The sequence below is a fragment of the Aromatoleum buckelii genome, from assembly GCF_012910785.2.
GTDB lineage: Bacteria > Pseudomonadota > Gammaproteobacteria > Burkholderiales > Rhodocyclaceae > Aromatoleum > Aromatoleum buckelii.
Genome location: NZ_WTVH02000008.1, coordinates 514452 through 569854 on the forward strand (window position 1 = coordinate 514452; position 55403 = coordinate 569854).

Genomic DNA, 55403 nt, shown 5'->3' on the forward strand with positions numbered 1-55403 from the left:
TACTTCGCCGACCGATTCCGCGCGCAGCGGCAGCGGCACGGCCGCGAGCAGGGCAAGGAGGGCGGCGAGGCGGCGGGCGCGCAAGGCGGGGCGGGGGCGGAAAGATTTCATCGGCTGCGGTCCTGTTCGGGAAAGTGAGGTTGCCCGGTCATTCGTCGATCGAGGTGCGGCGCGTCCGTTGCCGCTTGCGTTCGCCCTGCGTCCGCTTCGCTTCGAGACGCCGGAGCTTCGCTGCCTTGGTCGGGCGCGTCGCGACCCGCGCGAGCGGTTTTTCATGGGCGCGGGCGATCAACTCCGCGAGCCGACCGCGCGCGTCGGCGCGGTTGCGGTCCTGCGTGCGGAAGCGCTGGGCGCAGATCACGATCACGCCTTCGGAGGTCGCGCGGCGCCCCGCCAGTTTGAGCAGGCGGGCGCGGACCTCGTCGGGCAGCGACGGCGAATGCGCGGCGTCGAAGCGCAGTTCCACCGCCGTCGATACCTTGTTGACGTTCTGCCCGCCGGGGCCGGACGCGCGGATGAAGCGTTCTTCGAGTTCCTCTTCGGGCAGCGCCGGCAGGAGCGTGACATCGACCATGAGCGACAGTATAGACCGCGGGGCCGAGTGCCCCGGAGACACGGCCTCCGGTCGTGCCGGTTTCCGCCCCGAGCCGCGTCCGGTTCGCCTTACGAGGCGTGCAGCGACTGCAGGATCGCGGCGCCGAGCGCGGCCTGCGACTGGGCGCCCGACACCGCGAGCTTGCGGTTGAAGATGAAGAACGGAACGGCGGTGATGCCCTGCTGCTGGATCTGGCCCGCCATCCGCCTGACCGCCGCCGCATCGTCGTCGCTTTCGAGATAGGCGAAGACGGTTTCTCGATCGTCGCCGGCCGCTGCGGCGATATCCGCGAGCGTGGCGTTGTCGCCGAGGTCGCGGCCCTCCTGGAAATGGGCGGCGAACAATGCGTGGCCGAGCGCGTTGACATGGTCCGGGGTGTGGCCGAGCGATTGCGCCCGGTACGTCAGGCGATGCGCGTTCAGCGTGTTCGGACGGGTCGCGATGCGCTCGAAGGCGAAAGTCACGCCATCGGGCGCGCCGGCTTCGGCGATCCGGGCGAGGACTTCGTCGGCCTTGCGCCGCCCGCCGAACTTCGCGTCGAGGAACGGCCGATAAGGCACTCCTGCCGTCGGGGTGTCCGGGTCGAGGAAGAACGGCAGCCGGTTCACGCGTATTTCTTCGAGGTCGGCCACGTCGTGGCGGACTTCGTCAATGGCTTGGCGCAGACGCTCGTTGCCGATGAAGCACCACGGGCAGACGAAGTCGGAAACGAAATCGATATCGAGAATCATGGAGGTTTTCTGTCGATTGGACCGTGCGCGACGGCCGGGGGAGGTCAGCGCGTTTCGGGGATGTCCGGAAGCCAGCGCTCTTCCCAGCTTGCCACATCCGGCAAGTGGCGGGACAGGGTGTTCTGCAGGCGGGTTTCGGCGCGTTCGAGCAGGGCGAGGATTTCCGCGTCGGGCGCTTCGGGCAGCACCGGCACCAGACGCACGATCAGCGCGCCCGCGCGCGCTCCGCCGCGCCCGGGAAAGCCTGCGCCCTTGACCCTCAACTCGCGCGTCGTCGCTGGTCCGGGTTCGAGCTTCAGGTTACGGACGCCGTCCGGCAGCGGGATCGGCAGTTCCCCTCCCAGCAGCATCCTGAATGCGCTGACCGGCCGGGTCAGCATCAGGTCGCGACCGTCGAGCCGGTATAGCGCGTGCGGCGCCAGGACGACTCGCAGGAGCAGGTCTCCCGGCTTGCCGCCCGCACGATCGCAGTCTTCGCCGGCTCCGGCGACGCGCAGTTCGTCCCCGTCGAGCACGCCGGCCGGAATCCGGACGCGCAGCTTGCGCGCTGCACGCGCCTGTCCGCTGCCGTGACAGGCCGCGCAGGCCTGCCTGTTCAGATAGCCGCGGCCCCCGCAATCGGCGCACGCGGTAAGACTTCGGCCGTCGCGGACCCGCCCGGAGCCGTGGCAGGTGGCGCACAGCCGCGTGTGGCGCAGCACTTCCTCGCCGCTGCCGCCGCAGGCGTCGCACGGGATTTCATCGGCGATCGTGAACGCTTTTTCGCCGCCGGCGAACGCTTCCTCCAGGCTCAGCACAAGATCCTCGCGACGGTCGGCTCCGCGCGGCGGGGCTTCGGGAGGCGGCTCGGGCCGCGTATCGGCAGCCTGCGCATCGTGGGGTGCCGCGGCCGGCGCCGGGCAGCGCGAATATCCGGCGAGAAGATCCTCGTAAGCCGCGCGCAGGCGCTTGAAATGCTCGATCGCGGCCGGATCGGCGTTGCGGTCGGGGTGCCAGCGCATCGCGAGACGGCGAAAAGCGTGCTTGATCTCGCGTTCCCCGGCGCCCGGGGACAGGCCGAGGAGGCTATGGGGGTCGGTGGGCGACATTACACGCGAAAAAAGAGTTCATCGTCAGGATTCCGGCCCAGCAAAGTGGGACAGGGTAACGCCTGACTCGCGCTCCGTCGAATCCCGCTGCGCGCGAGGGATCGACGTCTTTGCCCCCGGCGCCGGCCGGTTTCGACGTGGGGACCCTTGGTGATCGGCGGCACGGGCTGGCACAATCGGCCCGCGGATACTTTCATCCCGGTAAGCGAATCCTGCCAGAAACGACGGAGAGTGCGCCGCCTGCGGGTCGGCACGAACGAACACATGCCCGGAACCCTGATCATCATCACTGCGCCGTCGGGTGCAGGCAAAACCACGCTCGTCAGCGGTCTGCTCGAACGCGATCGGCAGGTGAACCTGTCGGTTTCCTACACGACGCGCGACCCGCGCCCCGGCGAGCGCGACGGGCGCGAATACCACTTCGTCGATGTCGCGACGTTTCGCGCGCTGCGCGACCGCGGCGAGTTTCTCGAATGGGCCGAAGTGCATGGAAACTACTACGCCACTTCGAAGGTCTGGTTGAAGCAGCAGATTGCGACCGGGCGCGACATCCTGCTCGAAATCGACTGGCAGGGCGCGCAGCAGGTGCGCAAGAGCTTTCCCGACGCCGTCGGCGTGTTCATCCTGCCCCCGTCGCTCGAGGAACTCGAAGTGCGCCTGCGCGGACGCGGCACCGACAGCGACGACGTGATCATGCGACGGCTGCTGGGCGCGCGCGGCGAGATGCGCCATGTCGGGGAATTCGACTACGTTATACTCAACAACGACTTGCAGTGCGCGCTCGACGACCTCGTCGCGGTAGTGCGCGCGTCGCGCCTGCGTTATGCAAACCAGCACGAGCGCCATCTGCAGTATTTCGATTTTCTTGAACAGGACTGAACCATGGCTCGCATCACGATCGAAGATTGTCTGAAAAAGATCCCCAACCGCTTCCAGCTCACGCTCGCCGCGACCTATCGCGCGCGCCAGATCACGATCGGCTCCACGCCTCAGGTCGAGCTCGAAAAGGGCGACAAGGACAAGCCGACCGTGATCGCGCTGCGCGAAATCGCGGCCGGGAAAGTCGGTCTGGAAGTCCTCAACCGCGGGCAGGCCTGACCCTCGCGGGGGAGGGAACAACCGATGGACGCTGCAGCGATTCCCGCTCCGGGCCCTTTCGGTTCGCCGTCCGGCTCCCCCGTGTCGTCCGATTTCGCCGCGCTCAGGAAGAAGCTCGAGACCTATCTGCGTCCCGAGGATGTCGAGAAAGTCGAAGCTGCCTACCATTTCTCGGCGAGCGCCCACGAAGGTCAGCTGCGCATCAGCGGCGACCCGTACATTTCGCATCCCGTCGCCGTCGCCGACATCGTCTCCGACTGGCACCTCGACGCCCAGGCGCTGATCGCCGCCCTCCTTCACGACGTGATGGAGGACACGCACATCTCGAAGCAGGAGATCGCCGACCGCTTCGGCCGCACCGCCGCCGAGCTCGTCGACGGCCTGTCGAAGCTCGACAAGATCGAGTTCCGTTCGCACGAGGAAGCGCAGGCGGAAAACTTCCGCAAAATGCTGCTGGCGATGGCGAGCGACCTGCGGGTGATCCTCATCAAGCTCGCCGACCGCCTGCACAACATGCGCACGCTGCAGTGCATACGCTCCGCGAAGCGGCGCCGCATCGCGAGCGAGACGCTCGAAATCTACGCCCCGATCGCGAACCGGCTCGGCCTCAACAATCTCTACCGCGAGCTGCAGGAGCTCGCGTTCGAGCACAAGTACCCGTTGCGCTACCGCGTGCTGTCGCGCGCGATCAAGGCGGCGCGCGGCAACCGCCGCGAAGTCGTCGGCAAGGTGCTGCAGGGCATCGAGGAGCGCCTGCCGCAATGGGGCATCTCGGCCGAAGTGCAGGGCCGCGAAAAGCACCTGTTCGGGATCTACCGCAAGATGGCCGAAAAGCGCCTGTCGTTTTCGCAGGTGCTCGACATTTACGGCTTTCGCGTCATCGTGCGCGACGTGCCGAGCTGCTACCTCGCGATCGGCGCGCTGCATTCGATGTACAAGCCGGTGCCGGGCAAGTTCAAGGACTATCTCGCGATCCCGAAGGCGAACGGCTACCAGTCGCTGCACACGACGCTGATCGGGCCGTTCGGCACGCCGGTCGAAGTGCAGGTGCGCACCGCCGAGATGCATCACATCGCCGAAACCGGCGTCGCGTCGCACTGGCTGTACAAGGAAGACGAGAAGACGCTCACCGAGCTGCAGCAGAAAACCCATTCGTGGCTGCAGTCGCTGCTCGAACTGCAGTCGGCGTCGGGCGGCGCGACCGAGTTCCTCGAGCACGTCAAGATCGATCTTTTCCCCGGCGAGGTGTATGTGTTCACGCCGCAGGGTAGGATCCTGTCGCTGCCGAAAGGCTCGACGCCGGTCGATTTCGCCTACGCGGTGCATACCGACATCGGCAACCGCTGCGTCGCGTGCCGCGTCAACGGCGACCTGATGCCGCTGCGTACCGAACTGCACAACGGCGATCAGATCGAGATCATCACCGCGGCGCACGCGAACCCGAACCCGGCCTGGCTCGCATACGTGCGCACCGGCAAGGCGCGCGCGCAGATCCGCCATTTCCTCAAGGGCGCGCAACAGGAAGAATCCGTCGCGCTCGGCGAGCGGCTGCTGAACCAGGCGCTGCGTCCGCACGGGCTGACGCTGGGACAGATCAGCACTTTCGCGTGGGAGCGCTTCCTGCGCGACCGCAGCATGCGCAGCAAAAAGGAAGTGTTTGCCGACATCGGACTCGGCCGGCGCCTGCCGGTCATCGTCGCGCGCCGCGTCGCGCAGGCGCAGGACCTCGAATCGGGCCGCCCGAACGTCATCAAGCCCAAGCCCGCCGGCGCGATCCTGATCCGCGGCAGCGAAGGCATCGCGGTGCAGCTCGCGCGCTGCTGCCAGCCGATCCCGGGAGACCCGATCATCGGCATGATCCGCAAGGGCCAGGGCCTCGAAGTCCATCTGCACGACTGCGCGGTGGTGGCGAAGCTGCGCGGCGACCGCGGTCGCTGGGTCGACGTCGAGTGGGAGGCGGGCGAAGACCGCCTGTTCGACGTCACGATCCGCGTGCTGACGCGCAACACCCGCGGCGTCCTCGCCAAGGTCGCGAGCGCGATCTCGGAGGAGGACTGCAACATCCAGAACGTCAGCATGGACAACGAGCAGGGCATCTACACCGCGATCAACCTCGTGCTGCAGGTCCGCGACCGGATGCATCTGGCGAAAGTCATGCGCGGCGTGCGCCGGGTGCCAGAAGTCGTGCGGATCGGGCGGCTCAAGGGCGACGTGCGCAGCTGACCGCGCTCCGAGGCGGTCCGATGGGGCCGCCGGCTACAGCGATCGCGATTGGCGCATTCGGGACGCTCGCCTACAATTGCCGATCTTTCCGGGAGCAATGCATGGCGATCTACGAATCCGAACACACCAAATTCATGCGCGAGTGGCTGGCGAAACATCCGCAGGAAATCGAGGAGCAGCGCAAGGGCCGGGCCCTGTGGTGGGACAAGCCGCAGGACGTCGTCGCCCAGGCGCGCCTCGATCAGTCGAAAGTGCCGGTCAAGGCTTATTACTACGATATCAACCACTGACGCGCGCCGCGGCACGCAACTCCTCATCGAGGAGCGGGTCGGATGCACGAACGTGTCCGACCGATGCCCCCATGTCGCTTCCTGATTCGCTGGTCCTGATCGACGTCGAGACGACGGGGGCCAATCCCGTGTCCGACCGCGTCACCGAGATTGCCGTGCTGCGCATCGAGCGCGGGGAAATCGTTGGACGCTGGGAGAGCCTCGTCAACCCGGAGCGCCCGATCCCGTCGCTGATCCAGCGTCTGGTCGGCATCACCGACGAGATGGTCGTGGCCGCTCCGACGTTCGCCGAGCTTGCCGACAGCGTGCGCGGGCATCTCGACGGGGCGGTGTTCGTCGCCCACAACGCGCGCTTCGATTACGGCTTCATCCGCAACGAGTTCTCCCGCCTCGGCCAGCAGTTCGAGGCGTCGGTGCTGTGCACCGTCAAGCTTTCCCGCGCGCTGTACCCCGAACACCACCGTCATGGACTGGACGCGCTGATCGAGCGCCACGGTTTCACCTGCGGCGCGCGCCATCGCGCAATGGGCGACACCGACGTGCTGTGGCAGTTTGCGCGTCTGGTCTCCGGATCCTTTTCCGCCGACGTGCTCGCGCGCGCATGCGAGCGGGCGATGAAGCTGCCACCCCGGCCGCCCGGACTGCCCGAAGGGGCGCTCGAGGGCGTGCCGGACGCGCCGGGCATGTATTCGTTCTTCGGCGAGAACGACCGCCTACTGTACGTCGGGCGCAGCGCGAGCCTGCGGGCGCGCGTCATGGAGCATTTTTCGGCCGGCGGCCGCGAGGGCCGGGAGGCGGGACTCGCGCGCCAGGTGCGCCGCGTGGAATGGGAGGAGACTGCCGGCGAGTTTGCCGCGTCGCTGCGCGAAGCCGACCTGCTCAGGGAGCGCCGGCCGCTTCATGCCCGGCCGGCAGTGGGCGGCGAAGAGGTGTTCGGCCTGCGTCTCGTGCCGCAGCGCAAGCGCGCGCCGATCTTCGAGCGCGTGCCGCTGCATGCGACCGATCCGGCAGCCTGGGAAGCGGTCCACGGCACTTTTCGCACTCGCAAGGAGGCCGACAGCCTGTTGCGGGAACTCGCCCAGCTCTACCAGCTGTGTCCGCGCCGGCTCGGTCTCGAAGGCGGCAGCGGCGCCTGCGGCGCGCACGAGGCGAGGCGTTGCGCCGGCGTATGTGCCGGCAAGGAAAGCATCGCCGCGCACGATGCGCGCCTCGCGGGCGCGCTCGGGTCGGTGACGCTGCGGGCGTGGCCGTGGGCCGGGGCGGTCGTCGTCGAGGAGCGCTGTGCGCATTCGGGGCGCGAAGCTTTCCATCTCGTCGATCGCTGGTGTCATCTGGGCAGCGCGGACAGCGCCGAGACGCTCGCGGCGCTGCTCGACAACGCGCCCGCGCGCCGCTTCGACCTCGATACTTACCGCATGCTGGTACGCTGGTTCGCTGCCGAGGCGAATCTGGCTGCCGTGCGACCGATCGAAAATCCCGGCTGAGTCAGGCCTGGCGCCCCAGGCCGGGCGGCCTCTGAAGTCAGGCGGCGATCGACTGCAGGCTGCGCAGGTCGGTGAGCGTGATCGAACGGCGGCCGCGCGGCACGATGATGCCGTCGCGGGTGAGACGGTTGAGGACGCGCGAGAAAGTTTCCGGCGTCAGGTTGAGTTGCGAGGCGATCGTCTGCTTGTCGCACGACAGGCGCACTTCGACGTTCTGCGCGCTGCAGTCGGCGTGCTGCACGAGGTAATGCGCGACGCGCTGGGTCGAGCTGCGCTGGATGCATTGCTCCATCCCTTCGACGAGCTCGCCCATCCGTTGCGACAGCCGCGCCATCAGCGCCTGCATCAGCGACGGGTGCGCGGCCATTGCCCTCTGCAGCGCGGGACGCTGCAGATGCAGCACCACGCTGTCGCGCGTCGCCTGGGCGGCGAGCGTCTGCGGCGTGTCGGACAGGATGTTCTCCTCGCAGAACGATTCGCCCTGGCCTGCGAGGCGCACGATCTTCTCGGCACCCGCGCTGGAGATCAGGAATAATTTGACTTCGCCTTCGACGACCGCGTACATGCCGGCCGGACGCGCGCCGCGATGCATCAGCATTTCGCCGCGCGATGCCCGGCAGATCCGCACTCCTCGCGAGAGGCGCTGCAGCGTCGCCGCATCGAGGCTGCTGAAAGGTTCAAGACAGGAAAGTGACTGGAACGCCGGGGGGTGGATAGCGGTCGCCATATTGTCGTGCTCCTTCGGGATGCTCGTGTTCGGGGATGCAGGCCGCAGTCTAGACGCTCCAGGTGACGATCGACCCGCGATGGGTCGGGCAGGCGAACGGAAGATACCTCTTTCGAGGTACATGGAATAAATGCAAGTCGTTGTTACGAATGGTTTAACCCGAAGAATGGTAGCGATGCCCCATGACTCGGGGGAAAAGGGGGTAGGGGTGTGAACAGCGCCGGCAATGCGGATGTCCTTGACGGCGGCAGGGTCATGCAACGTGTGCGCGCCTCGCTCGCGGGGCGTGCGACGCAGCTGCTGCTGGTGCTGGCCTTCGTCGCCGTGGCGTTCATCAGCCTCATCGGAATCGGCGCGTCGGTAGTCATCGTCGAAACCGTCCAGGACAGCGGTAGCGCGGTCAACGCGGCGGGCGGGTTGCGCCGTCTTGCTCATCGTGCAGCCAGCGTCGCGCTCGCCGCAGCCCTCGATGGGCGCACCGGACGTGCCGAAGTCACAGCGGCGATTGGCGCGTTCGAGGCGGGGTTGGGCGATGCGACGCTGGAGAAAGTGCTCGAGCGCGAGCCCGGCAGCGTCTTCGCGTCGATCTACCGTGGCATCCATGCCCGCTGGTATGTGAACCTCAAGCCGCGCCTGCTCGGGGCGCCGGAGCTCCCAAGTGAAAGTCCCGACGTGTTGTTCTACGAGAACCTGCTCGCCGACGTGGACGCCTTCACGGCGCAGATCGACGCGCTGGTGGCGGTGCTCGAGCGGGAGACCGAGACGGGCATCGCGCAGCTGCGTATGACATTGGTGATTGCGCTCGGAATGGTGATGGTCGTCATGGTCGCGGCGCTTTGCGTCATCCGCCGGCGCGTGTTCATGCCGCTGACCGAACTGCGTGATTGCGCCGCACGCATCGCCGGCGGGGATTTTCGCGCCCGCAGCCGCTACACCGGGCGCGACGAACTCGGGCGCGTGGGTTCGGCGTTCAACGCGATGGCCGACGAGCTGGCGACCGTCTATCGGGATCTCGAGCAGCGGGTCGAACAGAAGACTGCGGACCTGATGCGCAGCAACCGCGCGCTGGAGCTGCTGTATCACGTCATCGCGCGGCTTTATCACGCCCCGGCCTCGCCGCAGACCTACGCCGAGACGCTCCGGGATCTCGAGCAGGTGCTCGGGCTCAAAGGCAGTTTCGTCTGCGTGCAGCCCAAGCACGGGGGCGTCGCAACAGTCCTGTCGACAACGATGGGCGACTGTCCGGTGCGCTCGCGCAGCGAGGAGGAGTGCAGCCACTGTCCCGGGCGGATGATGCCGTGGAGCTATCGCCGCGAAGGCGACTTCGATGTGTTCCTGGTGCCGCTGCGCGATGCCGATCACCTCTACGGCATGATGCGGCTCGCGCTGCCGCCGGGCGAGCGGCTGCGCGCGTGGCAGCACACGCTGGTCGAGGCGGTATCCCGCCACATGGGGATTGCGCTGGGCATTTCGTACCAGAGCGAGCGCGAACGGCTCCTCGCGCTGCAGGAGGAGCGCTCGATCATCGCGCGCGAACTGCACGACTCGCTGGCGCAGTCGCTGTCCTACATGAAGATCCAGGCGAGCCTGCTGTCGTCGGCGCTGCAGCGGCCCGAGCGTCGCGACGACGCGTCCGACATCCTGGCCGACATGAAAGGCGGCATCAACGCCGCGTACCGGCAGCTGCGCGAGCTGCTGTCGACGTTCCGCCTGCAGATGGAGGGGGATTTTGCCCGTCTGCTCGGCAGCACCGTCGAGGAGTACGCCGGCCGCAGCGGCATGCCGATCGAGCTGGAGATCCGCCTTGGCGTGTGCCATCTGAACCCGAACCAGGAAATCCACGTGCTGCACATCATCCGCGAAGCGCTGTCGAACGCGACGCGTCATGCCCGCGCGAGCTCGATCCGCGTCGGGCTGTTCGGCCATCCGGACGGAGTCCGGGTGATCATCGAGGATGACGGCAAGGGTATCCTGCCAGCTGCTGCCAGCGAACCGCACCATTACGGCCTGGCAATCATGGGCGAGCGGGCGCGGGGGCTCGGCGGCATGCTCGAGATCGTGCCCCGTCCGGACGGCGGCACGCGCGTCAGCGTGTGCTTCGATCCGGTCGCCCGGCGCGAGGCTTCGTCACCCGCACCCACTCCCGAGGCGCAATGAACGACAGGAACGATATTCCCCAGTCGGTCGTGATCATCGACGACCATCCGCTGTTCCGCAAAGGACTGATCCAGCTGCTGCGCACCGTGTCCGGCTTTCGCCTGGCGGCCGAAGCGGCCGACGGCAAGGAGGGCATCGCGCACATCCTGCATCTGCGCCCCGACCTGCTGTTGCTCGATCTGAACATGAAAGACATGTCCGGGCTCGAGGTGCTGAAGTTCGTGCGCCAGGCCGATCTGGACACGCGCGTCGTGATGGTCACCGTCTCGGATGCCGCCGAAGATCTCGTCGCGGCGCTGCGCGCGGGCGCCGACGGCTACCTGCTCAAGGACATGGAGCCGGAGCAGATGGTTGAGGCGCTGCAGGCCGCGGCAGCGGGACGGATCGTCGTGTCCGACGCGCTGACCCACCTGATGGCAGCGGCGCTGCGCCGGGAAAAGCGTCCCGACAGCGTCACCGATGCGGGCCTCACCGAGCAGGAACAGCGCATCCTCGAGCGCATCGCGACCGGCCTGTCGAACAAGCTGATCGCCCGCGAGCTGGGCATCGCCGAAGGCACCGTCAAGGTGCACGTCAAGCACGTGCTGCGCAAGCTCAACTTCCGCTCGCGCGTCGAGGCGGCCGTATGGGCGGTTGCGAACCAGCGCGGCGAGCGCTGATCCTCGTTCGATACCCCTCTCGGGAGGGCATCACGCATCCGTATCAGCCCACTGGCTGATCGACCGGTTCGCACGGCCTGACCCCGCACAACTGGCCTCCGCCGCCTTTTTCAGCGGGTGCATGAAATTACAAGGTCATTTATCTGAAATTTGATTGACATCAAAGCCCGCCCCCTGCCCGCGGATGTCCAATCCAATACCACAGCACAGGTAGGGGATTTCCCGGGTCATGTTCAACGCACGTCGTCGTTTCCTCACTGGCAGCTTGCGTTCCGTTCGCAACGACCTGCGCCCGCCCTGGGCCCTGGTCGGGGACGCGTTCGAAGACCGCTGCAATCGCTGTAACGACTGCAGCGTCGCGTGCCCGAACGGCATCCTCGTCGTCGGCTCGGGCGGATTCCCGAAAATCGATTTCAGTCGCGGTGAATGCAGCTTCTGCGGCGACTGCGCAGAGGCCTGCGAAGCGGGCGCGCTGCGCATGGACAGCATTTCGGCGTGGCAACTCGGGGCGACGATCGGCGCGCCGTGCCTCGCCGCGCTGGGCGTCGAATGCCGCGTGTGCGGGGATGCGTGCAGCGTCGCTGCGATCCGCTTCCGGCCCCGGCCGGGCAGCGTTGCGCAGCCGCATCTGGATGCGGAGCGCTGCAACGGCTGCGGTGCGTGCTATGCGCCGTGCCCGGTCAACGCGATCGGGATGGCGCTGAAAGCGGAGGTCGCCCGATGAGGATCGCAAGCCTGGTGGTACGCGCGCGTCCTGGCGACCTCGAAACGCTGAGCGCGTCGCTGCACGAGATTCCCGGCGTCGAGTTGCATGGCGCGAGCGCCGAAGCCGGACGGCTCATCGTCACCGTCGAGGACGGCGAGGGCTACGCGATGGCCGACTCGCTGCTCGCCGTCAGCCTTGCGCGTCACGTGCTCGGCGTGACGCTGGCTTACGAATACACGGACGAAGGATTGCAACTCGATGGCGAACTTCCGGAACCGGTGCCCGGGCCGCAGCGTGCGGTCGGGCAGCCGGGGGCTGGCGGCGCTCAGGACAAGGAGGCTGTGAAATGACGATGGACAGACGCGAATTCATCAAGAGCAACGCGGTTGCGGCCGCGGCGGCGACCGCCGGCATCGGTATCCCGGTGGTTGCCGCCGCGCAGCCGGACAGCGCGAGCAGCACCAGGGTGCGCTGGGACAAGGCGGCGTGCCGTTTCTGCGGCGTCGGCTGTTCGGTGCTCGTCGGCGTGCAAAACGGCCGCGTCGTGGCGACGCAAGGAGACCCCGATGCGCCGGTCAATCGCGGCCTGAACTGCATCAAGGGCTACTTCCTGTCGAAGATCATGTACGGCAGCGACCGCCTGACGAAGCCATTGCTGCGCATGACCAACGGCAAGTACGACAAGAACGGCGAGTTCACGCCGGTGTCGTGGAATCAGGCGTTTGACCTGATGGCCGAAAAGTGGAAGGCCGCGATGAAGGCGGGCGGCCCCGACGCGATCGCGATGTTCGGCTCGGGCCAATGGACGATCTGGGAAGGCTATGCCGCCGCCAAACTGCACAAGGCCGGCTGGCGCAGCAACAACCTCGACCCGAACGCGCGTCACTGCATGGCTTCCGCGGTCGCCGGCTTCATGCGCACCTTCGGCATCGACGAGCCGATGGGCTGCTACGACGACATCGAGAACGCCGATGCCTTCGTGCTGTGGGGCTCGAACATGGCCGAGATGCACCCGATCCTGTGGTCGCGCATCACCGACCGGCGGCTGTCGAAGGAAGGCAGCGAAGTGCATGTGCTGTCGACGTTCGAGCATCGCTCGTTCGAGCTCGCCGACAACGGCATGATCTTCGTGCCGCAGACCGATCTGGCAATCCTCAACTACATCTGCCACTACATCATCCAGAACAAGAAAGTTAACACTGCGTTCGTCAATGCGCATGTGAACTTCAAGAAGGGCGAACCCGACATCGGCTTCGGCCTGCGCCCGAACCATGCGCTCGAAGCGAAGGCGACGAACAATGGCTACCCCGGCGCCGACGGCAAGCCGAAAGGCAACAGCGGCGCGGCTGCCGACATCACGTTCGAGGAGTTTGCGAACTACGTCGCCGACTACACCCTCGAGAAAGTGGCGAAGCTCTCCGGCGTGCCGGCCGAGCGGCTCGAGCGGATGGCGAAGCTGTATGCCGACCCGGAACGGAAGGTGGTGTCGTTCTGGACGATGGGGTTCAACCAGCACACGCGCGGCACGTGGGTGAACAACATGATCTACAACGTGCATCTGCTGACGGGCAAGATCAGCGAGCCCGGCAACGGTCCGTTCTCGCTGACCGGCCAGCCGTCGGCGTGCGGCACTGCGCGTGAAGTGGGCACGTTCGCACACCGCCTGCCGGCCGACATGGTCGTGACGAACCCGATGCACCGCGCGATCACGGAGAAGATATGGCAACTTCCGGACGGCACGCTGCCCGCCAAGATCGGCCTGCACGCGGTCGCCCAGAGCCGCGCGCTGAAAGATGGCAAAGTGAAGTGCTACTGGACCAGCACGACGAACAACATGCAGGCCGGCCCGAACATCAACGAAGAGATCTATCCCGGCTGGAGGAATCCCGAGACGTTCATCGTCGTCTCCGACGTCTATCCGACCGTCTCGGCGATGGCGGCAGACCTGATCCTGCCGTCGGCGATGTGGACCGAGAAGGAAGGCGCGTACGGCAATGCTGAGCGGCGAACGCAGTTCTGGCGCCAGCAGGTCGCGCCGCCGGGGGAGGCGAAATCCGACCTGTGGCAGTACATCGAGTTCTCGAAGCGCTTCAAGGTCGAGGAAGTGTGGCCTGCCGAGCTGATCACGAAGAAGCCGGAGTACAAGGGCAGGACGCTGTTCGACATCCTTTTCAGGAACGGCGTCGTCGACAAGTTCACGCTCGCCGACGTCGACAAGGACAACGCGCACGCGATCCCCGGCTACATGAACGACGAGTCGAAGGAGCTCGGCTTCTATCTGCAGAAAGGGCTGTTCGAGGAATACGCCGCGTTCGGCCGCGGCCACGGCCACGACCTGGCCGACTTCGCCACTTATCACAAGACGCGCGGCCTGCGCTGGCCGGTCGTCGAGGGGAAGGAAACCCTGTGGCGCTTCCGCGAAGGCTACGACCCGTACGTCAAGACCGGCGAGAGCGTGAAGTTCTACGGCCACAAGGACGGCCGCGCGGTGATCTTCGCGCTGCCGTACCAGGATCCGCCCGAGATGCCGGACAACGAATACGACCTGTGGCTGTGCACCGGGCGTGTGCTCGAGCACTGGCACACCGGCTCGATGACGCGCCGCGTCCCCGAACTCCACCGCTCGGTGCCCGAGGCGCAGGTGCTCATGCACCCGGAGGACGCGACGAAGCGCGGGCTGCAGCGCGGCATGACGGTGAAAGTCGCGTCGCGGCGCGGCGAAATCACCGCCCGGCTGGAGACGCGCGGCCGCAACAAGCCGCCGCAGGGACTTATTTTCGTGCCGTTCTTCGACGAAGGCCGGCTCGTTAACAAGCTGACGCTCGACGCCACCTGCCCGATCTCGAAAGAGACCGACTTCAAGAAGTGCGCAGTCAAGGTGGCCAAAGCCTGACGAACACCGTCCGCACGAGGCGAACGAACGATCATGGGCGACTCAAAGCACCGGCGCGCCGGGCAGGCGGAAGCTCCGCGCCGCCGCTTCCTCAAGGAGGCGGCGGGGGCCGCGGGCGGAGCATTCCTGCTGTCGCTCGGTGTCGGCTTGTACGCGAAGCAGGCGAGTGCTTTGCCGGCAGCCGCGCTACGCCCGCCCGGGGCGATGGCCGAGCGGGATTTTCTCGCCGCCTGCGTGCGCTGCGGCCTGTGCGTGCGGGGCTGCCCGTACGACACGCTGAAGCTCGCCGAACTCGGCGACGCTGTCGCAACCGGCACGCCGTATTTCACCGCGCGTGCGATTGCGTGCGAGATGTGCGAGGACATCCCGTGCGTCGCTGCGTGTCCGAGCGGCGCGCTGGACCGCAGCCTGACCGACATCGGCAACGCGCGCATGGGGCTCGCCGTGCTGATCGACCACGAGACCTGTCTCAATTTTCTCGGCCTGCGCTGCGACGTCTGCTACCGGGTATGCCCAGTGATCGACAAGGCGATCACGCTCGAGCGCGTGCACAACCCGCGATCCGACCGTCACGCGCTGCTGCTGCCGACCGTCCATTCCGACGCGTGCACCGGCTGCGGCAAATGCGAGCAGTCCTGCGTGCTGCCCGGCGAGGCGGCGATCAAGGTGCTGCCGGTGAAGCTCGCGCGCGGTTCGGCCGCCGAGCACTATCGCAAGGGCTGGGAGGAAAAGGACGCGGCCGGCGGCTCGCTGATCGGCGAGCAGCTGGAAATGCCCGTTCGCGGGCTCGAGGACAAGGCCTACGGCGATACGCGCGTCGCCCCTGCCCCGCAGCCGGAGTCGAGGCCATGACGGAGCCGCGACGATGAGCGGCAAGGGTGCTTTCGCCGCGGCATCCGCGCGCGGCGCGCCGGCGCGACCGGGGCGCGAGGCCCTCGCGGGCAAAGGCTGGCTGCGGGCGCATGCCTGGCTGCTGCTGCGCCGCCTGTCGCAGTTCGGCATCCTCGCGCTGTTCCTCGCCGGCCCCTGGTTCGGCGTGTGGATCGTCAAGGGCAACCTGTCGTCGAGCCTGACGCTCGGGGTGTTGCCGCTGACCGACCCGTTCCTGCTCGCGCAGTCGTTCGCCGCCGGCGCGGTGCCGTATCGCGACGCGGTGCTCGGCGGCGGCATCGTGCTGGCGTTCTACCTGCTGGTCGGCGGACGAACGTTCTGTGCGTGGGTGTGCCCCGTCAATCCGGTCACCGATGCGGCGGCGTGGCTGCGTCGCCGTCTGAACCTCAAGAGCGGCAGGGTGCCGGCCTCGAGCACCCGGCACTGGCTGCTCGGCTTCGTGCTGCTGGCCGCTTTCGCGACCGGCAGCCTCGCCTGGGAGTGGGTGAACCCGGTGTCGATGCTGCACCGCGGCCTGATCTTCGGCTTCGGCCTCGGGTGGGGCATCGTCGGCGGGATTTTCCTCTACGACCTGCTGATCGCTTCGCGCGGCTGGTGTGGCCACCTCTGTCCGATGGGGGCGTTCTACGGCTTGGCGGGCCGCTTCGCGGTGCTGCGCGTGAGTGCCGCGAAGCGCCGGGCGTGCGACGACTGCATGGACTGCTTCGCCGTGTGTCCCGAGCCCCACGTGATCCCCCCGGCGCTGAAGGCCGCTGGCCAGGACCACCCGGTCATCCTCGACCGCGATTGCACCAACTGCGGCCGCTGCATCGACGTGTGCGGCAGGAACGTATTCCGAGTTACGACCCGATTTGATAGGAGCGAGTCATGAAAAAACAGACCCGTAAGCTCGCGATGACTCTCGTCGTCGCGCTGAGCCTCGGCAGTTTCGGCAACATGGCGGCGTTCGGCCAGGGCGTCCAGTCGCTGCGGGGCGCCGGCATTGTCGGCAACGACCCCGCTCCCGCGAGTTTCCGCGTTGCCCCCGACGGCCCGCCGATCCCGCGCGACTACGTGCAGCAGCCGCCGCTGATCCCGCACAAGATCGAGGGCTACGAGGTCACGAAGAACTTCAACAAGTGCATGGACTGCCATTCCTGGAGCCGCTACCAGGAGTTCAAGGCGACGAAAGTGAGCCTGACGCACTTCAAGGATCGCGACGGCGGCGAACTCTCGAACATCTCGCCGCGGCGCTATTTCTGCATGCAGTGCCACATTCCCCAGACCGACGCGAAGCCGCTGATCGACAACACTTTCAGGCGAGCCGAAGGCCTGCGCTGATCCTCGGCGCCGAACGCACAGGGAACCGACATGACTCAGGACAACAACAAGGATCGCGGCCGCTTCTGGGTCCGCCTGCGGCGCATCGCGCTCGGCGGACTGGGGCTCGCCTTCGTCGCCGGTATCGTCTTCTGGGGCGGCTTCAACACCGTGATGGAGATGACCAACCAAGAATCCTTCTGCACCTCGTGCCACGAGATGAAGGAGAACGTATTCGAGGAGTATCGCAATACGATCCATTACCAGAACCGCACCGGAGTGCGCGCGACCTGCCCGGACTGTCACGTGCCCAAGGAATGGGGCCCGAAGATCGTCCGCAAGATTCAGGCATCGAACGAAGTGTGGCACCACCTGTTCGGCAGCATCGACACGCCCGAGAAGTTCGACGCCAAGCGCATGCAGCTGGCGCAGAACGAATGGCAACGCATGAAAGCCAACGACTCGCGTGAATGCCGCAACTGCCACAACTTCGAGTATTTCGACTATTCGGTGCAGGGGCGACGCTCGAATGCGGCGCACCAGGCGGGGCTCGCCGACGACAAGACGTGCATCGACTGCCACAAGGGCATTGCCCATTCGCTGCCGCCGATCGAGCAGGAAATCGGTGCCGGACGCGAAGCGGTCGCGCCCGACGTGTTCCATCCGCCGGCCGCGACGAAACCGCAGTGAGCGAGTTGCGGTGATCCTGAAGCGCGGTTTCGCTTCGCGTGGCGAAACCGCGCTGTTCGACCTTCAAGCAGCCTCCCGGAGCGCTCCGCTCTGTGGTTAAATCCACGCCCATGCTTTATGCCGCCGATCTCGCCTGTCTGAAGGGTGACCGCCTGTTGTTCCGTGGCCTCTCCCTGCAGGTGGCGCCCGGTGCAATGCTTCGGATCGCCGGCCCGAACGGCTTCGGCAAAACCAGCCTGCTGCGCATCCTGTGCGGGCTCGCGCATCCCGAAGCGGGCGAGATCCGCTGGAACGGCCGGTCAATCGCCAGCGATCGCGAATCCTTTCATCGCACGCTGCTCTATCTGGGCCACGCGCCGGCGCTGAACGATCTGCTCACGCCGCTCGAGAACCTGCGCTTCGCATGTGCCGCGGCGGGCGACGACGTCGACGAGGACGTTTGCGTCGACGCGCTCGTGCGTATCGGCCTGGCCGACCAGCTCGACCTGCCGGCGCGCGTGCTGTCGCAGGGCCAGCGCCGGCGCGTCGGGCTGGCGCGGCTTTTCCTCGGCATCCGCCGCAGCCTGTGGGTGCTCGACGAACCGTTCACCGCGCTCGACGCCGCAGCGGTCGCGGATCTCGCGACGACGCTGTCGGATCACTGCGCCGCGGGCGGCGTCGTGATCCTGACGACGCATCAGGATGCTCCGTTTGCCGTGCCGCCGACGGTGCTCGATCTCTCCGAGGTGGCCGCTTGAGCCGTACGCTGGGTCCGTTTGCCGCAGTGCTGCGCCGCGACCTGCTGCTCGCGTGGCGAGGCCGGGCCGACGTGCTGGTCACGCTCGCGTTCTTCGTCGTCGTGGTGTGCCTGTTTCCGTTCGGCGTCGGCGCCGAAACGAACCAGCTGCGTTCGATCGCGCCCGGCGTGCTGTGGGTCGCGGCGCTGCTCGCGACGCTGCTGTCGCTGCACCGCCTGTTCGCCCAGGATCACGCCGATGGCACGCTCGAGCAGCTGCTGTTGTCGCCGGAGCCGACCGTGCTGTGGGTCGTCGCCAAGATCGTCGCGCACTGGATCGCCACCGGCATGCCGCTCGTGCTCGTCGCGCCTGCGCTGGCCCTGCTGTTTGACGTGGAGCAAGGAGCGCTCGGAGTCCTCGTCCTATCGTTGGCGCTCGGCACCCCGATCCTGGCCCTGCTCGGTGCGGTCGGCGCGGCCTTGACGCTCGGGCTGCGCGGCGGCGGCATGCTGCTCGCGCTGCTGGTCCTGCCGCTGTTCGTTCCGGTGCTCATTTTCGGTGCCGGCGCGGTGGATTCCCACCTTTCCGGCACCGGCGCGGACGCCCATATCCTGCTCCTCGGTGGCGGGCTGCTCGGGGCGCTGGCGCTGGCGCCGGTCGCATGCGCGGCGGCGCTCAGAATCGCAGTCGAATGATGAAAGAGATGAAAAGACCTGAACGCGGCAAGAGCCTGTTTCGCTTCGCGGCCCCCCAGCTGTTCTACCCGCTCGCGGGCGCGCTGGCGCCGTGGTTCGCCGGCGCCGCCGCGGTGCTCACGATCATCGGGCTGTGGCTCGCGTTCTTCGTCGCCCCGACCGATGCGCAGCAGGGCGAGGTGTATCGCGTGATCTTCATTCACGTCCCAGCGGCGTGGATGTCGATGTTCGTGTATCTGATCATGGCGTTCTGGTCGGCGGTCGGACTGGTCATGAACACCCGCCTGTCGTTCATGATGGCCCGCGCACTGGCGCCGACCGGCGCGATGTTCTGTGTCGTCGCGCTGGTGACCGGCGCGCTGTGGGGCAAGCCGACGTGGGGCGCATACTGGGTGTGGGATGCACGGCTGACGTCGCAGCTGCTGCTGCTGTTCCTGTACTTCGGCTTCATGGCGCTGACCGAAGCGATCGAGGATCCGCGCCGCGCCGACAAGGCCGGCGCGATCATCGCGCTGGTCGGCGCCGTCAATGTGCCGATCATCTATTTCTCGGTGAAGTGGTGGAACACGCTGCACCAGGGGGCGTCGGTGAGCCTGACGAAAGCACCTTCGATGGCCGCGACGATGCTCGCGGGCATGCTCGTGATGGCGCTGGCGTCATGGGCCTACACGATCGCGGTGACCTTGTGGCGGGTGCGCCCGCTGATTCTCGAGCGTGAACGCCACGCCGAATGGGTCGCGGCCGAACTCGATGCGCTGGAGGGCAGGATCTGATGCAGTGGGAGTCATGGAGCGCGTTCTGGCAGATGGGCGGCGCGGCGCCGTTCGTATGGGGCAGCTATGGCATCACCGCGCTGCTGGTGGCTGGGGAACTGATCATGGTCATGCACCGTCGTAAGGACGCCCTGCGGCGTCTGCTGAGGCTGCGCCGCGCGAGGGCGGGCGGCGGCAGCGGGCGACGAGCTTTTGAGGAGATCGTTGAATGAAACCCCGTAGCAAACGTCTGCTGCTCGTGGCCGGCGCTGTCGCGTTGCTGGTCGGCGCGGTGGCGCTCGTGCTGAATGCGTTCCAGCAGAACCTGGTGTTCTTCCACACGCCGACCGAGGTCGCCGAAGGCAAAGCGCCCGTCGGTCGGGCGTTTCGCATCGGCGGCATGGTCGAAACCGGCTCGATCCGCCGTGCCGCCGATGGCGTGACCGTGCAATTTGCGATCACCGACACGGCGAAAGTGATCCCGGTCTCGTACAAAGGCTCCTTGCCCGACCTCTTCAGTGAAGGGAAGGGCGCCGTGGTGCAGGGCACGCTCGGTCCCGACGGCCAGTTCCAGGCGTCCGAAGTGCTCGCCAAGCACGACGAAAACTACATGCCGCCCGAGGCGCAGCACGCCGTCGACCAGGCCAAGAAAGCGGCACAGACGGTGGCCCAATGATTCCGGAACTCGGCCATTTCTCGCTGATCCTCGCGCTGGTGCTCGCGCTCGTCCAGGCAATCGTCCCGATGGTCGGCGCCAACCGCAACCGCATCGCGCTGATGGCGGTCGGGCGGCCGGCGGCACAGGGGCAGTTCCTCGCCATCGCGTTCGCCTTCGGCTGCCTGACCTGGGCGTTCCTCACGAGCGATTTCTCGCTGCAGCTTGCGGCAGTCAACTCGCATACCGACACGCCGCTGATCTACAAGATCACCGGCGTGTGGGGCAACCACGAGGGATCGCTGCTGCTGTGGGCGCTGTCGCTGTCGCTGTGGACGGTCGCGGTGACGGTGTTCAGCCGCAATTTGCCGGACGCGTTCATGGCGCGCGTCCTCGGCGTGCTCGGCTGGATCAGCGCGGGCTTCCTGTCGTTCACGCTGATCACGTCCAACCCTTTCGACCGCCTGCTGCCGGCGGTCGCGCAGGGACGCGACCTCAACCCGCTGCTCCAGGACGCGGGCATGATCATCCACCCGCCGCTGCTGTACATGGGCTACGTCGGCTTTTCGGTCGCGTTCGCGTTCGCGATCGCCGCGCTGCTCAGCGGCCGCATGGACGCCGCGTGGGCGCGCTGGTCGCGGCCGTGGACGACGGTCGCGTGGGTGTTTCTCACTGCCGGCATCGCGGTCGGGTCGGGCTGGGCCTACTATGAGCTCGGCTGGGGCGGTTGGTGGTTCTGGGATCCGGTCGAAAACGCGTCCTTCATGCCGTGGCTGCTCGGCACCGCACTGATCCATTCGCTCGCAGTGACGGAGAAACGGGGTGCGTTCCGCAGTTGGACGATTCTGCTCGCGATCAGTGCGTTCTCGCTGTCGCTGCTCGGCACTTTCCTGGTCCGCTCGGGCGTCATCACGTCGGTGCACGCGTTCGCGACCGACCCGCGCCGCGGCCTGTTCATCCTCGCGCTGCTGGTCGTCGTGATCGGCGTTTCGCTGACGCTGTTCGCGTGGCGCGCGCCCAAGCTCTCAGGCGGCGGCAGCTTCGGCCTCGTGTCGCGCGACGCGACGCTGCTCGGCAACAACGTCCTGCTCGCGGTGGCGACCGGTTCGGTGCTGCTCGGCACGCTGTACCCGCTGTTCCTCGACGCGTTGAACCTCGGCAAGATCTCGGTTGGGCCGCCGTACTTCGAAGCGGTGTTCGTGCCGCTGATGACGCCGGTCGTGGTGCTGATGGTGCTCGGGCCGTTCGTCCGCTGGAAAGGGGACGGCGTGGGGCGCGTGCTGCGGCCGCTGCTGCCGGTGATGGTTGCGAGCATCGCGATCGGGCTCGGCGTCGCGTTCGCGGTCGGGCACGTCACGGTGCGCACGGTGCTCGGTCTGGTGCTGGCGTCGTGGGTGCTGCTCGGCAGCGCCCGGCTGCTGGCGAGCCGCTTCGCCGAGCGTCGCGGCGCAAGCGCCGCGGCAGTGCTGCGCGGCATTCCAGCAGCGTGGTGGGGAATGTGGCTCGCCCACGTCGGCATCGGCATCTTCATCATCGGCGCGACGATGGCGGGCAGTCTCAACGAGCGTCTCGACGTCAAGATGCAGCCCGGCCAGACCGCACAACTCGCCGGCTACACGTTCACGTTCCGCGGTGTCGCCGACGCACCGGGGCCGAACTACGACGCCGCGCGGGCGACGATCGACGTGACGCGCAGCGGCATTCCGGTCGCGACGCTGCACCCGGAAAAGCGCTTCTACGTCGCGCAGCAGATGCCGATGACCGAGGCGTCGATCGACATCGGCCCGTTTCGCGATGTCTACGTCAACCTCGGCGACCGACTCGATGACGGCAGCTGGGTTGTCGGCCTGTTCTACAAACCCTTCATCAGCTGGGTATGGCTCGGCTGCTTGCTGATGGCGGTCGGGGGCGTTTTCGCGGCCTCGGATCGTCGCTACCGTCGCCTCGCCGAGCGTGAAGCCCCTGCCGGCGCGGCGCGCCGGACGACATGAGTAATCGACAATGAAAGCGAAGTTTCTCGTCCCCCTCGCGCTGTTCCTCGTGCTGGCGGGCTTTCTCGGCTACGGGCTGCAGCTCAATCCGCGCGAAGTGCCGTCGCCGCTCGTCGACAAGCCGGCGCCGGAGTTCCGCCTCGCGACGCTGGCGGCCCCCGACACCGCGCTCGGCGCCGCCGACATGCGCGGCGAAGTGTGGCTGCTGAACGTCTGGGCGTCGTGGTGCGTGTCGTGCCGCGAGGAGCATCCGGTGCTGATGGAACTCGCGCGCGACAAGGTCGTGCCGCTCGTCGGGCTCAATTACAAGGACACGCGCCCCGAAGCGATCGCCTGGCTCGAAGCGCACGGCGACCCCTACACGACATCGGTCGTCGACGCCGACGGGCGTGTCGGCATCGATTACGGCGTGTATGGCGTGCCCGAGACTTTCCTCATCGACCGGCAGGGCGTGATCCGCTACAAGCATATCGGGCCCGTTACCCGTGAGGCGGTGCGCGACGTGCTGCTGCCGAAGATCGCGGAGCTGGCGCGTGCGAGCTAGCTCCTTCCGGCATCTGCTGCCTTCGGCCGTGTCGGCCCTGATGTTCACGCTGATCCTCGCCGTCGCCGCGCCGCAGGCGTTCGCCGCCGACGAAGCCGCGCCGCTCGTGACCGACCCGCAGCTCGAAGAGCGTGTCATGGATCTGTCGCACAAGCTGCGCTGCCTGGTGTGCCAGAACCAGTCGATCGCCGAGTCGAACGCGCCGCTCGCGCTGGACCTGCGCAACCAGGTCCGCGAGCAACTGGCTGCCGGCAAGAGCGAAGAGGCAGTCGTCGATTATCTCGTCGCCCGCTACGGCGATTTCGTGTTGTACCTCCCGCCGTTCAAGGGCACGACGCTGCTGCTGTGGCTGGGGCCGGCGCTGCTGCTCGTCGCCGGCGCGGGCTGGCTGGGATGGCGCCTGCGCCGCCGCGCCGAGGAGGTCCGCAGCGCCCCGCACTTGACGCGTGACGAGCGTGCCCGCGCCCGCGCCCTGCTCGACGGCACGTCCCCCGGCACGTCCCCTTCCTCCGAGGAGCCCCGTTCGTGATTCCCTTCCTGATTCTGGCCACCGTGCTGGTGGCCGGCGCGTTGCTGCTTGTCGTTCCGCCGCTGCTCGGGGGCGGGAGCCGCGCGCGCGAACAGGCGCACCGGCAGCGCCAGGCCGAAACCGTGCTCGTCGTGCTGCGCGAGCAACTGGCAGAGCTCGAGGCCGAACATGCGGCCGGCCACATTGCCGAGGCGGACTATCAACGCTCGCGCGAAGAGCTCGAACAGCGCGCGCTCGAAGAGGGGCGCGCGGCTGAAGGCGGCGCCGATCTCCGCCCGGCTCGCAAATGGGCCGTCGCGGTGGTGGTCGCGCTGCCGGCGCTCGCGGTGCTGTTCTACCTCGCGCTCGGCGAACCGCGCGGGCTCGATCCGGCGCAGATCGCTGCGCAGGAGGAACACCAGATCACGCCCGAGCAGATGTCGGCGCTCGTCGCCCAGCTCGCGCAGCGCCTCGAACGCGAGCCGAACGATGTCGAAGGGTGGATGATGCTCGGCCGCTCCTACTCGATGACGAACGATCTGGAGGGGGCTGCGGCGACTTGGCGCAAGCTCGGCGCAAAAATCCCTGACCAGGCGGACATCCTCGCCGACTGGGCCGACTTGCTCGCCGGCGCGGCCGGTGGCAAGTTCGACGGCGAACCGGACCGCCTGATCCGTCGGGCGCTCGAACTCGACCCGGCTCACCTCAAGGCCCTCGCGCTCGCCGGCACGGCGGCGTTCCAGCGCGAGGACTTCGCCGCCGCATCCGCTCACTGGGAACGCATCCTCGCGAACATGGACCCCGGCGAAGGCGTTTACGGGGCAGTCGTCGCAAGCATCAACGAGGCACGTGCGAAGGGTGGCATGCCGTTGCTGGAAGCGGCAGGCCCGGGTGCGGCGCCGACGGGCGGCAGTGGCGGGAAGGGGCCGCGGAGGGGCGGTGCAGGGGCTGAAGAGGCGCTCAAGGTCAGCGGCCGGATCAGCATCTCCGCCGAGCTTGCCGCGCAGGTCGAAGCGGACGACACCGTGTTCGTCTTCGCCCGTCCGCTGGAAGGCGGGATGCCGGTGGCGGCGCTGCGCCTGCGCGCGGGCGACCTGCCCGCGTCATTCAGCTTCGAAAACGCACCGCGCATGTCGAAGGGACCGCTTCCGGCGCAATTGAGCATCGGGGCGAGATTGTCGAAGCACGGGGAGGCGACCGCCCAGGCAGGCGATCTCGAAGGGGAGCCGGTCAACGTCGCGCCGGATGCGGCGAACGTCGAGATCGTGATCGACCGGCTCCGCAACTAGCGCCGTCGCCCGCAAGAGGCGGGCGAACGGCGCCATTTCCGGGAGGACGTCACGGCGGGCGAGTGCCCGCGAGGCGGCCGCAACGGAGCGCATGGCACCCCGCGCGTCCGCCGCAATGGGACGAACTCAGGGACGAACTCAGGTCCCAGCGCAGCCGCAGCCGCCGCCACCGCCGCCACATCCGCCGGCGCTGCGCGGAGCCGGCTCGACCGGTGCGGGTTCCTGCGCGTTCAGCTGGACGGTGAAATCGATGACGATATTGCCCGGTTCGCGGGCGACGTAGTTGATCTTGATCTGCGAGCCATAACGCTGCTGGATCTGGCCGAGCAGCGGCAACGGGTCATGGTCGTTCACGAAACGCATCGTTTCCCCTTCTTCGAGGGACTCGAGGGCGCCGAAGATGGCGGCGTGGCGAAAACGCTTGGCGACGCCGCGGGCGTCGAACGGGAATACGGAACGGTCGATGATCGGCAGTTCATTCATGAAAGCATCCTCCGGGGTGGGGGTGGGTGCGGCAAGTGTCCGCTGGTTGGAAATGCTAGGGAGGCGCAAGCGCTGCCGCCTTGAGCAAGAACAAGAATCGTCTGTCGTCGGTGCGTGGCGAAACCCTTGGGCAGCATCGTTATCGGTTGGTTTCCGCCCGGTTCATGATGCCGGCCGCGGGTTCGGCGCCTGAAGTGGCAGGCGCATGTGGGCAGTGCGCTTTTCGCCGCGATCAGCGCGGCGAGCGTTCGTCTCGTGCCAGTCGCCATGCAGCTCCCGCTCGCGGCCGTGCGTTCAGCCGGAATATTCGAAACGTACCCGCTTGACGTTGCACAACAGCTCGTAGGAAATCGTCTTCGCGGCTTGGGCGATGCGGTTCACCGGGATGTTCGCGCCCCACAGCTCGACGCGGCTGCCGAGGCCGGCGTCGGGGAGATCGGTGAGGTCGATCGTCAGCAGGTCCATCGATACGCGCCCGATCAGGCGCGTGCGCACGCCGTCGACGGCGACCGGAGTGCCGTTCGGCACGCTGCGCGGATAGCCGTCGGCGTAGCCGAGCGCGACGAGGCCGACGCGGGTCGCGCGCTCGGCATGGAAGCGCCCGCCGTAGCCGAGTGGCGCGCCCGCCGGGATCTCGCGTAGCGCGACCACTGCGCTCTCGAGCGTCATCACCGGGTGCAGGCCGTTCGGCTCGTCAGGCATCGGATCGGCGCCGTACAACAGGATGCCCGGGCGCCCCCAGTCGCGGTGCGCCGCAGGCCAGCCGAGGATCGCTCCGGAGTTCGCGAGGCTGCGCGGACCGGGCAGCTCGCGCGTCGCGGTGTCGAATGCCGTGAGCTGTTCGGTCGTCGCGATGACTTGCGGTTCGTCGGCGCGCGCGAAGTGCGTCATCAGCGTGATGCCGGCAACCTTGCCGCTGTCCTTGAGGCGCTGCCACGCCGGGCGCAGCTCGTGCGACAGGAAGCCGGCGCGGTTCATGCCGCTGTTCATCTTGAGCCAGACTTCGAGCGGCAGCGCCGGCCGTGCATGGTCGATGATGCGCAGCTGCTCGGCATGATGGACGACGATCCACAGGTCGTGGCGGACCACTTCGTCGAGCTCGGCTGGGGCGAACACGCCTTCGAGCAGCAGGATCGGTTGGTCGATGCCGGCGGCGCGCAGTTCGAGTGCCTCCTCGAGGAACGCGACAGCGAAACCGTCGGCGTCCGCGGCGAGCGCCCGTGCGCACTGCGCCGCGCCATGGCCGTACGCGTTCGCCTTGACGACGGCCAGCGCGCGGCCCCCGTGCCGGCTGCGGGCGAGATGGTAGTTATGGCGCAGGGCGTCGAGATCGATCAGCGCGCGGGCGGGTCTCATGCAGTGAAGGCGCGGAGCCTGGTAGGCGACAAGACGCTACTTTGCCACAGCAGTGCCGCGTTCGTCGCTGCACGGCGGAGTGACCGGCGCGGGCCGCTCGTCATGCCGATGGCGGCCTCCCAGCCGGCACTTCGGCCGTCGATTCCGTGGTCGCTGCAACATTACGGTAATATTGCGCACCTTCCGGACCTTGCCTGCGCCCGGAAGCCGGCCTCCGGAGGGCCTGGTCATGCGTCTGCACCCACTCTTGAAGCCCCTCGCCTACCTTGCAGGCTGTCTCCTCTACGCCGTACCCGACTGGCTGACCGACGAGTTCGGGTCGGTCAGCATCGATCAGGTTCTCTATCATCTGAATCTCGGCACCGAAGGACTGCTGTCGAGCGACCCGGAACTGCTCGTGCGCTTCCTGTGGCGCGGCGTTGCGCTGCCAGTCGCCCTCGCGCTTGTGCTATGGACCCTCGACACGTACGTCCGCTACCTCCGCGCCCATCCCGAAGCCGTGCCGATGCGGGTGATCGGTCCGGTGATGCGCACGGCGCGCAGAGGGGGCGCGCGCGCCGGCGAGCTGTTGAGGAGGACGTTCCGGCGTGCGCTGCCGCATGCCCTGCCGCTGGTCGTGTTCGGCGCCGGGGCGGCGTTCTTCATCGACAGCTTCTCGCTCGCGAGCTACGTTCGCACCTATTTCGGCGAGGATTATTTTTCCGGATCGTATGTCGACCCGCGCCACGTCACGCTGCGCAAGGAGAAGCCGAAAAGTCTCGTCCTGATCTACGTCGAAAGCCTCGAGAACACCTACTCCGATCCGGCGCTGTTCGGGCGCGACCTGCTCGAGCGCCTCAATGCCTACAAGTCGCGGGCGATCACGTTCGACGATTATCGCCAGATGCCTGGCGCCCATTTCACGATCGCGGGAATCGTCGCGACGCAGTGCGGATTGCCGCTGAAGTCGGTGGCGCTGTTCGGCGGCAACACGCAGGGCGAGCAGATCGACCGCTTTCTGCCGCGGGCGCACTGCCTCGGCGACATCCTCGCCGGGGCAGGCTACACGAACGTGTTCCTGAACGGCTCGAGCCTCGTGTTCGGCGGGGTCGGCAACTTCTTCCGCGACCACCATTACGCAAAAGTGCTCGGCCGCGAAGAGTGGGTCGGCCTCGGTGAAAAACCGGAGACGATGAGCGGCTGGGGACTGCACGACGACGACCTGTTCCGCCGCGCGCGCGACGAACTGGGCGTCCTGATGAAAGCGAAACGGCCGTTCAACCTGACGGTGCTGACGATCGACACCCATCACCCCTACGGGCATCTGTCGTCGCGCTGCGCACGCGAAGGGCGCAGTGATTTCGATGGCATCGTCGAATGCACGGCGGGCCAGGTCGCCGACTTCATCGACCATATCGCCGCGAAAGGCTGGATGGATCGCGTCGCGATCGTCGTGCAGGGCGACCACCTCGCGATGGGCAACACGTCGTACGACAAGCTGGTTAGCAACCCGCACCGCACGATCTTCAATCTGCTGATCGGCGGCGACCGGAAGCTCGTGAAGAATACCGACGAGGTCACGCATTTCGACATGCTGCCGACGATGCTCGACCTCGTCGGACTGCGAGTCGAAGGGCAGCGCGCGGGGCTCGGCTACTCGGCGATCGGCCCGGTCACCGTCCCCCGCCCGGCCGACCGTCTCGCGCGCATGGAAGAGCAGCTGATGAACTACAGCGCGGCCTACCGCGAACTGTGGGAACTCCCTCCGACGCCCGACGGCGCCCCGATGCAGCTTGTCGTCCCCGATCATACGTCGACATCGCCGCTGGGTGATCCGCGCCAGCTCGCGCGCGTCCGCTGATTGCCGCACAAGTGGCGACGCCGGGCGGACGCCGCCCTCGCCTTCCGCTGCCGAATCGAAAGTCGCCTGTATGCGCAGATAAGAGCAAGTTTTCGAGGCGCGTAAGCCGGACGTAAGTCTCCAGGACTACTTTTCGTCTGTCCGGATGAAAATCCGGCCTGACTACCGTACGAGTGGAGGGAGACATGCAAAACGACATGGTGGCAAGAGTCATTGCCAATCCGAAGTACCAGCGCCTGGTGAAGTTGCGCACGTCATACGGCTGGCTGCTGACGGCGATCATGATGGTCGTCTACTACGGCTACATCGCGGTCATCGCGTTCAACAAGGAGCTGTTCGCGCAGCGGCTCGGCGATGGCGTCATGACGGTGGGCATTCCGGTGGGGTTTGGGGTGATCGTGTTCACGATCATCATCACCGGTATCTACGTGCGCCGCGCGAACTCCGAGTTCGACAAGCTGACCCAGGAAATCATCAAGGAGAGTGCCAAATGAGCGGCCGTTTCACGCATCTGGGCGCGGGGCTCGTCCTCGCGCTGCTGTCTGCTGCGGCGCTCGCCGCCGGGGGCGACCTCGGCCAGGCAGAGAAGCAGGCGACCAACTGGACCGCGATCGCGATGTTCGGCGGCTTCGTCGTCCTCACGCTGTTCATCACCAAGTGGGCGGCGGCGAAGACCAAGTCGGCAGCGGACTTCTACACCGCGGGCGGGGGCATCACCGGCTTCCAGAACGGGCTGGCGATCGCTGGTGACTACATGTCGGCGGCGTCGTTCCTCGGGATCTCCGCGGCAGTCATGGCCAACGGCTACGACGGACTGATCTACTCGATCGGCTTTCTCGTCGGCTGGCCGGTGATCACTTTCCTGATGGCTGAGCGCCTGCGCAACCTAGGCAAATTCACGTTCGCCGACGTTGCCGCGTACCGCTTCAAGCAGACGCCGATCCGCGCGTTCGCCGCGTCGGGGACGCTGGTCGTCGTCGCGTTCTACCTGATCGCGCAGATGGTCGGCGCCGGCCAGCTGATCAAGCTGCTGTTCGGCCTCGAGTACTGGATGGCGGTCGTCATCGTCGGTGCGCTGATGATGGTGTATGTGCTGTTCGGCGGGATGACGGCGACGACGTGGGTGCAGATCATCAAAGCTGTCCTGCTGCTCGCCGGCGCGTCGTTCATGGCCTTCATGGTGCTGCTGGCCTACGACTTCTCGCCGGAAGCGCTGTTCGCCGCTTCGACGCAGGTCAAGGAGCAGATCGCGCTGTCGGCCGGCAAGACTCCCGAGGAGGCGAGCATCATCGGCCAGGCGATCATGGGCCCCGGCTCGTTCATCAAGGACCCGATCTCCGCGATCTCGTTCGGCATGGCGCTGATGTTCGGTACCGCCGGCCTGCCGCACATCCTGATGCGCTTCTTCACCGTGCCGGATGCCAAGCAGGCGCGCAAGTCGGTGTTCTGGGCGACGACCTGGATCGGCTACTTCTACGTGCTGACCTTCATCATCGGCTTCGGCGCGATCGTGCTGGTGTCGACGAACCCGAGCTTCCTTGATCCGAACGGCGTCTTGATCGGCGGCGGCAACATGGCGGCTATCCACCTCGCCAATGCGGTCGGCGGCAACGTCTTCCTCGGCTTCATCTCGGCGGTCGCGTTCGCGACGATCCTCGCGGTGGTCGCCGGCCTGACGCTGTCGGGTGCCTCGGCGGTGTCGCACGACCTGTACGCGACGGTGTTCAAGAAGGGCAACGCGGACTCTGCATCGGAACTGCGTGTATCGCGGATGACGACCGTTGCGCTCGGCATCATCGCCGTCGTGCTCGGCATCGCGTTCGAGAAGCAGAACATCGCGTTCATGGTGTCGCTGGCCTTCGCGATCGCGGCATCGGCCAACTTCCCGGTGCTGTTCATGTCGGTGCTGTGGAAGGACTGCACGACGCGCGGTGCGACGATCGGCGGCTTCCTCGGCCTCATCACTGCGGTCGGTCTGACGGTCGTGTCGCCGTCGGTGTGGGAAGCGACGCTCGGCAATCCGAAAGGCTCGGCGCTGTTCCCCTACACGTCGCCGGCGCTGTTCTCGATGGCTGCGGGCTTCATCGGCATCTGGCTGTTCTCGATTCTCGACAACAGTGCGCGTGCGAAGGAAGACCGCGCAGGTTACCTCGCGCAGAAAGTGCGCTCCGAGACGGGTATCGGCGCTGCCGGCGCCTCGGGCCACTGAGCGGGGTCCACAACCCCCGGCCGTCACGGTGACGGGCGGCGGTGAATGGCAAAACGGCGACGACCGGAAGGTCGTCGCCGTTTTGCTTTTGCATGCCGCCTCGGCGCAGCGCCTCTTCAAACGTTCCCGCGTTCGCCCGCCGCATGCACCGCGACCCACACTGCGTCAGAGCTGGTCAAAGCGACGCGGTGACGGCAACGTGCCGGAATCGTCACCCAATCGCCGGCGTGCATCAACAACTGCCGGCCATCGGCGAACTCGAGCACCGCCTCGCCGCGCACCAGCATCACCCACTCGTCGTCGGGCTGGTCGTACCAGTAGCTTTCCGCACTCGCTGCCGCGTTCGACGCGATGCGCTCGATGCGTACTCGCGCATTGGCGAACAGCGTATCGAAAATTTCGGTGCCGCGTGCGGGCGGCGGCAAGTCGAACAGGTTGCCGTGGTCGGGCATGGTCTGTCACTTGCCCCGCTTCAGGTCGACGAGCGGCACGATGCCCGGCGGCAGGTCGAATTTCGGGCGGTTCGCTTCGGGTTCGGCCAACGGCACGCACGGTTTCAGCGTCGCGAGGCTGCGCACGGTGAGCTCGTGGTAGCAGCGCGTGCCGTCGACTTTCCAGTCCATTTCCTGCACGGTGAGTTCGCGGACCACTTTGGCCGGGATGCCCGCAGCGAGCATGCGCGGCGGGACGACCATGTCGGCCTTGACGAAGGCGCAGGCGGCGACGACTGCGGAGTCGCCGACGATCGCGTTGTCCATGACGACCGCGTTCATGCCGACGAGCGCATTGCGGCCGATACGGCAGCCATGCAGCACCGCGGCGTGGCCGATGTGGCCGTCCTCCTCGACGATCGTGTCGAGGTTCGGAAAGCCGTGCATCACGCAGTTGTCCTGCAGGTTCGAGCCCTGTTCGAGGATGATCCGGCCGAAGTCGCCACGCAGGCTCGCGAGCGGCGCGACGTAGCAGCGTGCGCCGACGATGACGTCGCCGATCAGCACCGCGTCGGGGTGGACGAAGGCGCTCGGATGGACGACCGGACGCAGGCCGTCGATTTCGTAGCAGGGCATCGTTTGAATCTCCCGGATTCGCAAAGGGGACAAGACCGCCGGAGGATGGCGCTCGGAGCGCGGTGTGCGGCGGCGCACGGCCGGCGATGCAAACGGGGCGCCGCAGCGCCCCGTTTGCACGGCGAGAGGCGTTACCTCATTCGACGTGATAGCGCCGCTGCACGACGCGGAAGCGGTTCGCGACGAAGGCGCTGTCGGCGTAGCTCGCATTGGCTGCGGGGTTCATGCCGACTCCATGATAGTCGGAGAACGCTGCCGACTGATTGACGAACACGGCGCCGGTCAGGTTGATCGACAGCGCCGCTCCGGCATGCATCGTCGCTGCGGTCATCGCGTCGAGCACCTGCGGCTTCGTCGAGTACACGCCGACCGTCAGTGCGCCGTGCTCGCGCACGATGCGCTCGGACAGCGCCACCGCGGCGTCGGCATCGGCGACGCGGACGACGAACGAGATCGGGCCGAAACGCTCGACCATGTAGCTTTTCTCGTCGCTCGCGTCGCAGGTCAGCAGCATCGGCGTGCGCACTTCCGCGTTCGGGAACTCGGGATGCTCGAGTTTGCGCGACGCGAGCACCACTTTGCCGTACTCGCCGGCTTCGTCGATGCGGCGCAGCGTGTCCGCGGACTGGATCGCCCCGAGCACCGCGGTCGCAACCGCCGGGTCCGCGAGCGTCTTGTCGATCGCCGCGGCGAGGTCGGCGGCGAACTCGTCGAAGCTCTTGTGTCCCTGGTCGGTGTCGATGCCGCCGGCCGGCACGAGGATCGCCTGCGTCGTCGTGCACATCTGGGCGGAATACAGGCACAGCGTGAACGCGAGATTGCGCAGCATCGCCTTGTACGCATCGGTCGACTCGACGACGACGTTATTGACGCCGGCCAGTTCCGCATACACCTGCGCCTGCCGCGCGTTGTCGATCAGCCACTCGCCGAACAGGTTGCCGCCGGTGAAGTCGATCGACTTGACTGCCGGGTGGGTCGCGAGCGCCTGCGTGTCTTCGCGCTTCGTGACGACCGCGAGGCTGACGAGGTTCGGGTCGAGGCCCTGCTCGGCAAGCACTTCGCGGGCGATTCGCACGGTGATCGCCGCCGGCAGGATCGCGTGCTCGTGCGGCTTGACGATCACTGGGTTGCCAGTCGCCAGCGCGGCGAAGAAGCCGGGATAAGTATTCCACGTCGGGAAAGTGCCGCAGCCGATCACCAGCGCGACGCCGCGGCCGACGATCTCGAAGTGCTTTTTCATCCGCAGCGGGGGATTCTTGCCCTGCGGCTTCTCCCATACCGTTTCAGCAGGGATGCGGCTCATCTCGTCCCACGCATAGGCGACCGCTTCGAGGCCGCGGTCCTGCGCGTGCGGGCCGCCCGCCTGGAAAGCCATCATCCAGCCCTGGCCGCTGGTCAGCATCACCGCGTGCGCGATCTCGAAGCTGCGCTTGTTCAGGCGCTCGAGGATCTCGAGGCAGACGCCGACGCGCCCTTCGGCCCCGAGCCGCTGCCAGCCGTCCTGGGCGGCCTGCGCCGCCCCGACGAGCGCCGACGGCGAGCACACCGGATAGCGCACGCCGAGATCGAGGCCGTAAGGCGAGCGTTCCGGCGCGTGCCGGCCGGTTTCGCCCGCCTGATCGAGCGGGAAATCCTGGCCGAAGCAGGCTTCGACTGCGCGCTTGCCGTCTTCATTGGCCGTTTCGCCATAAGCCTTCGGGCTCGGCATCTCGGGATATGGCGTCCAGAAGCCGCGCGTGCGGATTGCCTGGACGGCGGCGTCGAGCGTCGCGCGGTGTTTTTCGAACAGCGGATGGGTCATGGAACTCTCCTCTCGTCGGGATGGGATGCCGTCGCGCAGGGCTCTGCGTTCTGTAGTGCGCCGATGTTGCAGCGCGGCAAACTTGTCAAGCAAAAAACAGTTGTCTTTTGATCTGGGTCAAGATTACTATTGATTGACCGGTCGGTCAAACAACGCCAGCACCCCAATTCGACACTGGCAGGACGCGACCAGGACGCCGACAGAGTGCCACGCCGCACTCGGGCAAACAATCAGGAGAGCTGAATGAGCAACGAGCTTGACATGCAGGGAGAAACGATCCGCATGGAAGTCGTCGGCGGGGTCGCGACGCTGACGCTGAACCGGCCCGACCGGCTCAACAGCTTCACGAACCGCATGCACGAGGAAGTGCGCGAAGCGCTTGCCGCGGTGAAGGCGGGGCGCGACAAGGGCATCGTCCGCGTCCTCGTGATCACCGGCGCCGGGCGCGGTTTCTGCGCCGGGCAGGATCTCTCCGACCGCGCCGTCGCCCCGGGCGAAGCCCCGGTCGACCTCGGCGCCTCGGTCGAGAAGAACTACAAGCCGCTCGCGATGACGCTGCGGAACCTCGATCTGCCGGTCATCGCCGCAGTCAATGGCGTCGCGGCCGGCGCCGGGGCGAGCATCGCGCTGGCGTGCGACTTGGTGTTCGCCGCGCGTTCGGCAAGCTTCATCCAGTCGTTCAGCAAGCTCGGTGTCGTGCCGGACACCGGCGGCAGCTGGATTCTGCCGCGCCTCGTCGGCCCGGCGCGCGCGCTCGGCCTCGCGCTGCTCGGCGAGAAGCTCGGCGCCGAACAGGCCGAACAGTGGGGCCTGATCTGGAAATGCGTCGACGACGACGCGCTGATGCCGATCGTGCAGCAGGTCGCGGCGAACCTCGCGCAGGGTCCGACTTTCGGCTACGCGCAGACGAAGAAAGCGATCTGGGCGAGCTCGACGAACGACTTCGAAACCCAGCTCGACCTCGAGCGCAACATGATGACGGTGTGCGGCCAGTCGAACGACTATCGCGAAGGCGTCGCTGCGTTCATCGAAAAGCGCGCGCCGCGCTTCAAAGGGGACTAGGACATGAAACTCTCGTCATTCGCCGCAAAGGACGTCAAATGAAGGCGTTGAACAGGAACGTGAAAGTGCTCGTGATCGGCGCCGGCGCGATGGGCAGCGGCATCGCCCACGTCGCCGCGCGCGCCGGCCACACGGTGTATCTGTACGACGGCCGCCCGGAAGCGGTTCAGTCGGGGTGTGCCGGCATCGACAAGGACCTGCGCTACCTCGTCGCCAAGGGGCGGCTGCCCGAAGCCGAGGCGCAAGCGATCCGGGCGCGTGTGCTGCCGGTCGCGGCGCTTGCCGAGGCGCGCGACGCCGGGCTCGCGATCGAGGCGATCGTCGAGGACCTCGACGTCAAGCAGTCGTTGTTCAGGGACCTCGAAGCGCTGCTCGGCGAAGACGCGATCCTCGCGAGCAACACGTCGTCGCTATCGATCACCGCGATGGCCGCCGGGCTCGCGCGCCCGGGACGCTTTGCCGGACTGCATTTCTTCAACCCGGCGCCGCGCATGGCGCTCGTCGAAGTCGTCTCGGGCCTCGCGACCGAGCGCGCGATCGCCGACACGCTGCACGCGACGGCGCGGGCGTGGGGCAAGATTCCGGTGCATGCGAAATCGACGCCGGGCTTCATCGTCAACCGCGTCGCCCGACCGTACTACGCCGAAGCGCTGCGCGTGCTCGCCGAGAAAGCGGCGGAGCCGCAGACGCTCGACGCGATCCTGCGCGAAGGGTGCGGGTTCGCGATGGGGCCGTTCGAACTGATGGACCTGATCGGGCACGACGTGAACTTCGCCGTCACCCGCTCGGTGTTCGAGGCGTATTTCAACGATCGCCGCTTCGCCCCGAGCCTGATCCAGCAGGAGCTGGTTTTTGCCGGCCGGCTCGGGCGCAAGAGCGGGCGCGGCTTCTACGACTATGCGGAAGGCGCGGTCAGGCCGCCGGCGCGCAGCGAACCGGTGCGCAACGCCGAGGCGAAGATCGCCGTGGTCGGCGACATCGGCGCGGCGGCGCCGCTGATCGCGCGGCTCGAAGCGGGCGGCGTCGAAGTGCGGCGCGAAGCGGGCAAGGGCGGACGCGGCTGGATGAAGATCGGCGCGGCGTGCGTCGCGCTGTCCGACGGACGCACTGCGACTCGCCGTGCGGTCGAGGAGGAGTGCCCGAACCTGGTGCTGCTCGACCTGTGTCTCGACTTTGCCGCGACCGGGCGCATCACCGTCGCACGGGCCGACCAGTGCGGCCTCGGCGCGTTCCGCGCGGTCATCGGCACGCTGCAGAAAGCCGGCGTCAACGTGAGCGTCATTGACGACGTCGCCGGCCTGCTGTCGCTGCGCGTCGTCGCGATGCTCGCGAACGAAGCCGCCGACGCGGTGCTGTATGGCGTTGCCAGCGCCACCGACGTCGATACCGCGATGTGTCACGGCACGAACTACCCGAAAGGCGGGCCGCTCGCGTGGGCCGACCAGCTCGGCGCAGCGTTCATCGCCGAAGTGATCTCGAATCTCGCGGCGCATTACGGCGAAGAACGCTATCGCGTGTCGCCGTTCCTGCAGCGCAAGGCCTTCAAGGGAGAGCTGGTGCATGACTGAGGCGGGATTCAGGGATCTTGCCAACGGACTCGAGCCGCAGGCGCTGGCCGAACGGGTGCGCGACGGCATGTCGGAGATGGACCCGACGCTGAAGGGTTTCGGCATCGGCGTCGAAGCGATCGGGCCGGGCTACGCGAAGATGACGATGACGGTGCGCAAGGACATGCTGAACGGTTTCGGCATTTGCCATGGCGGTTTCATCACGCTGCTTGCCGATTCGGCGTTCGCGTATTCGTGCAACAGCTACAACGAAATGACTGTCGCGTCCGGCATCAGTCTCGACTTCATGGCGCCGGGCCGCCCGGGCGACGTGCTCATCGCCGAAGCGAAAGAGCTTTTCGTCGCCGGTCGCACCGGGGTCTATGACGTCAGCGTCGTCAACCAGAAAGGCGAGCTGCTGGCGATGATGCGCGGCAAGTCGTACCGTCTGAAAGGCCGGGCGGTCGTGGATTTGTGAATGACTCTTGATGTGGATCGGGGTGCGCGACGTCCGGTGGTGGCAACAATCGCGCTTCATCATGAAATCCACGCAGCCGAAAACCTTTGGAGGAGAGAACCATGCCAGTGAAGACGCCGTCGCCCGGTGATCTGGAGCCGATCGAGACCGCCAGCCGGGACGAACTGCGCGCGTTGCAGCTCGAGCGGCTGAAGTGGAGCGTGCGCCACGCGTATGAAAACGTGCCGCATTACCGCAAGAGCTTCGAGGCGAAAGGCGTCCATCCCGACGACCTGAAAACGCTCGAGGACCTCGCCCGGTTTCCGTTCACCGCGAAAGCCGACCTGCGCGACAACTACCCTTTCGGGATGTTCGCGGTGCCGCGCGGCAAGCTCGCCCGGGTCCATGCGTCGTCGGGTACGACCGGCAAGCCCACCGTCGTCGGCTATACGCTGAAGGACATCGACACCTGGGCCGATGTCGTCGCGCGCTCGATCCGTGCCGCCGGCGGGCGGGCCGGCGACATGGTGCACGTGTCCTACGGCTACGGCCTCTTCACAGGCGGCCTCGGGGCGCACTACGGCGCGGAGCGGCTCGGCTGCGCGGTGGTGCCGATGTCCGGCGGCCAGACCGAGAAGCAAATCCAGGTGATCCAGGACTTCAAGCCCGACATCATCATGGTGACGCCGTCGTACATGCTGACGATCCTCGACGAGATGGAGCGCATGGGCATCGACCCGAAGTCGACGTCGCTGAAGATCGGCATTTTCGGCGCCGAGCCCTGGACCCAGGGCATGCGCGAGGCGATGGAGGCGCATTCCGGGCTGGACGCGGTGGACATCTACGGTTTGTCCGAAGTGATGGGCCCGGGTGTCGCCAGCGAGTGCATCGAGAGCAAGGACGGCCCGGTCGTCTGGGAAGACCACTTCTACCCGGAAATCATCGATCCGCACACCGGCGAAGTGCTGCCCGACGGCGCCGAGGGCGAGCTCGTGTTCACGACGCTGACGAAGGAGGCGATGCCGGTGATCCGCTACCGCACGCGCGATCTGACGCAGCTGCTGCCGCCGACTTCGCGCAGCATGCGGCGCATGGCGAAGATCACCGGGCGTTCCGACGACATGCTGATCATCCGTGGCGTGAATCTCTTCCCGACGCAGATCGAGGAGCTGATCTGCCACATGCCTCAGCTCGCCCCGCAATACCTGCTGGAGGTCGACAAGAAGGGCCACATGGACACGCTGACCGTGAAGGTCGAGTTGGACCCGGACGCGGTCGTCGGCCGGCATCCCGGGCAGAAGGAAGCGGTCGGCGAGGAGCTCGCGCATCGCATCAAGACTCTTATCGGCGTCTCGGCGAAAGTGCAGGTCGGCGAGCCGTTCTCGATCGAGCGCGTGACGGTCGGCAAAGCCAGGCGCGTCATCGACCGCCGCCCGAAGGAATGAGCGCAACAATACCCATCAGAGAACCCGAATTTTCCGGCAGCGCAATCCTGCGCGGCCGGACATGAAGAAGGAGCACATTCGATGTACACACAAGCTCTGGATATTCCCCAGCAGAACACCGAAGCGAAAGGCCCGCGGACGATCGAGAACCCCGCCTACCAAGCCGAGTTCGACGCGAAGATCGACGCCGGCGGCTATATCGAGGCGAAGGACTGGATGCCCGAGTCCTATCGCAAGACGCTGGTGCGGCAGATCAGCCAGCACGCGCACTCCGAGATCGTCGGCATGCTGCCCGAAGGCAACTGGATCACGCGCGCGCCGACGTTGAAGAGGAAGGCGATCCTGCTCGCGAAAGTGCAGGACGAAGGCGGCCACGGGCTGTACCTGTACGCGGCGGCCGAGACGCTCGGCGTGTCGCGCGACGAGCTGCTCGACGCGCTGCACTCGGGCCGCGCGAAGTACAGCTCGATCTTCAATTACCCGACGCTGACTTGGGCCGATATCGGCGTCGTCGGCTGGCTCGTTGACGGCGCGGCGATCATGAACCAGATCCCGTTGTGCAAGTGCAGCTACGGCCCGTATGCCCGTGCGATGGTGCGCATCTGCAAGGAAGAATCCTTCCACCAGCGCCAGGGCTACGACCTCTTGCTGACGATGATGAAAGGCACTCAGGAACAGCGCGACATGGTGCAGGACGCGGTGAACCGCTGGTGGTGGCCGTCGATCATGATGTTCGGCCCGCACGACAAAGATTCGACGCATTCCGCACAGAGCGCGCGCTGGGGCATCAAGCGCATCTCGAACGACGACCTGCGGCAGAAGTTCGTCGACGCGACCGTCGAGCAGGCCAAGGTGCTCGGCGTGACGATGCCGGACCCCGAGCTGAAGTGGAACGAGGCGCGCGGCCATTACGACTTCGGCGCGATCGACTGGGACGAGTTCTGGAACGTCGTCAACGGCCACGGCCAGGGCAACGTCGACCGGCTCGCCGCGCGCGTCAAGGCCTGGGACGACGGCGCGTGGGTGCGCGAAGCGGCGCTCGAATATGCGCGCAAGCACGACGCCCGCGACAGCCAGGCCGCGTGAATCCCGATAACTATTCAAGCGGCAATCAAATACAACCGTTCGCCCTGAGCTTGTCGAAGGGCGCTGCCAAGGCTTCGACAAGCTCAGCCCGAACGGTATTGCCGGGTTAATAACCGACCGAAGAGCGGGCTGAGCCGCTCTCAACAGAGGAGATGGACATGGAACGCAAGGAATGGCCGCTGTGGGAAGTTTTCGTCCGCAGCCGTAACGGACTCGACCACAAACACTGCGGCAGCGTGCATGCGCCGGATGCGAAGCTCGCGCTGCAGGTCGCGCGCGACGTCTATACGCGCCGCCAGGAAGGCGTGAGCCTGTGGGTCGTGCAGGCCGACCACATCGTCGCTTCCGACCCCGACGCGAAGCCGGAGCTGTTCGATCCGGCCGAAGACAAGATCTACCGGCACCCGACGTTCTACCAACTGCCGGACGAAGTGAACCATATGTAAAGAGGGCGATGACGATGACCCAACAGATGACAAGCCCCGAACATATCGAATACGTGCTGCGCCTCGGCGACAACGCGCTGATTCTCGGCCAGCGCCTGTCCGAGTGGTGCGGCCACGCGCCGGTGCTCGAAGAGGACATGGCGCTCGCGAACATGTCGCTCGACCTGATCGGCCAGGCGCGCATGCTGCTCACCCACGCCGGCCGGCTCGAAGGGCGCGGTCGCGACGAGGATCAGCTCGCGTTCCTGCGCACCGAGCCGAACTACCGCAATCTGACGCTGTGCGAGCTGCCGAACCAGGACTTCGCCCGCACGATGGTGCGCAACTTCCTCTACAGCAGCTTCCAGAAGCTGCTGTGGGAACGGCTGATGACGTCGAGCGATGCCGAGCTGGCCGCGATCGCCGCGAAAAGCATCAAGGAAGCGCGCTACCACGCGCAGCACGCCGGCGACTGGGTGATCCGCCTCGGCGACGGCACGGCCGAATCGCACGCGCGGGCGCAAGGCGCGCTCGACTACCTGTGGCCCTACACGGCCGAGTTCTTCGCCGCGACGCCGGTCGACGACACGGTCGCGGCGGCCGGCGTCGGCCCGGCGTGGAGCGAACTGGAAACGGCGTGGGAAGCGCTCGTCCTGCCGGTGCTGGCCGAAGCGACGCTGACGGTGCCGGCGCGCACGCCGTTCCGTTCGTACGGCAAGTTCGGCCGCCACAGCGAGCACATGGGGCATCTGCTCGCCGAGATGCAGATCATGCAGCGCACCTACCCCGGCGCGCAGTGGTGAGCGGGGCGACGACCGCCATGCTGACCGAAACCCGTGCCTGGGAGGTGCTCGAAGCCGTGCCGGACCCCGAGATCCCGGTGATCTCGGTGACCGAGCTGGGCATCGTGCGCGAAGTCGTCGCGACCGCCGCCGGCCTGCACGTCGTCGTCACGCCGACCTATTCGGGCTGCCCGGCGACCGAAGTCATCGCGCAGAGCATCCGCGATGCGCTGGTCGCTGCCGGCGGCGGAGACGTGACGGTCGAGACGCGTCTTGCCCCGGCCTGGACGACCGACTGGATCACCGAGCCGGCGAAGGAAAAACTGCGCGCCTACGGCATCGCCCCGCCCGGCGGTGACGCGCCGGTCGGTCCGCAGCCGATCCGCTTCGTGCCGAAGAAGCTCGCATGTCCGCGCTGCGGCTCGACCGATTCGGTGCGCCTGTCCGAATTCGGCTCGACCGCGTGCAAGGCGCTGTACCGCTGCCGCTCGTGCCTCGAACCGTTCGAATATTTCAAACCGATCTAAGTCGCCCGAGAGCGGCCATGGAGACTCATTGATGACCCCCAGAACGCCGAAATTCCATCCCTTGAAAGTCACCGAAGTACGGCGCGAGACGCCCGAATCGGTAAGCCTGCGTTTCGAGGTGCCGGCCGAGCTCGCCGACGACTACCGCTTCGTGCAGGGCCAGCACCTGAACCTGAAAGTGCGGGTCGGCGAGGAAGAGATGCGCCGCTCGTATTCCATCTGCGCTGGTGTCGATGACGACGAATTGCGCGTCGCGATCAAGAAGATCGCCGGCGGCGCGTTCTCGACCTGGGTCAACGACAACGGCATCAAGGTCGGCGACGTGCTCGACGTGATGACGCCCGAAGGCCGGTTCCACACGCCGCTAGACCCGTCGCACGCGAAGCACTACGTCGCGTTTGCCGCCGGCAGCGGCATCACGCCGATCCTGTCGCTGATCAAGACGACGCTGCGCGCAGAGCCGAAAAGCCGCTTCACGCTGGTGTATGGCAACCGCCGCCAGGGCAGCGTGATGTTCGCCGAGGCGCTCGAGGACCTGAAGAACCGTTATCTGTCGCGCTTCACGCTGTACAACCTGTTCTCGCGCGAGGAGCAGGAAGTGCCGCTGTTCAACGGCCGGCTCGATGCCGCGCGCGTCGCCGCGTTCCTCGACACGCTGATCCCGGTCGATACCATCGACGAAGCGTTCATCTGCGGCCCCGGCGGCATGATCGACGAAGTGGAGGCGGCGCTGCACAAGGGCGGCGTCGCGCATGAGCATATCCATCTCGAGCGCTTCGGCGTGCCGGCTTCCGCGCCCGAACATCATGTCGAGCCGGGCGACGCGGCGCAGGCGAAAGTCACTGTGATCGCCGACGGTCTCAGGCGCGAGATGGAGTTCCGCGCCGAGGATCCGTCGATCCTCGACGTCGCGCTGCGCGCCGGCATGGACCTGCCGTATTCGTGCAAGGGGGGCGTGTGCTGCACCTGCCGGGCGAAAGTCATCGAAGGCAAGGTGCGCATGGACAAAAACTTCACTCTCGAGCAGCCCGACATCGATGCCGGCTACATTCTTACCTGCCAGGCGCATCCGCTGACCGAGCGGGTCGTGATCACGTTCGACGAGCGCTGAGCGCCCGCCGGCGACCCGGAAACGGACCAAACGGAAAAACAGCGCATGGCTCGAGGCAAGGCACCGACATTCGAACTGCAGCGCGCGACGATCCTCGACGCGGCTGCCGCGCTGTTCGCGCAGAAAGGCTTCCACAACGCATCGATGTCGGCGCTCGCGGAAGCCTGCGGCGTCTCGAAGCCTCTGCTGTACCACTACTACCGCGACAAGGAACACATCCTCTTCGACATCGCGGACAGCTACATCGACCGCCTGCTGGCGATCATCGACGGCGTCGTCGCACGCGGCCTCGACGACGACGCGCATTTCTCCGAGCTCGTCACCCGCTTCATGGAGGAATACGAGCACGCGCACGACCAGCACATCGTGATCGTCCAGGACGTGAAATTCCTGCAGCAGGAGCAGGCGGCGAAGATCGCCGCGAAGCAGCGCAGGGTGGTTTCGGCGTTCACCGACGCGATCGTGCGGATCGAGCCGGGCCTGAAGGGGCGCAAGCTCGAACGCCCGGTCGCGATGATCCTCTTCGGCATGATCAACTGGACTTTCACCTGGATGCGGACCGACGGGCGGCTCACGTTCCGCGACATGGCTCCGGTCGTCACCGGGATTTTCCTCAACGGCGTCAAAGGTTTCGTCGAACAGAGCGGCAGGGTCACGGCATGAGCGGCGAGCCTCGCAGGCTCGCTGCCGCCCCCATTCGGGCTGCTCTACCCGACATCGGGGAGCAGCGCAGCCCAAGGTGCATGTACGATGTGCGGCGGCGGTTTTCCGGGCGAGGCCCCGACTACCTGGTCAATTCGGCCGAGATGAGGAATTTTTGCTCGTCGACCACCGATTTGATACACAATAATCAGCCTGAGCAACAAAAAGTGTTGCACGTGGCCGGAACCCAGTCCGGGGTCGGCCGCTTATAAACCGAAGAGGAGGAGACACACATGAAGCTACGCACTTCAGTAATCGCGGTTCTCGGCATGGCTTTCGCGGCAGGTGCTGCTCACGCCGACATCAATGTCGGCGTTACCGTTTCTGCCACCGGTCCGGCTGCCTCGCTCGGCATCCCGGAAAAGAACACCATCGCGCTGATGCCGACAACGATCGGCGGCGAGAAAGTCAATTACATCGTGCTCGACGACGCTTCGGACACCACCGCAGCGGTGAAGAACACGCGCAAGCTGATTTCCGAAGACAAGGTCGATATCGTGCTCGGTTCGACGGTCTCGCCGAACTCGCTGGCGATGATCGACGTCGTCGCCGAATCCGGCACGCCGATGATCTCGATGGCTGCTTCGGCGCGCATTGTCGAACCGGTCGATGAAAAGAAGCGCTGGGTGTTCAAGACGCCGCAGAACGACGCGCAGATGTCGACCGCGATCGTCGAGCACATGACGAACAGCGGCGTGAAGACCGTCGCCTTCATCGGTTTCGCGGACGCCTACGGCGAAGGCTGGTACGAGCAGTTCTCGAGCGTCGCGGATGCCCGCAAGCTCAAGATGGTGGCCAACGAACGCTTCAACCGCAACGACACCTCGGTGACCGGCCAGGTGCTGAAGCTGATGGCGGCGCGCCCCGACGCGATCCTGATCGCCGGTTCGGGCACGCCGGCAGCGTTGCCGCAGAAGGCGCTGAAGGAGCGCGGCTACACCGGCAAGATCTACCAGACCCACGGCGTCGCGAACAACGACTTCCTGCGCGTCTGTGGCAAGGATTGCGAAGGCACGTTCCTGCCGGCCGGCCCGGTGCTCGTTGCGAGCCAGCTCGCCGACAGCAACCCGGTGAAGAAGAGCGCGATCGAGTACATCACGAAGTACGAGGCGGCACACGGCAAGGGCAGCGTATCGACGTTCGGTGCGCACGCCTGGGATGCCGGCGTGCTGCTCGCCGCGGCGGCGCCAGAAGCGCTGAAGAAGGCGAAGCCGGGCACCAAGGAGTTCCGTACCGCGCTGCGTGACGCACTCGAGAACGTGAAGGAAGTGCCCGCCGCGCACGGCATCTTCACGATGAGCCCGACCGACCACCTGGGTCTCGACCAGCGTTCGCGCGTGATGGTGCAGATCCAGAACGGAGCTTGGAAGCTCGTCCAGTAATCGGTCGGAAACACGCTGAAGCAGACCGGTTCGGCGGCGTCGTCGGGCGCCGCCGGACCCGCTTTCGATGCATCGGAGACAGACCGGGTCCCGCCTTGGCAGGTTCTGGTCCGGTAACGAGGTTTGTCCATGGATTTCCAGATAGCTCTGCTGCTCGGGCAGGACGGCATCACCAACGGGGCGATTTATGCGCTGCTCGCGCTCGCGCTCGTGCTGGTGTTTGCGGTCACTCGGGTGATTTTCATTCCACAGGGTGAGTTCGTGTCGTATGGCGCGCTCACGCTCGTCATGATCCAGGCCGGCGCGATTCCCGCGACGGTATGGCTGCTGCTCGGCGCCGGGCTGCTCGCGGCGGCACTCGACGTGCGGCTCGCGCTGCGCGCCGGCCAGCCCGGACGGCTCGTGCGGCTCGTCGGCTGGTACGTCGCTTATCCGCTGGTCCTCGTCGCGCTGCTGTACACGCTGCCCGTCAAGGACTTCCCGATGATCGCGCAGATCCTTTTCGCGCTGGCCGTCGTCGTGCCGATGGGGCCGCTGATGTACCGGCTCATCTACCAGCCGATCGCCGCCGCACCGGTGCTGGTCCTGCTGATCGTGTCGGTCGCGGTGCACGTTGCGATGGTGGGCCTGGGGCTGCTGTTCTTCGGCGCCGAAGGCTCGCGCACGCCGCCGTTCTCCGATGCGCGCTTCGAAATGGGTCCGGTCATGGTTTCCGGCCAGACGATCTGGGTCGTGGTCTCGTCGCTCGTGCTGATCGTCGCGCTCTACCAGTTCTTCGAGCGCACGCTCTACGGCAAGGCGTTGCGGGCGACCGCGATCAACCGGGTCGGCGCGCGGCTGATGGGCATTTCGCCGGCGCTCGCGGGGCGGCTCACGTTCTTCCTCGCCGCGCTGATCGGGGCTCTGTCGGGCGTGCTGATCGCGCCGATCACGACGATTTATTACGACACCGGCTTCCTGATCGGCCTGAAAGGCTTCGTCGCTGCAATCGTCGGCGGGCTCGGAAGTTATCCGCTGGCGGCTGCGGGCGCACTGCTGGTCGGCCTGCTCGAAGCGTTCAGCTCGTTCTGGGCAAGTGCCCACAAGGAAGTGATCGTGTTCACGTTGATCATCCCGGTTCTGTTGTGGCGTTCGCTCAGAGGCCGCCACGTGGAGGAGGAGGAATGAAACCGATGTTCTCCCCGCGCCTGATTCTCGGCGTCTTTCTCGCGGTGCTCGCGGTGGCCCCGCTGGTGCTGTCTTCGTTCTACGTCACGCTCTTGAACTACATCGGCCTGTATGCGCTGGTCGCGCTCGGTCTCGTGCTCCTGACCGGTGTCGGCGGCCTGACGAGCTTCGGCCAGGCCGCTTTCGTCGGCCTCGGCGCCTACACCACTGCGGTGCTCACGACAGCGACCGAACTGCCGGGCTGGCTCGCGTGGGCGGGCGGGTCGCCGTGGCTCGCGCTCGTCGTCGGCCTGGTCTTCACCGCGGTCGTCGCGCTGGTGCTGGGCTCGCTGACGCTCAGGCTGTCCGGGCACTACCTGCCGCTCGGGACGATCGCCTGGGGCATCAGCCTCTACTTCCTGTTCGGCACGCTCGACACGCTGGGTGGCCACACCGGTCTTACCGGCGTGCCGCCGATCACGGTGTTCGGCTTCGAACTCGACCGCGGCGAAGAGCTGTTCTACCTGATCTGGCTGTTCCTGCTGGCGGCGATGCTCACGACGCAGAATCTGCTCGACTCGCGTGAAGGGCGGGCGATCCGGGCGCTCAAGGGCGGCATGGTGATGGCCGAGGCGATGGGCGTGAACACCGCGCGCTCGCGGATGATCATCTTCGTCATCGCCGCGCTGCACGCCTGTGCGTCCGGCTGGCTGTACGCCCACCTGCAGCGCTTCGTGAACCCGACGCCGTTCGGCCTGCACATCGGCATCGAGTACCTGTTCATGGCGGTGGTCGGCGGGGCGGGCCAGGTGTGGGGCGCGCTCGTCGGCGCCGGCGTGATCACGATCGCCAAGCAGTGGCTGCAGGACGTGCTGCCGAGAATCTTCGGCCAGAGCGGCAACTTCGAGGTGATCTTCTTCGGCCTGATGATGGTCATCGTGCTGCAGCGGGCGCGCGACGGTCTGTGGCCGCTGCTGGCCCGGCTCGTGCCGGTGCGCGCGACACGCCGCGAACTCGACGCCGCCGCCGAGGCGCTGCCGAGAAAGCCGTTGCCGGCCAAGGGCGAAGTGATCCTCGAGGCCAAGGAGGTCACGCGGCGCTTCGGCGGCCTGGTCGCCAACAACAACATGAGCCTGTCAGTGCGCGCCGGCGAGATCCTCGCGCTGATCGGTCCGAACGGTGCGGGCAAGAGCACGATGTTCAACCAGATCTCGGGCGTCGATACGCCGACTTCGGGCGAAGTGCTGTTCCTCGGTCGCGCGGTGGCCGGGCGCGACTCGCGCGAGATCGCGCGCATGGGCATGAGCCGCACGTTCCAGCACGTGAAGCTGCTGCCGACGATGACGGTGCTGGAGAACGTCGCGATCGGCGCGCACCTGCGCGGCGACAAGGGCGTGCTGTCGTCGGCGTGGCGGCTCGACCGCAACGAGGAAGCGCGGCTGCTGAACGAGGCGGCGCGCCAGATCGAGCGGGTCGGACTCGCCGAGCACATGTTCGATGCGGCCGGCAGCCTCGCGCTCGGCCAGCAGCGCATCCTCGAGATCGCCCGCGCGCTCGCCGCCGACCCCTGTCTGCTGCTGCTCGACGAGCCGGCCGCGGGCCTGCGCTTCAAGGAGAAGCAGGCGCTCGCGGAGTTGCTGAAGAAGCTGCGTGGGGAAGGGATCGGCATCCTGCTTGTCGAACACGACATGGACTTCGTGATGGGCCTCGTCGATCGCGTCGTCGTCATGGAATTCGGCGAGAAAATCGCCGAGGGCCTGCCGGAAGACGTGCAGCGCAATCCGGCGGTGCTCGAAGCCTATCTCGGAGGCGTCGAATGAACGCGAACATCCACGGCAGCAACCTGATCCTGAAAACCGTGCTGGAAGTGCGCGACCTCACCGTGTCGTACGGCAAGGTCGAAGCGCTGTCGAACGCAAACATCAAGGTCGGCGAAGGCCAGATCGTCACCGTCATCGGTCCCAACGGTGCGGGCAAGACGACGATGCTGTCGGCGATCATGGGATTGCTGGAGTCGCGCGGCAAAGTCGACTTCGACGGCACGATCGAAGGCGTGCCGGTCGTCGAGCGCATGGTGGCGCGCGGCATGAACCTGGTGCCGGAAAAGCGCGAGCTGTTCGGCGAAATGACCGTCGAGGACAACCTCGTCCTCGGCGCGTTCCAGCGTCATCGTTCGGGGCACCGCGACCACGCGCAGACGATGGAAGAGGTCTACCAGCTGTTCCCGCGCCTGCGGGAGCGACGCAGCCAGCTCGCGGGCACGCTGTCCGGCGGCGAGCGCCAGATGCTCGCGGTCGGCCGCGCGCTGATGGCCAAGCCGAAGCTCCTGATGCTCGACGAGCCGAGCCTGGGCCTCGCGCCGCTGATCGTGCGCGAGATCTTCCGCATCATCGGCGAGCTGCGCCGCCGCGGCGTGTCGATCCTGCTCGTCGAGCAGAACGCGCGCGCCGCGCTGCAGGTCGCCGACTACGCGTACGTGCTCGAGACCGGCGAGATCGCGATGGAAGGCCCGGCGCGCCAGCTTGCCGACGACCCGCGCGTCATCGAGGCTTATCTCGGCCTCGGCGGCAAGCATCAGGAAATGCTGTCGACCTGAGTGCGGGAGGTGCGACGGCGGCACTCCGGCGTCCGTCGCACCCGGCAGTCATGCTCTTGGCCATGAGTCGAAAACAGGCCCGGGGCAGCGCCTGCGCAGTGGCGCATCGCCCGCGAATGCTGGCAGAATGACCGCGGTTCGAATTTTCGATTCCCGACCCAGGAGGCACCGTGAATTCCCGTCTGCTTGAACCCGTTCGCCTCGGCGCGCTGGAATTGCCGAACCGTGTCGTGATGGCGCCGCTGACGCGCTGCCGCGCCGACAATCCTGAATTTGCCCCGACCGAGTCGACGGCGCGCTATTACGCACAACGCGCGAGCGCGGGCCTGATCGTGTCGGAGGCGACGATCGTCTCGGCACAGGGGCGCGGCTACCCCTATACGCCCGGCATCTGGTCCGACGCCCAAGTCACCGGCTGGCGGGGCGTGACCGACGCAGTCCATGCCGCGGGCGGGCGCATCGTCTGCCAGCTGTGGCATTGCGGGCGCCTGTCGCTGACCGAATTCCACGACGGTGAACTTCCGGTCGCCCCTTCCGCGGTCAATGCGGAGTGGAAAATGTTCTCGGCCCAGGGGCTGAAGACGACGCCCACGCCGCACGCCCTGAGCCGCGAGGAGATCGCCGCGATCGTCGCCGACTTCGGCCGTGCTGCCCGCAATGCGGTGCTGGCGGGCTTCGACGGCGTCGAGATCCATTCGTCGAACGGCTATCTGATCCACCAGTTCTTTTCGCCGCTTGCCAACCGGCGCGACGACGAATACGGCGGCAGCCACGCGAACCGTGCGCGCTTCTTCTTCGAAGTGCTCGACGCGGTGGCCGCCGAGTGGTCGCCGTCGCGCATCGGCTTCCGGCTCAATCCGATGATGAACCGCTTCCATGGCATGCGCGTCGACGAGGACACGCTGCCGATGTTCGAGTACGTCGTGCGTCGTGCCAATGCCCATGAGCTGGCCTATCTGCATCTGACCGAGCCGTATCTGCCGAACCAGCTCGACGGCGCGGTCGGCGCGATCGACGACGTGACGCGCCATTTTCGCGACATCGCGACAATGGCAATCGTGACGAACGGGGGCTTCGACCAGGCACGCGCCGAAGCTGCGCTGGCTGCGGGAATCTGCGATGCGGTCGCGTTCGGGCGCCCATACATCTCGAACCCGGATCTGGTCGAACGCTTCCGTGCGGGTGCGCCGCTGAACGAGTGGGATGCCGATACCTTCTATCAGGGAGGCGACCGGGGCTATATCGACTATCCTACGCTGGGTGGATGACGATTTTATGGCGATGAAATCGCTGTTTTTCGTGTTGTATCCACGTTCCGGGCAAATCCCCGGTGACCGCGACGGTGCTAGAATCCGCGCGGTAAAGCTGCAATTCTGTACCACACACACACCAATCGAGGATAAGCATGAACAAAGGTGAATTCGTCGAGGCCTTGGCCGACCGTCTGGATGTTTCCCGTGCGCAGGCCGACCGGGCCCTGTCGACCGTGCTGGATATCATCGTCGAGCGCATGGCTGCCGGCGAAAAAGTTGCCTTCACAGGCTTCGGCTCTTTCGAAGTGTCCGAACGGGCGGAGCGCACCGGGCGGAACCCGCAGACCGGCGCCTCGATCAAGATCGCCGCGTCGCGCGTGCCGAAGTTCTCCGCCGGCGCTACGTTGAAGACCGCAATCAACAGCAAGTAAGACGCTCGGCTTTTTCATGCCGCAGCAGGACCCGGCGCCTCCTGGCGTCGGGTCCTTCGTTTTTCTCTTTCCCGGATAGGGAAAATCAGGTACCATTCGCGTCGTTGTGCAATGCAGCAGTCGGTCTTTTTTCAGGTCTATCTCGCGGGATCAGGATTCCGCGGACCCAGCCGAGGGACTGTATCCACAGCCCCATCGCCCCCGACCCTCCCGTCGAAACCCATTCGTTCTTCTGATCGTATGGCATCGCGAATGCCGGTTGGTGCCGATGCGCGGTCGATTTCCGCCTGTTTTCCCGGCGGAATCCGGCCGGCCCAAGCCCATCGCGCGCTTGCCGCCACCGCGTCCCCTATGGGACGGTGCGATGCTTTTTCATTTGCCCGTTCACCCGGGCATCGATTCGGCACGACCATCCGTTGTGCCGGACATACAAGGAAGAACCCATGACGTTCCAGGAACTCGGCCTCCACGAAGCCCTGCTTCAAGCCATCGCAACTACCGGTTACACGGTCCCGACTTCGGTCCAGGAGCAGGCCATTCCCGCCGCGCTCGCGGGGGCCGACCTGATGGTGTCCTCGCATACCGGCAGCGGCAAGACCGCCGCTTTCACGCTTCCGAGCCTGCACCGCCTGATCGACCGCAAGCCGGCCCCCGGTGCCGGTCCGCGCGTGCTGGTGCTGACTCCGACGCGCGAGCTGGCGCAGCAGGTCGAAAAAGCGGTCAAGACTTACGCTCGCAACCTGCGTTACCTGAACACTGCGTGCCTCGTCGGCGGTGCGCCGTTCTTCGCCCAGGCGAAGCTGCTGTCGCGCCCCGTCGACGTCGTGGTCGCGACGCCCGGCCGCCTCATCGATCACCTCAACCGTCGCAAGCTCAAGCTGTCGGACATCGAAGTGCTGGTGCTCGACGAAGCCGATCGCATGCTCGACATGGGGTTCGTCGAGGACATCGAAACCATCGTCGCCGCGACCCCGGCGAGCCGCCAGACGCTGCTGTTCTCGGCAACGCTCGACGGCGTGGTCGGCAACCTCGCGCGCAAGATGACGCGCAATCCGCAGCGCATCGAGATCGCCGCGACGGTCGAGAACCGCGCGAACATCGAGCAGCGTCTGCTGATGGCCGACAACATCGTGCACAAGAACCGCCTGCTCGAATCGCTGCTCGGCGGCGACGACCTGCAACAGGCGGTCGTCTTCACGGCGACCAAGCGCGGGGCCGAGGAAGTGTCGCTGAATCTGCAGGAAAAAGGCTTTTCGGCCGCTGCGCTGCATGGCGACATGCATCAGACGGCGCGCAACCGCACGCTGGACAAGCTGCGCCAAGGCCGCATCGGCGTGCTCGTCGCGACTGACGTCGCAGCGCGCGGCATCGACGTCGCCGGCATCAGCCACGTGATCAACTTCGACGCACCCCGTCAGGTCGAAGACTACGTGCACCGCATCGGCCGCACCGGTCGAGCCGGGCGCGACGGCATCGCGATCACGTTCTCGGGGCCGCGCGAAATGGGCATCATCCGCGCGATCGAGCGCTTCACCGGCAAACAGCTCGCGGTGCACGTGATCGAAGGCCTCGAGCCGACGCAACGCCCGTCGTCGCCGCGTCGCGCGCCGGCCGGTGGCAAGCCGGGCTTCGGCGGTCGTCCGAGCGGGTCGTCGTACGGTCGTGAAAGCCGTGACAGTCGTCCGGGCGCCGGCAAAGGCTGGTCCTCGGAGTCGCCGTCCGGAAGCCGCGCCGGCTACGGTCGTGACGGTGGCGCCGGCCGCAGCGAAGGCAGCCGCTTCGGCGGTGACCGGCCGGACGGCGCCCGCCGCCCGCGTCCGGCTGCGCGCGGCTGAACGACCGATCGGGACGGCCACCCAAGGGCCGTCCTTGTGACGAGGGTGCGTGGCGGGTGAGCCGCTCGCGCACCTCGGGGTGCAACCGGAGCGATCGCTCCCCTTGTAGGTCGAAATGAAAAAAGCGCGGAACCGCAACATTGCGGTTCCGCGCTTTTTTGTTTTTTTGCGCCCCGTCGGGTCCCGTGGTCGCAGCGGGTGCGCGTCCCGGGCGGACCGAACCCTGCTGCCGGATCCGGCGCCGCCCGCTTCAGCTGCGGCCGGCGCCGACTTCGGTGGCGCGCAGCTGCGCCGCGAGCTTGTCGAGGACGCCGTTGACGAAACGGTGGCCGTCCGTGCCGCCGTAGCCTTTCGCCAGCTCGATCGCCTCGTTGATGATGACGCGATAGGGCGTGTCGAGATTGTGCTTGAGTTCGTGCGTCGCGAGCAGCAGGATGGCGCGCTCGACCGGCGACAGTTCATGCACGGCGCGATGGATGAACGGCGCGAACTCCGCCTGCAGGTCGTCGACGTTGTTCAGCGTGCCGCGCAGCAGGCTGATGAAAAGCTCGCGGTCGGCCTTGTCGAAACCCGAGACCTGGCTGACATGTTCCTCGATGAGCGGCATCGAGTTGGCCGAAAGCAGCCACTGGTAAATCCCCTGCAGCGCGAATTCGCGCGCCCGGCGGCGGGCAGCCTTGCCGCTCATTGGAGCTGCTTCAGCAGCTTGGCCATCTCGATCGCGGTGCGGGCGCAGTCGGCGCCTTTTTCCTGCATCCGCGCGAGGGCCTGGTCGTCGTCTTCAGTCGTCAGCACGCCGTTGGCGATCGGCAGGCCGGTGTCGAGCCCGACCCGGTTGATGCCGCTGCCCATTTCGTTCGACACCAGCTCGAAGTGGTAAGTCTCGCCGCGGATCACCGCACCGAGCGCGATCAGCGCATCGAAGCGCCCGCTGCGCGCCATCGCCTGCAGCGTCAGGGGGATTTCCAGCGCCCCCGGAACGGTGGCGATGCGCATCAGCTCCGGCGACACGTTCAGGCGCAGCAGCTCGGCGGTGCACGCGGACAGCAGGCCTTCGCAGACGTCCTGGTTGAAGCGGCTCATGACGATGCCGACGCGCAAGCCGCGGCCGTCGAGGTCGGTTTCGAATTCGGGGATGTTGTCGTAACGGGCCATGTTCGATTCTTCAAAGACAAAAAAGCCGGCAGCACGGTCGCGATGCGCGACGGCTCCGGCGCGGAAGGTTCAGGGTAACACCCTCAGGGGCGCTCGACGAAGCCGGTGATCTCGAGACCGAAGCCGGCCATGCTCGGGATCTTGCGCGGGCTCGCGAGGAGCCGCATCTTGCCGACCTTCAGGTCGCGCAGGATCTGCGCGCCGACGCCGAACAGGCGCGCGTCCCATTTCGCCGCGAGCGAGGGGTCGCCACGCAGGCCGGCGAGCAACTCGCTGCCCGATTGCGGCCGATAGAGCAGCACGATGACGCCCTGTTCGGCTTCGGCCAGGCGCGCCATCGCCTGGTTGACGGGAAAAGTGTGACGGCCGCTCTCAGGATCGATGAAATCGACGACCGAGATCGGCTCGTGTACGCGCACCAGGGTTTCGCGCTCGGGGCGGATTTCGCCGTGAGAGAGCGCAAAATGCACTTCGCCGGTTGTCTTGTCTTCGAACGCGGCGAGCCTGAAGCGGCCATACGGCGTCTCGACGTCCTTTTCGGCGACGCGTTCGACCAGGTGCTCGTTCGCGGAACGGTACTCGATGAGGTCGCGGATCGCCCCGATCTTCAGGCCGTGCTCTTTCGCGAACTCGACCAGATCCGGCAGCCGCGCCATCGTGCCGTCGTCCTTGAGGATCTCGCAGATCACCGACGCCGCTTCGAGTCCGGCCAGCGCCGCGAGATCGCACCCCGCTTCGGTGTGGCCGGCGCGGATCAGCACGCCGCCTTTCTGTGCCATCAGCGGGAAGATGTGGCCGGGCTGCACGATGTCGGCCGGCTTCGCATGCCGCGCGACGGCCGCCTGCACTGTGCGTGAGCGGTCCTGGGCGGAAATGCCGGTCGTGACGCCTTCGGCGGCCTCGATCGAGGTCGTGAAAGCGGTGCCGTGCGGCGAGCGGTTGTCGCGCACCATCAGGTGCAGGTCGAGCTGGCGGCAGCGCGCTTCGGTCAGCGTCAGGCAGATCAGCCCGCGGCCGAATTTCGCCATGAAGTTGATCGCTTCCGGCGTCACGTGTTCGGCGGCGAGCACGAGGTCGCCTTCGTTCTCGCGGTCTTCCTCGTCGACGAGCACGACCATGCGGCCGGCGCGGATGTCCTCGACGATCTCGGTGATCGGGGCGAGTGCGCTCGTGCCGGCGCCGGGCCGTCCCAAGCCGGCGCGTTCCCCCTCGGGGGGCAGCGAGCCCGATTGCGGGCGAGCGTGGGGGTTGTCGATCATTGTGCGGACTCCTCGCGCCACGCCAGCATGCGTTCGACGTAACGGGCGATGAGGTCGATCTCGAGATTGACGCGGCTGCCTGCGGCGAGGTGCTTGAGATTGGTCACGGCGACGGTGTGCGGGATCAGGTTGATCGAGAATTCGCGGGCTTCGACGCGGTTCACCGTCAGGCTCACGCCGTTGACGGTGACCGAACCTTTCTTCGCGATGTAGCCGGCGAGCGCCGCAGGCGCACGGATCACGAGGTCGTGACTCTCGCCGACCGGCGTGAAGCTCACGACTTCACCGACGCCGTCGACGTGGCCGGTGACGAGATGGCCGCCGAGCCGGTCGGCGAGGCACAGCGCTTTCTCGAGATTGACTTCGTTGCCGGCGGTGTCGAGGCCGGCGGTGCAGTTCAGCGTTTCACGCGACACGTCGAACTGCACGCGGCTGCCGTCGAGCGCGACGACGGTCAGGCAGACGCCGCTGTTCGCGATGCTGTCGCCGATCTGCACGTCGGCGAGGTCCAGCCCGTCGGCATCCACGGTCAGGCGCACGCCGTCCTGGAGAGGTTCGATACGTTCGATTCGGCCGCAGGCGGCCACGATTCCGGAAAACATGATGGAGGGACGGGCAAGTGGGGAAGCAGCGATTGTAGGCGAAAGTGGGCGAAAAACGGTGGATTGCCAATCGCTTCCCGCCGCAGCCTCCTCCCGCCGGGTTCAGCGCAGCGCACGGTCGAGCAATTCGCCGAACGGCTCTGCTGCCATGAATCCGACGACTCGCAGGCCTTCGCGCTCCTTGCCGTCGCGATCGAAGAAGATCGTTCCCGGCGGACCGAACAGCGTGAAACGCTTCAGCAGCGCCTTGTCGTCGTCGCTGTTCGCGGTGACGTCGGCTTTCAGCAGCAGCATGCGGTCCATGCGCGCCTGCACCGCGTGGTCGCTGAACGTGAAGCGCTCCATCTCCTTGCACGACACGCACCAGTCGGCGTAGAAATCGAGCATCACCGGTCGATCGGCCGACGCGAGGCGCGCGTCGAGCTCGGCGACGGACGCGACTTTCTCGAAACGCGGCGCAGTCGCGACGGACGCCGACGCTTCGGCTCGCAGCACCGCGAGCGGCTGCAGCGGGTCGCGCGAGCCGGCCAACGCACCGACGAACATCGCCGCCCCGCCGATCAGCATGACGACGCCGGTGCCTTTCCAGAAGCGCGCCCAGCCTTTCGCGTGCACCGGCAGCGGGTCGATCGCGTGCAGGAAGATGCCCGAGAACAGCAGCAGCGCCGCCCACGCGAGCATCGTCACGAGGGGCGGGACGACCGGCGTCAGCAGCCACACCGCGACAGCGAGCAGCATCACGCCGAACGCTTTCCTGACGCCTTCCATCCACGGTCCGACTTTCGGCAGCACCGAGCGCGCGGCGACACCGACTGCGATCAGCGGCGCGCCCATGCCGAGTGCCATGACGAACAGCGCGACTCCGCCGAGCGTCGCGTTGCCGGTCTGCGCGATGTAGAGCAGTGCCCCGGCGAGCGGTGCGGCGACGCACGGCCCGACGATCAGCGCCGACAGCACGCCCATGACCGCGACGCCGCCGAGACTGCCGCCTTTCTGGTGATTCGCGGTCGAGCTCAGGCGGCTTTGCAGCGCGCTCGGCAGTTGCAACTCGTAGAAGCCGAACATCGACAGCGCCAACAACACGAACACCAGCGCGAAGGCGCCGAGCACCCACGCGTTCTGCAGCGCCGCCGATAGCAGCGTGCCGGAGATGCCCGCTGCGA

General features: G+C 66.7%; 58 protein-coding genes (2 of these 58 cut by a window edge). 43 read left to right on the forward strand and 15 right to left on the reverse strand.

Annotated features, from left to right (window positions below):
- From GO608_RS04250 to GO608_RS04265, 4 genes are all read right to left on the reverse strand, one after another.
- Positions 1–111: the 5' end (the start) of a CreA family protein gene (locus GO608_RS04250; protein ID WP_169199270.1), read on the reverse strand. The gene continues 396 nt to the left of window position 1, outside the view; only the first 111 of its 507 coding nucleotides appear in the window; it begins with the start codon at positions 109–111; its stop codon lies beyond the left edge, outside the window.
- A 37-nt stretch (positions 112–148) separates the two neighbouring features.
- Complete coding sequence (arfB, locus tag GO608_RS04255; RefSeq protein WP_169199269.1) at positions 149–574, reverse strand: alternative ribosome rescue aminoacyl-tRNA hydrolase ArfB; 426 nt, start codon at positions 572–574, stop codon at positions 149–151.
- Between the two features lie 89 nt (positions 575–663).
- Positions 664–1326 (reverse strand): DsbA family oxidoreductase, encoded by a 663-nt coding sequence (locus GO608_RS04260; RefSeq protein ID WP_169199268.1) that lies wholly within the window; start codon positions 1324–1326, stop codon positions 664–666.
- A gap of 44 nt (positions 1327–1370) precedes the next feature.
- Complete coding sequence (locus tag GO608_RS04265) at positions 1371–2414, reverse strand: DnaJ C-terminal domain-containing protein (RefSeq protein WP_169199267.1); 1044 nt, start codon at positions 2412–2414, stop codon at positions 1371–1373.
- A gap of 264 nt (positions 2415–2678) precedes the next feature.
- Between GO608_RS04265 and gmk the strand changes: the two genes are divergently transcribed.
- From gmk to GO608_RS04290, 5 genes are all read left to right on the forward strand, one after another.
- Complete coding sequence (gmk, locus tag GO608_RS04270; protein WP_169199266.1) at positions 2679–3293, forward strand: guanylate kinase; 615 nt, start codon at positions 2679–2681, stop codon at positions 3291–3293.
- Positions 3294–3296: 3 nt separating this feature from the next.
- The gene (rpoZ, locus tag GO608_RS04275) at positions 3297–3512 is read left to right on the forward strand and encodes a DNA-directed RNA polymerase subunit omega (RefSeq protein ID WP_053420774.1); all 216 of its coding nucleotides are present in this window, start codon (positions 3297–3299) and stop codon (positions 3510–3512) included.
- Positions 3513–3536: 24 nt separating this feature from the next.
- On the forward strand, positions 3537–5735 hold the full coding sequence (locus GO608_RS04280) for a RelA/SpoT family protein (RefSeq protein ID WP_169199265.1): 2199 nt from the start codon (positions 3537–3539) through the stop codon (positions 5733–5735).
- Positions 5736–5836: 101 nt separating this feature from the next.
- Entirely contained in the window at positions 5837–6025 is a 189-nt protein-coding gene (locus GO608_RS04285; protein WP_169199264.1) for a DUF3460 family protein, read from the forward strand.
- A 71-nt stretch (positions 6026–6096) separates the two neighbouring features.
- A complete protein-coding gene (locus tag GO608_RS04290; protein ID WP_169199263.1) occupies positions 6097–7509 on the forward strand; it encodes an exonuclease domain-containing protein in 1413 nt (470 codons plus the stop codon).
- 37 nt (positions 7510–7546) lie between these two features.
- Here GO608_RS04290 and GO608_RS04295 read toward each other — a convergent pair whose 3' ends face one another.
- Positions 7547–8236 (reverse strand): Crp/Fnr family transcriptional regulator, encoded by a 690-nt coding sequence (locus tag GO608_RS04295; protein ID WP_169199262.1) that lies wholly within the window; start codon positions 8234–8236, stop codon positions 7547–7549.
- A 255-nt stretch (positions 8237–8491) separates the two neighbouring features.
- On the opposite strand from GO608_RS04295, the gene GO608_RS04300 reads away from it, so the two are divergent.
- From GO608_RS04300 to ccmI, 18 genes are all read left to right on the forward strand, one after another.
- Entirely contained in the window at positions 8492–10393 is a 1902-nt protein-coding gene (locus GO608_RS04300; RefSeq protein WP_211159459.1) for a histidine kinase, read from the forward strand.
- Positions 10390–11052: a two-component system response regulator NarL gene (narL, locus tag GO608_RS04305; RefSeq protein WP_169199260.1), complete on the forward strand. Its 663-nt coding sequence runs from the start codon at positions 10390–10392 to the stop codon at positions 11050–11052. The genes GO608_RS04300 and narL overlap by 4 nt, the downstream gene beginning before the upstream one ends.
- 229 nt (positions 11053–11281) lie before the next feature.
- Entirely contained in the window at positions 11282–11776 is a 495-nt protein-coding gene (gene napF, locus GO608_RS04310; RefSeq protein WP_169199259.1) for a ferredoxin-type protein NapF, read from the forward strand.
- Entirely contained in the window at positions 11773–12108 is a 336-nt protein-coding gene (locus tag GO608_RS04315; RefSeq protein WP_169199258.1) for a chaperone NapD, read from the forward strand. Before napF ends, GO608_RS04315 begins: the two co-directional genes overlap by 4 nt.
- Positions 12105–14651 (forward strand): nitrate reductase catalytic subunit NapA, encoded by a 2547-nt coding sequence (napA, locus tag GO608_RS04320; RefSeq protein ID WP_169199257.1) that lies wholly within the window; start codon positions 12105–12107, stop codon positions 14649–14651. Before GO608_RS04315 ends, napA begins: the two co-directional genes overlap by 4 nt.
- 33 nt (positions 14652–14684) lie before the next feature.
- Positions 14685–15503: a ferredoxin-type protein NapG gene (gene napG, locus GO608_RS04325; RefSeq protein WP_169199256.1), complete on the forward strand. Its 819-nt coding sequence runs from the start codon at positions 14685–14687 to the stop codon at positions 15501–15503.
- 13 nt (positions 15504–15516) lie between these two features.
- Positions 15517–16413: a quinol dehydrogenase ferredoxin subunit NapH gene (gene napH, locus GO608_RS04330; protein ID WP_169199255.1), complete on the forward strand. Its 897-nt coding sequence runs from the start codon at positions 15517–15519 to the stop codon at positions 16411–16413.
- Positions 16410–16862 carry a nitrate reductase cytochrome c-type subunit gene (locus GO608_RS04335; protein WP_169199254.1) on the forward strand — a complete coding sequence of 151 codons (453 nt, stop codon included), beginning with the start codon at positions 16410–16412 and terminating at the stop codon, positions 16860–16862. Before napH ends, GO608_RS04335 begins: the two co-directional genes overlap by 4 nt.
- Positions 16863–16892: 30 nt before the next feature.
- On the forward strand, positions 16893–17531 hold the full coding sequence (locus GO608_RS04340; protein ID WP_169199253.1) for a NapC/NirT family cytochrome c: 639 nt from the start codon (positions 16893–16895) through the stop codon (positions 17529–17531).
- Positions 17532–17641: 110 nt separating this feature from the next.
- A complete protein-coding gene (gene ccmA, locus GO608_RS04345; RefSeq protein ID WP_169199252.1) occupies positions 17642–18268 on the forward strand; it encodes a cytochrome c biogenesis heme-transporting ATPase CcmA in 627 nt (208 codons plus the stop codon).
- The gene (gene ccmB / locus GO608_RS04350) at positions 18265–18942 is read left to right on the forward strand and encodes a heme exporter protein CcmB (RefSeq protein WP_169199251.1); all 678 of its coding nucleotides are present in this window, start codon (positions 18265–18267) and stop codon (positions 18940–18942) included. Before ccmA ends, ccmB begins: the two co-directional genes overlap by 4 nt.
- Before the next feature lie 8 nt (positions 18943–18950).
- Entirely contained in the window at positions 18951–19715 is a 765-nt protein-coding gene (gene ccmC, locus GO608_RS04355; RefSeq protein ID WP_041647124.1) for a heme ABC transporter permease CcmC, read from the forward strand.
- The gene (gene ccmD, locus GO608_RS04360; RefSeq protein WP_169199250.1) at positions 19715–19927 is read left to right on the forward strand and encodes a heme exporter protein CcmD; all 213 of its coding nucleotides are present in this window, start codon (positions 19715–19717) and stop codon (positions 19925–19927) included. Before ccmC ends, ccmD begins: the two co-directional genes overlap by 1 nt.
- Entirely contained in the window at positions 19924–20370 is a 447-nt protein-coding gene (gene ccmE, locus GO608_RS04365) for a cytochrome c maturation protein CcmE (RefSeq protein ID WP_169118890.1), read from the forward strand. Before ccmD ends, ccmE begins: the two co-directional genes overlap by 4 nt.
- Positions 20367–22340 (forward strand): heme lyase CcmF/NrfE family subunit, encoded by a 1974-nt coding sequence (locus GO608_RS04370; RefSeq protein ID WP_169199249.1) that lies wholly within the window; start codon positions 20367–20369, stop codon positions 22338–22340. The genes ccmE and GO608_RS04370 overlap by 4 nt, the downstream gene beginning before the upstream one ends.
- Before the next feature lie 10 nt (positions 22341–22350).
- The gene (locus GO608_RS04375; RefSeq protein ID WP_169199248.1) at positions 22351–22884 is read left to right on the forward strand and encodes a DsbE family thiol:disulfide interchange protein; all 534 of its coding nucleotides are present in this window, start codon (positions 22351–22353) and stop codon (positions 22882–22884) included.
- A gap of 40 nt (positions 22885–22924) precedes the next feature.
- Entirely contained in the window at positions 22925–23413 is a 489-nt protein-coding gene (locus tag GO608_RS04380; RefSeq protein ID WP_169199308.1) for a cytochrome c-type biogenesis protein, read from the forward strand.
- On the forward strand, positions 23410–24681 hold the full coding sequence (ccmI, locus tag GO608_RS04385) for a c-type cytochrome biogenesis protein CcmI (RefSeq protein ID WP_247002861.1): 1272 nt from the start codon (positions 23410–23412) through the stop codon (positions 24679–24681). Before GO608_RS04380 ends, ccmI begins: the two co-directional genes overlap by 4 nt.
- Positions 24682–24819: 138 nt before the next feature.
- Here the strand turns inward: ccmI and GO608_RS04390 are convergent, their stop codons facing one another.
- Together GO608_RS04390 and alr are read right to left on the reverse strand one after the other, a co-directional pair.
- A complete protein-coding gene (locus tag GO608_RS04390) occupies positions 24820–25164 on the reverse strand; it encodes a DUF2249 domain-containing protein (RefSeq protein WP_041646148.1) in 345 nt (114 codons plus the stop codon).
- Between the two features lie 294 nt (positions 25165–25458).
- A complete protein-coding gene (gene alr / locus GO608_RS04395; RefSeq protein WP_169197309.1) occupies positions 25459–26520 on the reverse strand; it encodes an alanine racemase in 1062 nt (353 codons plus the stop codon).
- Positions 26521–26749: 229 nt separating this feature from the next.
- Between alr and GO608_RS04400 the strand changes: the two genes are divergently transcribed.
- The 3 genes from GO608_RS04400 (at position 26750) to GO608_RS04410 (ending at position 30569) form a co-directional block, all read left to right on the forward strand.
- Positions 26750–28360 carry a sulfatase-like hydrolase/transferase gene (locus GO608_RS04400; RefSeq protein WP_169197308.1) on the forward strand — a complete coding sequence of 537 codons (1611 nt, stop codon included), beginning with the start codon at positions 26750–26752 and terminating at the stop codon, positions 28358–28360.
- 185 nt (positions 28361–28545) lie between these two features.
- Positions 28546–28854 carry a DUF485 domain-containing protein gene (locus GO608_RS04405; protein WP_169197307.1) on the forward strand — a complete coding sequence of 103 codons (309 nt, stop codon included), beginning with the start codon at positions 28546–28548 and terminating at the stop codon, positions 28852–28854.
- On the forward strand, positions 28851–30569 hold the full coding sequence (locus GO608_RS04410) for a cation acetate symporter (protein WP_169197306.1): 1719 nt from the start codon (positions 28851–28853) through the stop codon (positions 30567–30569). The genes GO608_RS04405 and GO608_RS04410 overlap by 4 nt, the downstream gene beginning before the upstream one ends.
- Positions 30570–30685: 116 nt before the next feature.
- Here the strand turns inward: GO608_RS04410 and GO608_RS04415 are convergent, their stop codons facing one another.
- The 3 genes from GO608_RS04415 to paaN all read right to left on the reverse strand — a co-directional run bounded on the left by GO608_RS04415 (position 30686) and on the right by paaN (position 33437).
- Entirely contained in the window at positions 30686–31021 is a 336-nt protein-coding gene (locus GO608_RS04415; RefSeq protein ID WP_169197305.1) for a cupin domain-containing protein, read from the reverse strand.
- A 6-nt stretch (positions 31022–31027) separates the two neighbouring features.
- Complete coding sequence (paaY, locus tag GO608_RS04420) at positions 31028–31636, reverse strand: phenylacetic acid degradation protein PaaY (protein ID WP_169197304.1); 609 nt, start codon at positions 31634–31636, stop codon at positions 31028–31030.
- 136 nt (positions 31637–31772) lie between these two features.
- On the reverse strand, positions 31773–33437 hold the full coding sequence (paaN, locus tag GO608_RS04425; protein ID WP_169197303.1) for a phenylacetic acid degradation protein PaaN: 1665 nt from the start codon (positions 33435–33437) through the stop codon (positions 31773–31775).
- A gap of 243 nt (positions 33438–33680) precedes the next feature.
- Between paaN and paaG the strand changes: the two genes are divergently transcribed.
- The 17 genes from paaG (at position 33681) to GO608_RS04510 (ending at position 51224) form a co-directional block, all read left to right on the forward strand.
- Positions 33681–34499, forward strand: coding sequence for a 2-(1,2-epoxy-1,2-dihydrophenyl)acetyl-CoA isomerase PaaG (gene paaG, locus GO608_RS04430; protein ID WP_211159216.1), 819 nt, complete (start codon positions 33681–33683; stop codon positions 34497–34499).
- 38 nt (positions 34500–34537) lie between these two features.
- Positions 34538–36067 carry a 3-hydroxyacyl-CoA dehydrogenase PaaH gene (gene paaH / locus GO608_RS04435; RefSeq protein WP_169197302.1) on the forward strand — a complete coding sequence of 510 codons (1530 nt, stop codon included), beginning with the start codon at positions 34538–34540 and terminating at the stop codon, positions 36065–36067.
- Positions 36060–36524 carry a hydroxyphenylacetyl-CoA thioesterase PaaI gene (paaI, locus tag GO608_RS04440; protein WP_169197301.1) on the forward strand — a complete coding sequence of 155 codons (465 nt, stop codon included), beginning with the start codon at positions 36060–36062 and terminating at the stop codon, positions 36522–36524. Before paaH ends, paaI begins: the two co-directional genes overlap by 8 nt.
- Positions 36525–36625: 101 nt before the next feature.
- Positions 36626–37948: a phenylacetate--CoA ligase PaaK gene (gene paaK, locus GO608_RS04445; protein ID WP_169197300.1), complete on the forward strand. Its 1323-nt coding sequence runs from the start codon at positions 36626–36628 to the stop codon at positions 37946–37948.
- A gap of 81 nt (positions 37949–38029) precedes the next feature.
- Positions 38030–39034 carry a 1,2-phenylacetyl-CoA epoxidase subunit PaaA gene (paaA, locus tag GO608_RS04450; RefSeq protein WP_169197299.1) on the forward strand — a complete coding sequence of 335 codons (1005 nt, stop codon included), beginning with the start codon at positions 38030–38032 and terminating at the stop codon, positions 39032–39034.
- A gap of 158 nt (positions 39035–39192) precedes the next feature.
- Positions 39193–39480 (forward strand): 1,2-phenylacetyl-CoA epoxidase subunit PaaB, encoded by a 288-nt coding sequence (paaB, locus tag GO608_RS04455; RefSeq protein ID WP_011237819.1) that lies wholly within the window; start codon positions 39193–39195, stop codon positions 39478–39480.
- 14 nt (positions 39481–39494) lie between these two features.
- Positions 39495–40262 (forward strand): 1,2-phenylacetyl-CoA epoxidase subunit PaaC, encoded by a 768-nt coding sequence (gene paaC / locus GO608_RS04460; RefSeq protein ID WP_169197298.1) that lies wholly within the window; start codon positions 39495–39497, stop codon positions 40260–40262.
- Between the two features lie 17 nt (positions 40263–40279).
- Positions 40280–40768 (forward strand): 1,2-phenylacetyl-CoA epoxidase subunit PaaD, encoded by a 489-nt coding sequence (paaD, locus tag GO608_RS04465; protein WP_169197297.1) that lies wholly within the window; start codon positions 40280–40282, stop codon positions 40766–40768.
- A 31-nt stretch (positions 40769–40799) separates the two neighbouring features.
- Entirely contained in the window at positions 40800–41879 is a 1080-nt protein-coding gene (gene paaE, locus GO608_RS04470; RefSeq protein WP_169197296.1) for a 1,2-phenylacetyl-CoA epoxidase subunit PaaE, read from the forward strand.
- Positions 41880–41924: 45 nt separating this feature from the next.
- The gene (locus GO608_RS04475) at positions 41925–42542 is read left to right on the forward strand and encodes a TetR/AcrR family transcriptional regulator (RefSeq protein WP_169197295.1); all 618 of its coding nucleotides are present in this window, start codon (positions 41925–41927) and stop codon (positions 42540–42542) included.
- 272 nt (positions 42543–42814) lie between these two features.
- Positions 42815–43963, forward strand: coding sequence for an ABC transporter substrate-binding protein (locus GO608_RS04480; protein WP_169197294.1), 1149 nt, complete (start codon positions 42815–42817; stop codon positions 43961–43963).
- A 129-nt stretch (positions 43964–44092) separates the two neighbouring features.
- Complete coding sequence (locus tag GO608_RS04485) at positions 44093–45130, forward strand: branched-chain amino acid ABC transporter permease (protein WP_169197293.1); 1038 nt, start codon at positions 44093–44095, stop codon at positions 45128–45130.
- 5 nt (positions 45131–45135) lie between these two features.
- Complete coding sequence (locus tag GO608_RS04490) at positions 45136–46929, forward strand: branched-chain amino acid ABC transporter ATP-binding protein/permease (RefSeq protein ID WP_169197333.1); 1794 nt, start codon at positions 45136–45138, stop codon at positions 46927–46929.
- Positions 46926–47705 carry an ABC transporter ATP-binding protein gene (locus tag GO608_RS04495; protein WP_169197292.1) on the forward strand — a complete coding sequence of 260 codons (780 nt, stop codon included), beginning with the start codon at positions 46926–46928 and terminating at the stop codon, positions 47703–47705. The genes GO608_RS04490 and GO608_RS04495 overlap by 4 nt, the downstream gene beginning before the upstream one ends.
- 170 nt (positions 47706–47875) lie before the next feature.
- Positions 47876–48973, forward strand: a complete 1098-nt coding sequence (locus GO608_RS04500) for an alkene reductase (protein ID WP_169197291.1) — start codon at positions 47876–47878, stop codon at positions 48971–48973.
- 137 nt (positions 48974–49110) lie between these two features.
- Positions 49111–49389, forward strand: a complete 279-nt coding sequence (locus tag GO608_RS04505; RefSeq protein WP_011237830.1) for an HU family DNA-binding protein — start codon at positions 49111–49113, stop codon at positions 49387–49389.
- 443 nt (positions 49390–49832) lie between these two features.
- Entirely contained in the window at positions 49833–51224 is a 1392-nt protein-coding gene (locus GO608_RS04510) for a DEAD/DEAH box helicase (RefSeq protein ID WP_169197290.1), read from the forward strand.
- A 250-nt stretch (positions 51225–51474) separates the two neighbouring features.
- On the opposite strand, the gene nusB is transcribed toward GO608_RS04510, so the two are convergent.
- The 5 genes from nusB to dsbD all read right to left on the reverse strand — a co-directional run.
- Positions 51475–51912 (reverse strand): transcription antitermination factor NusB, encoded by a 438-nt coding sequence (nusB, locus tag GO608_RS04515; RefSeq protein ID WP_169197289.1) that lies wholly within the window; start codon positions 51910–51912, stop codon positions 51475–51477.
- A complete protein-coding gene (ribH, locus tag GO608_RS04520; protein ID WP_169197288.1) occupies positions 51909–52379 on the reverse strand; it encodes a 6,7-dimethyl-8-ribityllumazine synthase in 471 nt (156 codons plus the stop codon). The genes nusB and ribH overlap by 4 nt, the downstream gene beginning before the upstream one ends.
- An 83-nt stretch (positions 52380–52462) precedes the next feature.
- Complete coding sequence (ribBA, locus tag GO608_RS04525; RefSeq protein WP_169197332.1) at positions 52463–53572, reverse strand: bifunctional 3,4-dihydroxy-2-butanone-4-phosphate synthase/GTP cyclohydrolase II; 1110 nt, start codon at positions 53570–53572, stop codon at positions 52463–52465.
- A gap of 62 nt (positions 53573–53634) precedes the next feature.
- Complete coding sequence (locus GO608_RS04530) at positions 53635–54240, reverse strand: riboflavin synthase (RefSeq protein WP_169197287.1); 606 nt, start codon at positions 54238–54240, stop codon at positions 53635–53637.
- 102 nt (positions 54241–54342) lie between these two features.
- A protein-coding gene (dsbD, locus tag GO608_RS04535) for a protein-disulfide reductase DsbD (protein ID WP_169197331.1) crosses the window boundary here: on the reverse strand, positions 54343–55403 show its 3' portion. The gene runs 754 nt beyond the window's last position; 1061 of the gene's 1815 nt are visible here — the last part of the coding sequence; the start codon falls outside the window, past its right edge; its stop codon occupies positions 54343–54345.

Bases quoted from the DNA above. Each gene is read 5' to 3' on its own strand.
- GO608_RS04400 (WP_169197308.1), top strand. From the start codon at position 26,750: ATGCGTCTGCACCCACTCTTGAAGCCCCTCGCCTACCTTGCAGGCTGT.
- paaA (WP_169197299.1), top strand. From the start codon at position 38,030: ATGTACACACAAGCTCTGGATATTCCCCAGCAGAACACCGAAGCGAAA.
- ccmA (WP_169199252.1), top strand. From the start codon at position 17,642: ATGCTTTATGCCGCCGATCTCGCCTGTCTGAAGGGTGACCGCCTGTTG.
- narL (WP_169199260.1), top strand. From the start codon at position 10,390: ATGAACGACAGGAACGATATTCCCCAGTCGGTCGTGATCATCGACGAC.
- GO608_RS04380 (WP_169199308.1), top strand. From the start codon at position 22,925: ATGTTCACGCTGATCCTCGCCGTCGCCGCGCCGCAGGCGTTCGCCGCC.
- GO608_RS04285 (WP_169199264.1), top strand. From the start codon at position 5,837: ATGGCGATCTACGAATCCGAACACACCAAATTCATGCGCGAGTGGCTG.
- gmk (WP_169199266.1), top strand. From the start codon at position 2,679: ATGCCCGGAACCCTGATCATCATCACTGCGCCGTCGGGTGCAGGCAAA.
- GO608_RS04530 (WP_169197287.1), bottom strand. From the start codon at position 54,240: ATGTTTTCCGGAATCGTGGCCGCCTGCGGCCGAATCGAACGTATCGAA.
- GO608_RS04295 (WP_169199262.1), bottom strand. From the start codon at position 8,236: ATGGCGACCGCTATCCACCCCCCGGCGTTCCAGTCACTTTCCTGTCTT.
- GO608_RS04290 (WP_169199263.1), top strand. From the start codon at position 6,097: ATGTCGCTTCCTGATTCGCTGGTCCTGATCGACGTCGAGACGACGGGG.
- paaC (WP_169197298.1), top strand. From the start codon at position 39,495: ATGACCCAACAGATGACAAGCCCCGAACATATCGAATACGTGCTGCGC.
- arfB (WP_169199269.1), bottom strand. From the start codon at position 574: ATGGTCGATGTCACGCTCCTGCCGGCGCTGCCCGAAGAGGAACTCGAA.
- alr (WP_169197309.1), bottom strand. From the start codon at position 26,520: ATGAGACCCGCCCGCGCGCTGATCGATCTCGACGCCCTGCGCCATAAC.
- GO608_RS04335 (WP_169199254.1), top strand. From the start codon at position 16,410: ATGAAAAAACAGACCCGTAAGCTCGCGATGACTCTCGTCGTCGCGCTG.
- napF (WP_169199259.1), top strand. From the start codon at position 11,282: ATGTTCAACGCACGTCGTCGTTTCCTCACTGGCAGCTTGCGTTCCGTT.
- GO608_RS04510 (WP_169197290.1), top strand. From the start codon at position 49,833: ATGACGTTCCAGGAACTCGGCCTCCACGAAGCCCTGCTTCAAGCCATC.
- GO608_RS04260 (WP_169199268.1), bottom strand. From the start codon at position 1,326: ATGATTCTCGATATCGATTTCGTTTCCGACTTCGTCTGCCCGTGGTGC.
- GO608_RS04410 (WP_169197306.1), top strand. From the start codon at position 28,851: ATGAGCGGCCGTTTCACGCATCTGGGCGCGGGGCTCGTCCTCGCGCTG.
- napA (WP_169199257.1), top strand. From the start codon at position 12,105: ATGACGATGGACAGACGCGAATTCATCAAGAGCAACGCGGTTGCGGCC.
- paaH (WP_169197302.1), top strand. From the start codon at position 34,538: ATGAAGGCGTTGAACAGGAACGTGAAAGTGCTCGTGATCGGCGCCGGC.
- ccmD (WP_169199250.1), top strand. From the start codon at position 19,715: ATGCAGTGGGAGTCATGGAGCGCGTTCTGGCAGATGGGCGGCGCGGCG.
- GO608_RS04475 (WP_169197295.1), top strand. From the start codon at position 41,925: ATGGCTCGAGGCAAGGCACCGACATTCGAACTGCAGCGCGCGACGATC.
- paaD (WP_169197297.1), top strand. From the start codon at position 40,280: ATGCTGACCGAAACCCGTGCCTGGGAGGTGCTCGAAGCCGTGCCGGAC.
- paaY (WP_169197304.1), bottom strand. From the start codon at position 31,636: ATGCCCTGCTACGAAATCGACGGCCTGCGTCCGGTCGTCCATCCGAGC.
- paaK (WP_169197300.1), top strand. From the start codon at position 36,626: ATGCCAGTGAAGACGCCGTCGCCCGGTGATCTGGAGCCGATCGAGACC.
- GO608_RS04315 (WP_169199258.1), top strand. From the start codon at position 11,773: ATGAGGATCGCAAGCCTGGTGGTACGCGCGCGTCCTGGCGACCTCGAA.
- paaE (WP_169197296.1), top strand. From the start codon at position 40,800: ATGACCCCCAGAACGCCGAAATTCCATCCCTTGAAAGTCACCGAAGTA.
- GO608_RS04390 (WP_041646148.1), bottom strand. From the start codon at position 25,164: ATGAATGAACTGCCGATCATCGACCGTTCCGTATTCCCGTTCGACGCC.
- paaN (WP_169197303.1), bottom strand. From the start codon at position 33,437: ATGACCCATCCGCTGTTCGAAAAACACCGCGCGACGCTCGACGCCGCC.
- GO608_RS04375 (WP_169199248.1), top strand. From the start codon at position 22,351: ATGAAAGCGAAGTTTCTCGTCCCCCTCGCGCTGTTCCTCGTGCTGGCG.
- paaG (WP_211159216.1), top strand. From the start codon at position 33,681: ATGAGCAACGAGCTTGACATGCAGGGAGAAACGATCCGCATGGAAGTC.
- GO608_RS04280 (WP_169199265.1), top strand. From the start codon at position 3,537: ATGGACGCTGCAGCGATTCCCGCTCCGGGCCCTTTCGGTTCGCCGTCC.
- GO608_RS04495 (WP_169197292.1), top strand. From the start codon at position 46,926: ATGAACGCGAACATCCACGGCAGCAACCTGATCCTGAAAACCGTGCTG.
- napH (WP_169199255.1), top strand. From the start codon at position 15,517: ATGAGCGGCAAGGGTGCTTTCGCCGCGGCATCCGCGCGCGGCGCGCCG.
- GO608_RS04340 (WP_169199253.1), top strand. From the start codon at position 16,893: ATGACTCAGGACAACAACAAGGATCGCGGCCGCTTCTGGGTCCGCCTG.
- GO608_RS04300 (WP_211159459.1), top strand. From the start codon at position 8,492: ATGCAACGTGTGCGCGCCTCGCTCGCGGGGCGTGCGACGCAGCTGCTG.
- GO608_RS04480 (WP_169197294.1), top strand. From the start codon at position 42,815: ATGAAGCTACGCACTTCAGTAATCGCGGTTCTCGGCATGGCTTTCGCG.
- rpoZ (WP_053420774.1), top strand. From the start codon at position 3,297: ATGGCTCGCATCACGATCGAAGATTGTCTGAAAAAGATCCCCAACCGC.
- GO608_RS04485 (WP_169197293.1), top strand. From the start codon at position 44,093: ATGGATTTCCAGATAGCTCTGCTGCTCGGGCAGGACGGCATCACCAAC.
- napG (WP_169199256.1), top strand. From the start codon at position 14,685: ATGGGCGACTCAAAGCACCGGCGCGCCGGGCAGGCGGAAGCTCCGCGC.
- ccmE (WP_169118890.1), top strand. From the start codon at position 19,924: ATGAAACCCCGTAGCAAACGTCTGCTGCTCGTGGCCGGCGCTGTCGCG.
- ribH (WP_169197288.1), bottom strand. From the start codon at position 52,379: ATGGCCCGTTACGACAACATCCCCGAATTCGAAACCGACCTCGACGGC.
- paaI (WP_169197301.1), top strand. From the start codon at position 36,060: ATGACTGAGGCGGGATTCAGGGATCTTGCCAACGGACTCGAGCCGCAG.
- GO608_RS04490 (WP_169197333.1), top strand. From the start codon at position 45,136: ATGTTCTCCCCGCGCCTGATTCTCGGCGTCTTTCTCGCGGTGCTCGCG.
- GO608_RS04405 (WP_169197307.1), top strand. From the start codon at position 28,546: ATGCAAAACGACATGGTGGCAAGAGTCATTGCCAATCCGAAGTACCAG.
- GO608_RS04265 (WP_169199267.1), bottom strand. From the start codon at position 2,414: ATGTCGCCCACCGACCCCCATAGCCTCCTCGGCCTGTCCCCGGGCGCC.
- ccmC (WP_041647124.1), top strand. From the start codon at position 18,951: ATGAAAAGACCTGAACGCGGCAAGAGCCTGTTTCGCTTCGCGGCCCCC.
- GO608_RS04505 (WP_011237830.1), top strand. From the start codon at position 49,111: ATGAACAAAGGTGAATTCGTCGAGGCCTTGGCCGACCGTCTGGATGTT.
- GO608_RS04370 (WP_169199249.1), top strand. From the start codon at position 20,367: ATGATTCCGGAACTCGGCCATTTCTCGCTGATCCTCGCGCTGGTGCTC.
- paaB (WP_011237819.1), top strand. From the start codon at position 39,193: ATGGAACGCAAGGAATGGCCGCTGTGGGAAGTTTTCGTCCGCAGCCGT.
- GO608_RS04415 (WP_169197305.1), bottom strand. From the start codon at position 31,021: ATGCCCGACCACGGCAACCTGTTCGACTTGCCGCCGCCCGCACGCGGC.
- nusB (WP_169197289.1), bottom strand. From the start codon at position 51,912: ATGAGCGGCAAGGCTGCCCGCCGCCGGGCGCGCGAATTCGCGCTGCAG.